Source organism: Pseudarthrobacter sp. J1738 (assembly GCF_050490315.1).
In the GTDB taxonomy this organism is placed as follows: Bacteria; Actinomycetota; Actinomycetes; order Actinomycetales; family Micrococcaceae; genus JBNPEO01.
Genome location: NZ_JBNPEO010000001.1, coordinates 544,718 through 600,268, shown reverse-complemented (window position 1 = coordinate 600,268; position 55,551 = coordinate 544,718). Strand labels below are relative to the sequence as shown.

Sequence of the window (55,551 nt, the reverse complement as noted above, 5' to 3'; positions counted from 1 at the left end):
TGCTTCATTGATGCTCATGTCCCAAGGCTAACTGTTCATCCGGAAGGTCCTTTACTCCCGGCCCATCCCGTCCCGCCCACCACCGGTTCTACTGCGGGCTTCCATTCAAAAAGTCCTGTCCAAGAGTTTCTGTTCAGTTACGATCCGGCGCAGTTTTCTATGATTCAGTTCACAGAACCTGAAAGTTCGCTAGATTCTTCCTATGACTATTCCTGCCACCGGTGATGCCCTCGTCTCATTGACCTCGGTCAACAAGCACTACGGACAGCTGCACGTCCTCAAGGACATCAACCTAAACGTCAAACGAGGTGAGGTTGTTGTGGTGATCGGCCCCTCAGGGTCCGGAAAGTCCACCCTCTGCCGCGCCATCAACCGTCTAGAGACCATCGACGACGGCGTTATCACCATCGACGGAAAGAAACTCCCCGAAGAGGGGAAGGAACTGGCCAAGCTGCGGGCCGACGTCGGAATGGTTTTCCAGTCTTTTAATCTCTTTGCCCACAAGACGATTCTTGAAAACGTGACTCTGGGTCCCATCAAAGTTAAGGGCGTGGCAAAAGCTGAGGCGGAAAGGTTCGCTATGGAGCTTCTGGAGCGTGTTGGCGTTGGTAAGCAGGCTCCCAAGCTCCCCGCTCAGCTCTCCGGTGGCCAGCAGCAGCGCGTTGCCATCGCGAGGGCCTTGGCTATGAAGCCCAAGGTGATGCTTTTTGACGAGCCCACCTCTGCTTTGGACCCGGAAATGATCAACGAGGTTCTGGACGTGATGGTTCAGCTCGCCAAAGAAGGTATGACCATGATTGTGGTCACCCACGAGATGGGCTTCGCTCGCAAAGCCGCGGATCGTGTGGTGTTTATGGCCGACGGCGAAATCATCGAAGACGCCACCCCTGAAGAGTTCTTCACCAATCCCAAGAGCGACCGCGCCAAGGACTTCCTTTCTAAGCTCCTGACGCACTAGTCACCATTTAGAGTTCGCACCCTGGCCTTAACCTAGGCCGCACCAATGAAAGGAATGTCATGAAGACATTTTTCACGCGGAGGAAAGCCCTCCTAGTCGCAGCATCTGCCGCGGTGGCGCTTTCCCTGAGCGCTTGCGGCGGTTCTCCGACCGGAACTAACCCGGCCCCGGTGGACAAGCCCAGCTTTGAAGCAGGCAGCACCATGGCAAAGCTATCCAGTGCTGGCAAAATCACCATCGGCACCAAGTTTGACCAGCCGCTCTTCGGTCAGAAGGGTCTGGACGGCAAGCCCGTTGGATTCGACGTGGAAATCGGCAAGATGATTGCCGCTAAGTTGGGTATCGCTGCAGACAAGATCGAGTGGAAAGAATCTGTTTCCGCCAACCGTGAGCAGTTCATCAAAAACGGCGATGTAGACATCATTGTTGCCACGTACACCATCAACGACAAGCGCAAGAAGGAAGTTTCCTTCGCTGGCCCGTACTACGAAGCTGGCCAGGCTTTGATGGTGAACAAGGACAACACCTCCATCACCAAGCCCGAAGACGTTAAGGGCAAGAAGGTTTGCTCTGTTACCGGTTCCACCCCGGCTGGCACCATCGTTGACAAGTACGGAGCCATCTTGGTTCCGGCTGCCACCTACTCTGCTTGCCTCGAACCGCTGCGTAACAAGCAGGTCGAAGCCATCACCACTGACAACGTGATTTTGGCTGGCCTCGTGAACAAGGAGCCGGACGCATTCAAGTTGGCCTCTGACGAGACGTTCACCAAGGAGCCTTACGGCATCGGCCTGAAGAAGGACGACACCGTGTTCCGTAACTGGATCAACGATCAGCTCGAATCTTTCGAGAAGGACGGCTCCTACACGAAGGCTTGGGAAGCCACTGCTGGCGCCGTAATCAAGACTGCACCTCAGCTGCCCACGCTGGACCGCTACTAAGCGTTTAGTCGCCTAGCACTACCGTTGCCGCCAGCCCCTACGCTGGCGGCAACGGGGCCCGTAGCGAATTTTTCTCACACCACCGCCGAAGGACACTATGGACGTCATCATTGAAAGCCTCCCGCAGTACTGGGACGGTTTTCTCAGAACCCTTTATCTTTCGGTCGTCTCGGGCGTACTAGCGCTTATATTCGGCACCATTTTGGCGGCAGCTCGCGTCTCCCCCATCGCTGCACTACGCGGTTTCAGCATGACGTATGTAGAGATTGTGCGGAACACGCCACTGACCATTGCATTCTTCTTCGCTGCCGTGGTGTTGCCACGTCTTGGCATCAAGTTTGAACAATTCGAAGTAGCAGCGATCATCGCTTTGACCGCGTACACCTCCGCTTTTATTGCTGAAGCTGTGCGCTCAGGCGTCAACAGTGTTCCGGTGGGCCAGGCCGAAGCAGCACGCAGCATTGGTATGGGCTTTAACCAAGTACTTTCCTTGATCATCCTGCCCCAGGCCGTGCGGACCGTAATCCCACCGTTGATCAACATTCTGATTGCTTTGGTCAAGAACTCCTCAGTGGCTGGAGCTTTCTATGTCCTTGAGCTCTTTGGCTACGGTAAACAGCTCACCAATGACCACGGCGATGCCGTTCTTTGGGTATTGGTAGGCGTGGCCATCTTCTACCTGCTCATTACTGTCCCCCTGGGCCTGCTGGCCAACCAGGTTGAGAAAAAGGTGGCGATTGCCCGATGAGTTCAGTTCTTTATGATGTTCCCGGCCCCAAGGCTCGGCGTACTTCCCTCATTGGAACCATTATTGGGATAGTCCTGATCGCCGCGCTTCTGGTGTGGATCATCATGACTCTTGCCACTCAAGGGATTTTTGAAAGCCAACGCTGGGCAGTATTCGGCATCCCGGATGTTTGGTCACTGTTGGGCAATGGAATTGTTGCCACTCTCAGTGCTGCAGCCGTGGCAGCAGTCATCGCATTTCCGCTTGGCCTTCTGCTGAGTTTGATGCGCATCTCGCAAGTCGCTGCCATTCGGGTTCCCACCCGAATTGTGCTGGAGTTTTTGCGCGGTATGCCGGTAGTTCTGATGATGTTTTTTGTGTTGCTGGTTTTCGCAACCGGCTCCTTTACCGCTGTGGTTGCCGGCTTGGTTCTGTACAACGCAGCCATCTTCGCCGAAATCATCCGCGCTGGTATTCAGTCCTTGCCGAAGGGGCAGCGCGAAGCTGGTTTGGCGATCGGTCTGACCAGCTTCCAGTCCCGCCTGAGCATCGAACTCCCCCAGGCTATCCGCAGAATGTTGCCCTCACTTGTGGCACAGCTGGTGGTCCTTTTGAAGGACACATCCTTGGGGTACATCGTTTCCTACGAGGAGCTCTTGCGGAAGGTTCAGATTATGGCTGACTTCCTGGGCCCGCAGTACCTGTTCCCAGTGTTTTTTGTGGCCGCAGCCATCTACATCGCCATCAACTTCTCCGTCTCCCGATTGGCTATTTGGATTGAACGCCGTGGCTCTAAAAAGGCCGCCGGCGGTGTGGCTCCAGCTCCTACCGCAGGAACCCCTACGGCCAGCAAAACTGCCTGACACGCCATAGATTCTAAAAACTGTTCCCGGCACCCGAAAAGGTGCCGGGAACAGCTGTTTAACGCTGATTATTGGACCTGAACCCAGATGCGAATGAACTGTTTTGACGGCTACTCAACGGGCAATCTGCGCCAATATCGGGTAGAAATGAAGAGGTGGTAAGCCGCCAACAGTGTTCTACGGCACACTGAAACTAGTTTCTTTGAGGATGATTCCCTTGCCGATATCCGGCTTCCAAAGCTTCATCAACCTGACCGAACCCCTGCGACACATCACCGGTGAAATATCCGGTTCCCCCGCCGGTTCCCATGTCCACATCGATGGTGATTCGCCCCGGGACCTCCAAGCTGCAGCGGAAGGCATCGACGCCGCCGAACTGATCTTGGACGCTTCTCCACTCACTAGCGTGGCAGTGGATGCAGCCGCCGCCTTAGGGTATGGACGGATCGCCGTCGCTGGCCACGCGGATGTGGCCCAACTTGCCTGTGTGGCCGACGACGTCTGCCTACCGCCGCTTTTGCTGCAGGTCACCGCTGAGGAATTAGAGGACGACGGCGTGCGACGCATCAGCCGTTTACTGGCCGCCGTCCGCACACACTACGGACTGATTCCTGCTGGCTTTGACTTGTTGCTTCCGGAGCACAGTGCGAACGATGCCTCCTTGGACTCCTCGCTAATGGTACTCAAGGGGTTCAGCGAGCGGATGGAATCAGGTTTTGGCTTGCGCCTGAACGAACTGTGCTTCCGCCCGCAGACCCTACTGGCTGCCTAAAAGTCCTCAGAAACGCTCAGAGGCCCAACCACTCGCGGAGTGCCCGCAAGCACTCACGGATGGCATCAGCACTGACGTGTTCGTTGTCCTTGTGGGCCAACAAGGCGTCACCTGGTCCAAAATTAACGGCCGGAATTCCTAACTCGCTGAAGCGGGCAACGTCTGTCCAACCGTATTTTGGCTTGGGTTCGGCTCCCACCGCAGCAACGAATGACGCTGCAGCTGGATGGTTGAGTCCGGGCCGAGCACCTGATGCTGCGTCTGTGCGGACCACTTCAAATCCTTCCAGGAGCTCACGGACGTGGGCCTCTGCCTGATCCGGGGTTTTGTCTGGTGCAAAACGGTAGTTGATCTCAACCACGCAGCGGTCCGGAATGACGTTGCCAGCAGTGCCACCGTTGATCTTTACGGCGTTGAGGCTTTCCCTGTAATCCAAGCCATCTACGTTGATGGTGGCTGGGGTGTAGGCGGCTAGGCGAGACAGAATCGGGGCGGCTTTGTGGATTGCATTGCTGCCCATCCATGCTCGCGCGGAATGCGCCGTTTCCCCGGAGGTTGTGACTTCAAATCGGCTGGTCCCGTTACAGCCGCCCTCCACCGTGCCGTTGGTTGGTTCCAAAAGAATGGCGAAGTCACCGTGCAGCAGTTCAGGAGCGTTGCGAACCAACCGGCCCAAGCCGGACTTAGACGCTTCAACTTCTTCGTGGTCGTAAAACACAAAGGTGACGTCCTTGCCCGGGCGAGATCCGGCGTCGAACATTGTGGCAGCGAGCGATAGTTGAACCGCCACACCACCTTTCATGTCCGTTGCACCGCGCCCGTAGAGCGTTCCGTGCCCGGGCTCCCCGTCCCAGCTTGAGGGCACCGTGCCGCGTGCACCTTCAACCGTAGGCAGCGGGACAGTGTCCAGGTGGCCAGCGAGAATCACACGCTCCGGCAACCCTAAATTGCTGCGGGCCACGATTGAATCGCCGTCCCGGGTCACCTCAAGGCCGTTGATCTGGCGCAATGCAGCCTCTACGGCGTCGGCAAGGGGCAGTTCGTTTCCGGAGACGCTGTTGATGTCCATCAGTGCAGCGGTGAGGAGCGAAACATCTTGGCGAAGATCAAGTTCAATAGTCACGTTTCCACCCTATCCTCCGCCCCGCCGCAGCACTCGTTAGACTGTAACCATGACTTCTTCTGCCCCGGAATCTGCCGTGCCCGATTCCCTTGAGAACACCAATTCTGCTGAAACCGTTGCAGCCTCACGCAGCGCACATGGTTTTGGAATTGCCACCATCGCCATGCGCGGCGAGGACGCTACTGTCTTGGACGTCTGGTTTCCGGCCCCCGCACTGGGCGAAGCAGCCCAGAATCTCCGCTCCGTTGAAGCAGCTGACGCTGAGCTAACAGCCCTTGCAGCCGATGGCGCTGATCCGGACCGCGGCACCGTGCAGAGTGTGGTTTTTGTCCAGATCAATCTTGATGAGGCGCCTGCAGACACCGCCGACGCATACTTGCGTCTTCACCTTCTCTCGCACCGATTGGTGGCCCCGAACACCATCAATCTGGACGGCATCTTTGGCAAACTGCCCAACGTGGTGTGGACCAACTTTGGCCCGGCACTGCCCGAAGGCTTTGAACTCACCCGCGCCCGTTTGCGCAAGCGTGGACAGGTCACTGTCTACAGCTTGGACAAGTTCCCGCGCATGGTCGACTACGTGATCCCCAGCGGCGTTCGTATTGCAGACGCTGACCGGGTCCGTTTGGGCGCGCACCTTGCTGAAGGCACCACCGTGATGCACGAAGGTTTTGTGAACTTCAACGCAGGGACCCTGGGCTCCTCAATGGTTGAGGGCCGTATCTCAGCCGGTGTTGTAGCTGGCGATGGAACGGACGTTGGTGGTGGTGCTTCGATTATGGGTACCCTCTCCGGCGGCGGTAAAGAGCGTATTGCTTTGGGTGAACGTGTACTTTTGGGTGCCAACTCGGGTGTGGGAATCAGCATTGGTGATGACTCAGTGGTTGAAGCTGGGCTTTACGTCACCGCTGGTACTCGTGTGCGGGTTCACGGCCCTAAGGACGCTGATGGGGAAGACACTCAGCAGATTGTTAAAGCTGTGGAACTTTCTGGTGTTCCTAACTTGTTGTTCCGCCGTAATTCGAGCACGGGCGAGGTTGAAGTACTTCCCCGCAAGGGTCAAACTGTGGCCCTGAACGAGGCATTGCACGCTAACTAATTAACCCACAACAACCGAAGGGCGCCCCTCGTGGCTCGTAGACGCCGCATTAGGCGATGGCTCACTGGTGGGCTGCTTTTGGCGCTGGTAGGAGGCGGTATTTTTACCGCGTACCAAGTGATGCAGCGGAGCGATGCTGTGATTACCGAGAGCTGCACAGCAAAGGTCGGGTCTGAGTCGTATTCCTTAGCACTTGATCAAACAGCCAATGCCTCGCTCATTTCCGCTATTGCAGTGCGCCGGTCCTTACCAGCTAGGGCTGCATCAATTGCTTTGGCAACCTCGCTACAAGAGTCCAAGCTGCGCAATATCGACTACGGGGACACCGCCGGTCCGGATTCGCGTGGTTTGTTCCAGCAACGCCCTTCGCAGGGTTGGGGCACCGAGGCTCAAGTGATGGATCCGGTGTATGCCACCAATGCGTTCTATGACGTCCTGATCAAAGTTGAAGGCTACGAGTCCTTGCCTATCACCGAGGCAGCCCAAAAGGTTCAACGCTCTGCCTTCCCTGACGCGTACGCGGATCACGAACCTGAGGGCAGGGCCTTCGCCTCAGCGCTAACCGGGCAGTCTGGTGCGGGGTTGGATTGTGTTCTGCGCCCCGCAGACGCCAATGACGGCCCCGGAGCCGTGAGTACCGAAATGTACGCCGCTTTTGGCGCTCAAGACGGTACCGTCAACGGCGCAACATTGTCCGTCCCAGCTGCCGGCGCCCAAGGCTGGGCCGTGGCCAACTGGGCTGTTGCCAACGCAAAGTCATTGGGGATTACTCGAGTCAGCTTTGGTGGCCAAGCGTGGGACCGCCAAGCGCGCAATGGCTGGCAGGCTGCTGATTCTTCCCAAAGTGCAGTGCAGATCAGCACCTACGCTCCCACGGTTTCTTCCACACCCTAGGTCCCTTATGCACCCTCAGGCCTGTGGCTATACCAGCAACTCCACCACTGGCTGAACATAGCTGCGGAAGATCTCTGGCTGTGACAACAAATTGTGGCTCATAATGATGGTGTCAGGTTCTAGGTACCAGGCACGCTCTTCGCACAGCGGGAGCTCAATAATGGACAGCTCAAAGTTCCGCGGCGAACGTCCGAGTTCCAGTTCGCGATCTTGCACCATGTCTTGGAGTATTCCCGAGACACCGCTGACATAACGCTCGCTCTGCAGTTTTTTGTATTCAAGGGAGCGCTTCTGAACCCACTCCAACGCTGCCCCGTAGTGAGCCTGAAATACACGCTGTAGTGCAGGTGAGTTTTCAAACTGACCAAAAGCTTCAGGATCCAGACCCGGGTCCACGGCGAAGTCGATGGTGTGCGGGTTCTTTACTAGTGCCCTCCACCAGTTTTCCCATTCGATCCGCAGCGCTTCCTGACCGCCCACTGGGGCTGTTAGATGATGATGGTCCATCGGGTGGACTCGCGGACTCGCTTTCGAGATGGCGGGCTCACCAGCCCCCACCAGGCCTGCTGCGTCACGTACGTAGAGCGCGGTCATCATCGCTGGGGAAGTATCCATGGTGATTTTCCACGCCGCGCCACCGTTTTGCTGCATCGCAATGCCTCCCTTGGCATAGGTACAGCTTCAGTGTATTCCTGCCTTCGCCGAACGTTAATGGTCCGGCTGGAGCCTACGCCCTGGCGAGAAACCGTAGTTGACGGGTCAAAGCGGCACGGCACGTCTGCTCATCCAGCCACTGAGGTTGCAAGAGTGCGTGGACACTGAGTCCATCCACCGTAGACATCAACAATTCAGCGTCCACCACCAGTGCGTCTAGGTCTTGGGCTGCGGCAGGTCCGCGCAGTGCAGTGATGAGTTGACCAACGGCGGCACCCACCCCACGATGGCTACGCGCGGCTTCCGCGGCAAAAACGTCTTTGATGCGTGCAGCGTTGCGGAATGCCAACCAGACGCACCTGTCTGTGGCTCGTTCTTCCCCAATGGGCAAAAGCTCGCTCAGCATGTGCAGTGCGGCTGTTTCGATTGCCTCGGTGCCAGCTCCAGCATCGACGGCTTTCTGGAGGTTATCGGCAGCGATTTCTACTCTATCTAGGATGCGGTCCACAACGGTGGCGAACGTGTGAATCAGGAGTTCATCACTGCTGCGGAAGTAGTGCCGAACGGATCCAACAGCCAACTCGGATTCCTCAGCCACTTCACGCAAGGAAGCTCGTTCCAGCCCATCAGCCACAACAATTCTGAAAACTGCGTCAACGATGTCCTGCCGCCGGCGGTCCGGGTCTACATATTTAGGCACTTATCGTTTTTAGCACGGGTGAGCTTCAAAAGTTGTTAAGCTGACGTTCCGCGCCGTGTTGGCTCATGGGATAGCGTATTGCCATGAGTATTTTGGTCACCGGAGGCACCGGTTATATCGGCTCCCACACCGTTCTTGCACTACTTGAAGCAGGGCACGAGGTGGTGGTTTTGGACAACCTCGCTAATTCGTCCGAGGAGTCCTTGGCCCGGGTAGCTGAGCTAACGGGCAAAAAGGCAACTTTTCACCTCGCGGACCTGAATGACACGGCCGCCCTTGAAAAGGTGTTCGAAGCTCACTCCATCACGGCAGTGATCCACTTCGCGGGCCTCAAAGCGGTTGGCGAATCTGTTGCGGAACCGTTGAACTACTACTTCAATAACGTTGCTGGCACCATCAGCCTTCTGCGCACCATGGAAAAGTATGAAGTCCGCACCATCGTCTTCTCCTCCTCAGCAACCGTGTACGGCAATGACAACCCCGTGCCGCTGATCGAAAAAATGGTCATGGACGCCACCAACCCCTATGGGCGCACCAAGGAACAGATCGAGGACATCCTCAACGATCTCGGCGATTCCGACCCGCGTTGGAGCGTAGCCCTTCTGCGCTACTTCAATCCGGTGGGCGCTCACGAATCTGGCCGTATTGGTGAGGACCCGGCGGGTATCCCCAACAACCTGGTTCCTTTTGTGGCGCAAGTGGCTGTGGGACGCCGCGAGAAGGTTATGGTCTTCGGCAGTGACTACCCCACCCCTGACGGCACTGGAGTCCGGGACTACATCCACGTGGTTGACCTTGCAGCTGGCCACCTCGCGGCCCTGAATTACATTAGTGAGCACAAGGGTGTCCGCCGGTGGAACCTCGGTACTGGCAAGGGCTCCTCAGTATTGGAGGTTTTGGCATCCTTCGGTAAAGCCGTCGGCAAGCCGATCCCCTACGAGTTGGCTCCACGCCGCCCTGGCGACGCTGCGGAGAGCTACGCGGACACTTCCGCAGCTCTGGCAGACCTCGGCTGGTCCGCCGTGAAGAACCTGGATCAGATGTGTGAAGACCACTGGCGCTGGCAGAAGAACAACCCGCAGGGTTACAACGCCTCTTAACCCCAACGCGGGGTCACTTACGGCCCTTTAAGTCCGCTTACATGGGCCGTAAGTGACCCCGCGTTGCTTAAGCTACGACGACGGCCGGTACCTTTCTTTCGAAAGGTACCGGCCGTCGTCGTCATTCTTAGAATTATTTAGCAGCCATCTAAGTGGGCTACCGGCACACTACCGTGCGGGGTAGTCGCGCTCCGGCTCGCCAATGTACAGCTGACGCGGGCGGCCAATCTTTGTCTGCGGGTCCTGAGTCATTTCGCGCCACTGGGCAATCCAGCCCGGCAAGCGACCAATGGCAAAGAGGACTGTAAACATCTTCTCCGGGAAACCCATGGCCTTATAGATCAGGCCGGTGTAGAAGTCCACGTTCGGGTAGAGCTTGCGTTGGATGAAGTAGTCATCATTGAGCGCCTTCTCTTCCAAACGGAGGGCGATCTCCAGCATCTCGTCGTTTCCGCCGAGCTTGCTGAGGATCTCGTGGGCCGTAGCCTTGACGATCTTGGCGCGCGGGTCATAGTTCTTGTAAACACGGTGCCCAAAGCCCATCAGCCGGACGCCGTCTTCCTTGTTCTTGACCTTCTCCATGTAGTCCTCAGGCTTGGTGCCGTCGGCTTGGATTTGGCGAAGCATCTTCAGCACAGCCTCGTTGGCTCCGCCGTGCGCCGGGCCGGACAGGGCGTGGATCCCAGCGGAGACGGAGGCGAAAAGGTTTGCATCCGAGGAACCCACCAGACGAACTGTGGAGGTAGAGCAGTTCTGTTCGTGGTCAGCGTGCAGGATCAGCAACAGGTCAAGGGCTTTGACCACCACCGGGTCCATCTCGTACTGCTCCGCAGGTAGGCCGAAACTCAGCCGCAAGAAGTTCTCCACCAAGTTGTGGGAGTTGTCCGGGTACAGCATGGGCTGGCCAATGGACTTCTTGTGAGCGTACGCGGCGATAACCGGCAGCTTTGCCATCAGGCGAATGGTGGACAGCTCAACCTGCTCAGCATTCTTGGGGTCCAGCGAGTCCTGGTAGAAAGTGGACAACGCCGAAACGGCCGAGGAAAGCACGGGCATGGGGTGCGCGTCGCGCGGGAAGCCGCTGAAGAAGCCCTTGAGTTCTTCGTGCAGCAGTGTGTGGTGGCGGATCTTCTGATCGAATTCTTCAAGCTCGGTGGCACTGGGCACGTTGCCGTAGATCAGCAGGTAGGACACTTCTAGAAAGCTGGAGTGCTGCGCCAACTGTTCGATCGGGTATCCGCGGTAACGCAGGATTCCCTCATCGCCGTCGATGTAGGTGATGGCAGACTTTGTTGCTGCGGTGTTCATGAAGCCGGGGTCAAAGGTGACTGCGCCCGTCTGCTTCAGCAGCTTTGAAACGTCGTAACCTTCGTTTCCTTCAACAACCTGGATGCGGGGCAATTCAAGCTCGCCGCCGGCATGGCGCAGGGTTGCGCTAGTGGTCTCAGTCATGGAGTCCCCTTCATGAGGTTTCAAAGCCTCTAATAGAACGCTTCTTCAACTTCTCGTGGCGGCGCCCGCCAGCTGGTTCAACTCGTGAGTCAAAGCAGAGACTTCAAAGTGCTGGGCTGCAGCTTTCTTGTGGAAAGCCACCACGATAGTCACTAATAAACTACCGCCAAGCAGGCAGGCATCACTAATCCGGGTGCCTCATTTAAGGGGAAAATGACGCCGAATGTGAACCACGCCACAAGATTGTTACTGACGCGTAGCCAAGCGGTGAGCCGCGGCTGCGATCCGTTCATCTGTAGCCGTCAGCGCGATCCGCACATATCCGTTACCAGCCTCGCCGTAGAAAACTCCCGGGCCCGCCACAATCCCCAGATCTGCAAGCCTGCCGATGGTGTCCCAAGTGGGCTCCCCTGCCGTGCACCACAGGTACAAGCCAGCGTTGGATCCATGGATGGTCAAACCAAATGCTTCAAGTGCTGGGATAAGAAGTTCGCGGCGTTTGCGGTACAAATCCTTCTGAGTTTGGACATGCTGGTCCTCGCCCAGCACCACTCGCAAAGCCTCTTGCACCGGGTACGGGACAATCATTCCGGCGTGTTTGCGGCTGTTCACAAGGTTGGCCATAATCACCGGATCACCTGCCACAAACGACGCGCGGTAGCCGGCCAGATTGGACTGCTTGCTCAGTGAATAGACGCTCAGCAAACCTTCGCTGCTGCCACCGCTGATCTGGGGATCCAAGATGCTGGGAACCGCTTGGCCACCCCGCTGTGCGTCCCATTCACCCCAGCCAAGTTCGGCATAGCATTCGTCAGAGGCCACCACGGCACCAAGCTCGCGGGCTTGGGCTACTAGAGCTTGAAGTTCTGCGGCAGAACGGACTGTTCCGGTGGGGTTGCCCGGGGAGTTAACCCAGATGAGCTTCACGCGTGAGCGAGTGTCGTCGTCGAGCCCGTCCAAGGTATCAGCGGCCACGGCGCGGGCGCCGGCAAACCGAGCACCAATGTCATAGGTGGGATAGGCAACGGCGGGCCGCACCACCACGTCCTCGGCAGTCAGTCCCAGAAGGAACGGCAGCCAAGCTACCAGCTCCTTCGAACCCAACGTTGGCATAACTGCCTCAGGGTCGAGGCCAGGGACGTTTCGGCGGCGGGCATACCAGTCCACAATCGCTTGGCGCAGACCAGCTGTGCCGTGGACCGTAGGGTACCCGGGGGCATCCGAAGCCGCAGCAAGGGCCTCACGAATCACGACCGGCGTGGGGTCCACTGGTGTACCAATGGACAAGTTCACAGCACCGTCAGGGTGCTCAGCAGCACGCTTGAGGTACGGTGCCATGGCCTCCCAGGGGTACTCCGGCAGGCTCAGCCCAAAGTTCTCCGAGGGGAAGGCCATTAGTGATCTTGGTTTTGTGGCGGCAACGCGGCAATAAAGGGGTGATCTGTTCCCGTGTTGCCGATCTTCGCTGCTCCACCGGGGGAACCAAGATCATCAAAGAATTCAACGTTGGCCTTGTAGTACTCGGCCCACTCGTCAGGGGTGTCATCCTCGTAGTAGATGGCTTCTACGGGGCAAACAGGTTCGCAAGCACCGCAGTCCACACACTCGTCGGGGTGGATGTAGAGAGTTCGCTCGCCTTCGTAAATGCAGTCAACAGGGCATTCCTCGATACATGCCTTGTCCTTAACATCTACGCACGGCTGTGCGATTACATACGTCACGTCCCGACCTCTCTTTCTGGCACGCCCGGCCGTTGGAGTACACCGGGGCGCTACTGCAGTCTACCTACCTTATTATCCCCCACCCCCCTCAGCGCTAAGTCATTACGCCCGCTTACCATTGAGTTGTGTCACTCTCTAAGCTCCGCGGGGTTCCCCTTCTAGTCAGCGCCCCGTTGGGCACCCGCGTGGTTGTGCGCCACAGGCTCGACGACGGCGCACTCAGCGATGCTCTCGGCGAGCTTTCAGCGCGGGACTACACCGCCGCAGAGAGCCCCAGGATTGTAGTCTCTAGCAGAAGCGGAGAGATCAGCATCCTGCTGGACCGTGTGACCCTAGCCAAGCCGGTCCCGCCTCCCCCGGCGCGGAACGTCAGCCCAGCAGGAACCTGAGGAAAAAGAAGGATCTAATCAGGAAAACCACCGCGAATACCGGGCTACAGGCGGGCGAGTAGCGTCCCAAACTAATAACAAAGGCGCCGTGCACCATAGGGAAAAACCCTACGGCACACGGCGCCTTTGTTCAGACTGAAGCTATGCGCGTGCGCGGCTACGTGCTGCCTTGGCCCGCTCGCTGGCGTCAAGGATGAGCTTGCGGATGCGAACTGCTTCCGGAGTAACCTCAACACACTCGTCTTCGCGTGCGAATTCGAGTGACTCTTCGAGAGTCAGAACCTTCGGCGGCGTCATGTTCTCGAAGGTGTCTGAGGAAGCTGCACGCATGTTGGTGAGCTGCTTCTCGCGAGTGATGTTCACATCCATGTCATCGGCGCGTGAGTTCTCGCCAACAATCATGCCCTCGTAAACCTCAGAAGTGGGCTGAACGAAGAAGGACATACGTTCCTGCAACTTGATCATCGCGAACGGTGTCACAACGCCTGAGCGGTCAGCCACGATCGAACCGTTGGTGCGGTATTCGATGGGGCCAGCCCAAGGCTCGTAGCCTTCGGCAAGGGAGGAAGCGATGCCTGCACCACGGGTGTCAGTCAAGAAGCGAGTACGGAAACCGATCAGACCACGGGCCGGAACGATGAATTCCATACGGCACCAACCGGTACCGTGGTTTGCCATGTTGGTCATACGGCCCTTACGAGCGGCCATCAGCTGAGTTACAGCGCCCAAGTATTCCTCGGGTACGTCGATGGTCATGTGCTCCATCGGCTCGTGTACCTTGCCGTCAACCATCTTGGTCACAACCTGCGGCTTACCAACCGTCAGCTCGAAGCCTTCGCGACGCATCTGCTCAACGAGGATAGACAGAGCCAATTCACCACGGCCCTGAACTTCCCAAGCATCCGGACGCTCGGTGGGCAGAACGTTCAAGGAAACGTTACCCACGAGTTCCTTGTCCAGACGGTCCTTGACCTGGCGTGCGGTGACCTTGTGGCCCTTGACCTTACCGGCGATCGGCGAGGTGTTGATACCGATAGTCATGGAGATTGCCGGCGGGTCAACGGTGATCAACGGCAACGGTGCCGGGTTTTCGACGTCGGTAAGGGTCTCACCAATAGTGATGTCCTCGATACCGGCAACAGCAACAATTTCGCCGGGGCCAGCAGACTCCGCAGGAACACGGGTCAAAGCCTGGGTAGCCAACAGTTCGGTGATCTTGACGGGCTTGATGGTGCCATCTGCGCGGCACCAAGCAACGGTCTGGCCCTTGGTCAAGGTGCCGTTGAAGATACGCAGCAGAGCCAAACGGCCCAAGAACGGCGAAGCGTCCAAGTTGGTGACGTGAGCCTGCAGGACACCCTCAGGGTTGTAAGTCGGTGCCGGGATGTGATCGATGATGGTCTTGAACAACGGCTCAAGGTCCTCGTTATCCGGTGCGGTACCGTTTTCCGGCTGCACGGTGGAGGCTCGGCCCAACTTGCCGGATGCGTAAACAACCGGAACGTTCAAAACAGCGTCGAGGTCCAAGTCGGGAACCTCGTCAGCCATGTCAGAGGCAAGGCCCAAGAGCAGGTCCATGGACTCTGCAACAACCTCTTCGATGCGAGCATCGGGACGGTCGGTCTTGTTGACCAAAAGGATTACGGGGAGCTTTGCGGCGAGTGCCTTACGCAGCACAAATCGGGTCTGCGGGAGCGGGCCCTCGGAAGCGTCAACGAGGAGAACCACGCCGTCAACCATGGACAGACCGCGCTCAACCTCGCCACCGAAGTCAGCGTGGCCTGGGGTGTCAATAACGTTGATGGTCATGACCTGGCCGTTGGCCGAAGGACCGTTGTAAGCCACGGTGGTGTTCTTGGCGAGAATGGTGATTCCCTTTTCGCGCTCAAGGTCACCGGAGTCCATAACGCGGTCTGCAACTTCACCGTGGGAAGCGAAGGAGTGGGTCTGCTTGAGCATTGCGTCAACCAGGGTGGTCTTTCCATGGTCAACGTGGGCAACGATAGCTACGTTGCGCAGATCGCTTCGTGAGGCGGTGTTTGCCCCGGCAGTAGCGGTGGTTTCAGACATGCGTAAAGGCTCGATTCAGTGGTGAAGTCAGCTGTGTAATCGCGCCATTTCCCGGCCGGAATGCCGGATGCAGCGCAGTGGACAACCCCTAATGTCAAGGGGAACTCCCTCTATTCTAGCCGGTGAGTATTTGCGCTGGCGAACTGAACCGAGTGGGACGAGGCTCCCGAGTTACCAGATTGTAAGAAAACTCTTCCCTGAAAGTGGGCAAGGTCACTGGATATTCGCCTCCAATCGGCACATCATGGCTAAGGCGCGCTATCAAGCCGCTGCAGTTTTAGTGGGGGAAAGTTATGGCAAAAAGCGTGGCTCACACTCGTTTTCGGGTTCTAACGCTCACAGGAGTGCTGCTCCTCGCTGTGTGCGCACAGCCAATTATCCAAAACGTTAACGACGGCGTTACCTCGCCCCGCATTTCCAGCGGCGCCTTTAGCCACGCCGGGACTATGCGACAGCCAACCGGCAGCGCCGGTTCAGGGCCGATTGCGGCAGGAGGGGCAACGCAGGTGAATGCCGCGGGCTCTAACTCAGGAAACCAAGGCAACTACCCGGCGTCGAACATTATTGCTGCAGGGCTGGCGGATGGCACTTTGGTGCGCAACCCTCGCAATGACCGGATCGAGCGAGTGGTTCCTGATATCAGCCGGACTGCTTTGCTGATTGGCGATTCGCAAGCGGCCGGCGCAGCCGGAGTCCCGGGTGAGCGGACGTGGCCGCGGCAAGGTTTAAACCGTGTGGGTTACAAGGTGTACTTCGTGGGCGGAGGCGGAACGGGCTACATGGCCGCTAACTCCACCACTGGCAACTATTACGATGCGCTGCAACACGGTGACTGGTATCTACCCTCGAGCGCTCCACAGCTAGTGGTCTTTGAAGGCGGCGGCAACGACGCAGCCCGTGGTTATAACAACGAGGAAATTGTGGCCAATGCGGACAAGTTAGTGGCCAGCCTTCAAGTTCGCTACCCCACCTCTAAATTCCTGATGTTAGGCACACTTGCTCGTTCACAGAACGACGGCGGCGGGCGCCGTCACGAGGTTGACACCGTTTTAGCGTCGGTAGCGAAAAAACACGGTATCCCGTTTGTGAGCGCCGGCAATTGGATCACCCAGTACAACTTGGGATCCGACCTCGCGGACAGAGTCCACATGAAAATGACAGGCCACAACAAACTGGCAACCATCTTCTCGAACAAACTAAAGGCGATAAACCTGCAAGCACGCTAGCGTTTCTCAACGCACAAGGGGCGGTCCACACCAATGGTGTGGACCGCCCCTTTGAGCTTGGACTAACAGCTACGGAGCTGACTCCTAGGCGACTAGCTTCTCAGCAACTAGTGCCTAGGCGACTGGCTCCTAGGCGACCTCGGGAGGAAGCATCAGCGTTGCGCCGGGGATGGCGTTCAGCAATGCCTTGGTGTAGTCGCGCTGCGGGTTTTCGAATACCTCGTCAGTGGTGCCAACCTCAACCAGCTTGCCCTTTTCCATCACGCATACCTCGTCCGCGATCTGGCGAACAACGGCGAGGTCGTGAGTAATAAACAAGTAGGTCAGGCCAAGGCGTGCCTGAAGATCAGCCAACAAGTTCAGGACCTGCGCTTGGACCAAAACGTCCAGCGCCGAGACTGCCTCGTCGCAAATGATCACTTCAGGGTCCAGCGCCAATGCGCGCGCAATTGCCACACGCTGACGCTGACCACCGGAGAGCTCGTTCGGGAAGCGACGCATGGTGGACTGTGGCAGTGCCACCTGATCCAAGAGTTCGCGTACCTTCTTTTCGCGGCTGGCTTTATCGCCAATATTGTGGGTCCGCAGTGGTTCTTCAATGGTCCGGAAGATGTTGTACATCGGGTCCAAAGAACCGTATGGGTCCTGGAAGATCGGCTGAACACGACGACGGAACTTAAACAGCTCCTTAGCGTTCAGCGTGGAGGTGTCCACACCGTCAAAAATGATGGATCCCTTGGTGGGTTCCAAAAGATTCAGAACCATCTGAGCCACGGTGGACTTTCCGGAACCGGACTCCCCCACAATGGCCGTAGTGGTTCCACGCTTGACGCTAAATGACACATCATCCACGGCGGTGAAGTCGGTTGTTTTGACCAGGCCTGAGCGCAGCTTAAAGACCTTGGTGAGGTTCTTGATCTGAAGAACTTCGGAGGGAAGCTCCTCCTTCACAGCAACCTCACCGGCGTTGAGCAAGTCATCAGTTTCGACGCCTTGTTCCTTCGCAGCCTGAATACGGCGTGAAGCCAACGACGGCGCGGAAGCAACCAAACGCTTGGTGTACGGGTGCTGCGGGTTACGGAGGAGTTCAAGCGAGGGACCCGCTTCAACAACCTGGCCGCGGTACATCACAACAACCTTGTCCGCACGCTCAGCAGCGAGGCCGAGGTCATGGGTAATCAGCAGAACTGAGGTACCCAATTCCGTGGTCATCTTGTCCAGGTGATCCAAGATCTGGCGCTGAACTGTAACGTCCAAAGCCGAGGTTGGCTCATCCGCAATCAACAGGCGCGGCTGGCAAGACAAACCAATGGCGATCAGAGCACGCTGTCGCATTCCACCGGAAAATTCGTGCGGGTACTGCTTGGCACGGCGCTTGGCATCGGGCAGACCCGCTTCCGCCAAGACCTTGGCAACGTCATCCGGACCGCTGGGCAAGCCGTTGGCCTTCAGAGTTTCCTTGACCTGAAAACCGATCTTCCAGACCGGGTTCAGGTTAGACATAGGATCCTGCGGAACCATACCAATGGTGTTACCGCGCAGCTCGATCATGCGACGCTCGGAAGCGTGTGCAATGTCTTCGCCGTCGAGCAGGATCTGGCCGCCCGAAACCTGACCGTTGCCGGGCAGCAGGCCGATGGCGGCTAGCGCCGTCGTAGACTTTCCAGACCCTGACTCACCAACAATGGCGACTGTTTCGCCAGGCATGATGGTCAGGTGCGCGTTGCGCACGGCCTGAACGTCACCGTTGCTGGTTTTGAAAGTGATGGCGAGATCACGGATTTCCAGCAAGGGCTTAACCGCGGCCCCGCCGAGTTCCTTAATGTGGGCCGAGTTGCTCATGGCCTCCCCTTTCATCGCTTCCGCGCTTTGGGATCAAGGGCGTCACGCAGGGCGTCACCGAGCATAATAAAGCTCAAGACGGTGATAGACAGCGCAACTGCCGGGTACAGCAGGGGGAACGGGTTGGACCGCAGGTTGTTCTTAGCGGAGTTGATGTCATTACCCCAAGACATCACGCTGGGTGGTAAGCCAATACCCAAGAAGGACAGTGTTGACTCGGCCACAATAAAGGTTCCCAGCGAGATGGTGGCTACCACGATGATCGGTGCCAAAGAGTTTGGCAATACGTGGCGGATCAAGGAACCCATCCTCGAAACACCCAAGGAGCGAGCGGCCGTCACGAAGTCGGCGTTACGCACCTCAATAACCGCACCACGAGTAATACGTGCGATTTGTGGCCAACCGAAAGTGGTCAAAACAACCACCAAAGTCCATACGGAGGCGTTGCCCCGGAAGAACGGAAGCTGCATCATCACAATGGAGCCCAAGATCAACGGCAGCGCAAAGAAGATGTCATTGATACGAGCCAAAATGGAGTCAACCCAGCCGCCGAAGAAGCCAGCAAGTGCGCCCACCACGCCGCCGATAATAAGCACACCAATTGTGGTGAACAGACCAACAGTCACTGAAGACTGTGTGCCGTAAATGACGCGGGCGTACACGTCGCAGCCCTGCTGGGTGAACCCGAGCGGATGACCCGCAGCGGGACCCGCGTCCGAATTGCTCAGTGCGCACGGATCTGTCGCCGGATTGATGGCCGAGAACAACTGCGGAAACAGAGACACAACAATGACCACGAGGATCAGAAAAGCTGATATCAAAAAGAGTGGCTGTGTGCGGAGATTTTTCCACGCCTCACCCCACAAACTCAGCGGAGCCCGGTCCTCCTTAACGGAGTCAGTTGCGCCGAGAGTATTGGAATCGAAGTCAGCAACAAAGTGCTCGCTCGGGTACCGCTGACCACGTGGGGCAAGCGGGTTTGCTTCATTGGTATTAGGCGTCATAACGAATCCTCGGGTCAAGCCAGGCGTACAAGAGGTCCACGAGCAGGTTTGATACGCAATAAATCAAAACCAGCACGGTCACGATTGACACCACAGTGGGTCCCTCGCCGGAGAGAACTGCTCGATAGAGCCGGTTCCCAACGCCGGGAACATTGAAAATACCTTCGGTAACGATCGCACCGCCCATGAGGCTGCCAAGGTCGGCGCCCAAAAAGGTGATCACAGGAATCAAGGAGTTACGCAAAATATGTACCCGAACCACCCGTGAACGGGAGAGCCCCTTCGCGGTGGCGGTACGAACATAGTCCGCGTTCATATTTTCGATGACGCTGGTGCGGGTCAATCGCAATACGTAGGCAAAAGAAGCGAGTCCCAGCACCACAGCGGGCAGGATCAAGTCTTGAATTGTTGCAGCAGAACTCACCGTGGGTTTAGCCCAACCAAGTTTCACACCGATGGTGAACTGGAGCAGGAAGCCCAAAACGAAGATCGGGATACCAATCACAATCAGCGAGGCAACCAAAACGGTTCCATCAAAGAACTTGCCTTTGCGCAGACCAGCGATCAGGCCAAAGATGATGCCAAATACGGCTTCGAAGATCAGCGCCATGACGGCCAAGCGAGCAGTCACCGGGAAAACTTCACCGAGCACTGCCGCGATTGGTCGGCCAGAGAAGTCCTGACCCAAGTCAAAAGTAAAGATGCTCTTGAGGTAAAGCAAGTATTGGATCCAGAACGGCTGATCCAGGTGGTACTGAGCCCGAAGCTGAGCGGCTACGGCTTCATTAACGGGCTTGTCGCCGAACAGCGCCACAATGGGATCACCGGGCAGGCTGAAGACGAGGAAATACACCAGGAGCGTTGCTCCTAGGAAAACTGGGATGAGCTGCAGGAATCGCTTCAGAATGTACGTTGTCATCGCTGAGCGTCACCTCCAACTGCACGCATCCTGATCAAGGATGAGATGAAGTCGTTCATCGAGGAACCTTAAGTTTGCTAGCGCGGCCGCCTGTGGGCTCAAAATGCGCTATAACGGCCGGTGTCGAACCACGGGCATCCGCGGCTCGACCAGGAGTTAGAAAACAGAACTACGGCGGGGGCAACTCAACCGTTGCCCCCGCCGTAGATCAGATGTTACTTACCAGTGATTGCGTAGTACAGCGGAACCCCGTCCCAGCCGTAGTCAACGTGGCTAACCTTGTTGCTCCAGCCACCCTGTGCAACCTGGTACCACAACGGAACTGCGGGGAGGTCGTTCAACAGGATTTCCTGAGCCTTGTTCATGGCATTGTTACCATCGGCAACCGTTGCGGACGTCAAACCATCGGAGATGGCTTTGTCGAACGTGGGGTTCGCGTAGTTGGCGTCGTTAGAACCGGCACCGGTCTGGTAGATCGGGCCGAGGAAGTTGTACAGCGACGGGTAGTCTGCCTGCCAACCGGCGCGAAGGCCACCGGTCATGGTCTTAGCAGTAGCGTCGGCACGAAGTTCCTTGAAGGTTGCGTAGGGCTTGCCTTCAATCTTGATGCCCAAGGTGCTCTTGACCTGGTTGACAACTGCTTCAACCCACGTCTTGTGGCCACCCTTGTCGGCGTTGTACGCAATGGTGAAGGTCTTGTTCGCATCCCACTTGGAGATAGCGTCAGCCTTGGCCCACAGCTCCTTCGCCTTCTCAGCGTTGAACTTCAGGTTGTCCGAGCCCGGGATGGAATCGCTGTAGCCATCCAAAACGGGAGCAGTGAAGTCCTTTGCAGGCTGACGAGCACCGTTGAAGATCACCTTGGTGATCTCATCGCGGTTGATCGCCATGGAGATAGCCTGACGGCGCAGCTTGCCAGCTTCACCGCTCCACTCCGGGAGGTATTCCGGAATAGCAATGGTCTGGTTACCGGCGTACGGCTTCTCAATGAAACGGTCCGGCAGGTCGGTCTTGAAGTTCTTCAAAGCCGAGGTGGGGATGGTCTGCAGCACATCGAGGTTGTCTGCCAGGAGGTCCTGGTAGGCAGAGTCGTCGCTCTGGTAAATCTTGAAGGTTACGCCAGCGTTCTGAGCCTTGCGGGGACCGTTGTAGTCCGGGTTCGGTACAAGCTGGATCTGCACGTTGTGCTGCCAGCCGCCATCAGCGAGCTTGTAGGGTCCGTTACCAACCGGCTTTTCGCCATAGGTCTTCGGGTCCTTGAGTGCTTCAGCCGGAACCGGCACAAATGCGGTGTAGCCCAAACGCAGCGGCCAGTCAGACTCAGGCTGCGTCAGTTCAACGGTGAAGGTCTGGTCGTCAACAACCTTCAGTCCGGACATGGTCTCAACCTTGGAGCCTTCAGCGCTTGCCTCGTCATAGCCCTTGATGGACTCGAAGAAGCTGGCGCTCAGCTGAGCGTTCTTAGCTGCTGCACCGAAGTTCCAGGAATCAACGAAGGACTTGGCCGTGATGGCCTCGCCGTTGGTGAACTTCTGGTCTTTTTTGATCTTGATGGTGAAGTGCTGACCATCTTTACCTTCAATGGACTCAGCGAGCTCATTGACCGGCTTGCCGTTAGCGTCATAGCTGACCAAACCAGCGAAGATCATGTCGATAACCTTGCCACCACCAACCTCGTTGGTGTTGGCCGGCATCAACGGGTTCTGCGGCTCGGAACCGTCAGCAATGATGACCTTAGATTTGTCTCCAGCAGCGCTGGAATCTGCACCCGGGGTGGATGAAGTACCGCAAGCGGTGAGGGCGATGGACGCAACAGCGAACATCCCCAGTGCCTTGGAAGTGCGCGACAGACGCATTCCGCCTCCTATTTAGTGTTGGAGCTAGGTGAAGAAATCTGGAACGAGTCCTTCAGACAAAGCACAGTGACTCCCTGTGACCTTGACAACATATGAAGGTAGCTTACCCACAAGTTGTGCAAATTATGGTGCCGTATGCCAAACCGTGACCCATCGGTAACTTGGCTGGAACATAGCTTCTTCACAGACTGCGGTACTAGGCTCCGCCGGACGGCTACGCCAGGCGAGGAGCTCTGTCCCCACGGATTCCTCCATCCCGTGCCGCTGGATGAAACGGATGCGCGGAACAACTACTCAACGAGACTTGAAACCTAGCTAAAGAACGAGGCTTGCACGCTCACAAATACGGCAACCAAGATCACGAGTGCCCCGAAGCTTCGCTTGAGCACTTTGTCTGGGATTTTGCTTCCGTACCTGCCAGCAAGCAAGGACGCCACCATAGCTCCTACCGCAAAGGAAACTGTCACCGCCCAGTTGATTTGCAAGTTACCAAGATGCGCGGCAAAGCCAGCGATCGAGTTGATAACAATAATGACCAGCGAGGTGCCCACCGCTACAGCCATGGGCAATCCAAGGACGAGCGTCAGTGCCGGAACAATAAGGAAGCCGCCGCCGACCCCGAGGAGTCCGGTGAGAAAACCTACTACAGCGCCGGTTGCGATTGCTTTGGGGAGGCAACTTCGCCAGCGAACGCCACCGCCTGGCAGCGCGCAAGAACCACCTAACGGTGCTGATGGCCTCATCATCCTGATGCCTGCAAGAACCATAATGGCGGCGAACGCCAAAAGCAGTATCTGCTGGTTCAGCAGCCTATTGACGTAGGCCCCAAGGTACGCGGCGGCAGTTCCTGCAGCGCCAATGATGACCGCTAGGCGCCAGTTCACGCCGCGGCGCAGTCGCGGCAATACAGCAACCGCGGATGAGGCACCCACCACCAGTAACGACGTCGGAATGGCAGCCTCGAGTGGTAGACCGACACCGTAGATCAGTGCGGGGACGGCGAGTATTGACCCGCCGCCTCCCACCAACCCCAGTAGTCCGCCAACGATCAGCCCGAAGGCCAGGGCGGTTAGTTGCACGTACAGCGCTGCACGGGGGGAACGTCGGCCATTACTTCATCCGCGTGCTCACCACAACCAGCCCAGGTGGTTTTTTCGCACTTATTGCACTTAACGGGACTGCACATCTTGACTCCTTAGAAATTGACTGACCTCCAGAGAATACCCGTGGGGGTATAATTTTTCCAAGTTTAGATATGCCTGGTCCCTACGGCAGAATCTCGAAGTATCTTGAATTAGGGCACCCCACCACGGGCTGTAACCACGCACCATAAAGGACCCAGATGAAGACAGAAGGACACATGCGGCTGCAGCGCCGCATCATCGCCGTCCTAATAGGTGGGCAGATCTTGGGCGGGATCGGCATGGGAGCAACCTTGTCCCTAGGCTCACTCTTGGCGGCGCAACTCTCGGGGTCCAATGCATGGTCCGGAATGGCAGCAACCATGAGCACGCTCGGCGCTGCCATTAGTGCAGTGCCTCTGGCACGATTGGCACAGGCTCACGGGCGCCGAATTTCACTCTCCACGGGCGCGATCATCGCTGGCGCCGGTGCCGTCACGGCAATCAGCGCTGCAGCGCTCAACCTCTTCCCGCTGCTTTTGCTGGGACTTATGCTGTTGGGCGTTGGCTCAGCTGTGAACCTCCAAGCCCGCTTCGCAGCCACAGACCTTGCGGTTGCGGGATCTCGTGGCCGCGACCTGTCCTTGGTGGTGTGGTCCACCACGGTTGGCGCCGTTTTGGGGCCAAATCTCTTTGGTCCGGGCGAGGTTGTGGGTGCGGCCATCGGATTGCCTCCGATGACCGGCGCATTTGCGTTTTCTGTAACCGCGCAGATCGCGGCCGCCGTGGTCTACGCGAGCTTCCTCCGTCCCGATCCATTACTGACCGCCATCGCGTCACGAGCGCAAGACCCCTCCATTCCTGGTCCTCAAGGCGGTTTAGCGGTCCTGAGGAAGAACCCACAGGCAAGGTATGCAGTTGCTACCGTGGCCCTAAGTCACGCCACCATGGTCGCCTTAATGTCCATGACACCAGTGCATCTGCGCGAGCACGGAGCAAGCCTCACCATTGTGGGGCTCACCATCAGCCTTCATATCGCTGGAATGTATGCGCTCTCCCCCGTTTTCGGATGGATGGCAGATAAAGTCGGCAAGCTGCCCACCATAGTGGTGGGACAGGTGATGCTTGTTGCCTCATTGGTCCTGGCAGGAGTGGCCGCAGATTCCCGCGAAGCAGTGACCATTAGCCTCATTCTTCTTGGGCTGGGCTGGTCAGCTTCAGTAGTGGCTGGATCTGCTCTCGTGGCCGAGTCCGCGGACCCACAAGACCGTCCCGCTCTCCAAGGAGTATCAGACCTCAGTATGAATGCGGCAGGTGCTGTTGGCGGGGCGCTGGCAGGGGTAGTCCTTGCCGCCGCAGGATATTCAGGGCTGGGATTCGCCAGCCTACTCCTCGTCGCTATTGTGCTGATTTGGACCACACGGCAGCCACGCCACACACTCCAAGAAATCCAAGCTCCGCAACACATAGAACAGCCATGAAAACGCCGGACAGCACCATCAAAGCTCCGCATACCGACGGCGAAAGGCAGCTATGTGGCGGCGCCCCCCGGAGCGGTGGCTCACAATCAAAACCGGACCAGCAAAGGAAAGGCATAAAAGAGCGTATTTACTACCACCGGCCCTCCCAAGAAAAGCCCGAGCACCCATCCGATCCGGCGCCGTCGTGCGCTTTCTACTGCTGCACGTAGTTTAGCGAATTCGTAGCGCACGAACCCGGGGTCCACAAGATTGCTAGTTGTTCGACGCCACGTCTCCGGCCGTGCCGCTACTGCCGATAGCGCCGTTATTTGCCGCGGCCCAAGCACTACTGGCCTGCGAGCCAGCCACGGCAGTAATTGCCGGGCGGTCATCACAGTGGTCCCAGTGGGAGGCGTTTTAATCGTGAGGCCCTTCGCACCAAGAATCACCACAATGCCGGCAACTCCGACGACGGTACGCACCTGAGTGCTCAAAAGTCGCCCTGCCCGGGCTGCTTCGTGCGCTGAGTTGTACAGGTGCCGCTGCTTGCGGCCAGCCACCATCAACGTCTGACCACCAACCCACACGGACTGCCCAGGATGGTGTTTGGTGTTGAGGGTAAACACCCCGCCTGGTCCGACCAGCACGTGGTCAATATCCGAGGCGCCGTCACCCACGGGCACTGCATGAAAAACAGCCCATTGAGGGCCGAGCTGCCTGAGCATTTCTCCGACTGCCACCTCACCTAGCACGCCTGTGTACCACGAGCGGTCTTCTGCAGTCAGCGGGTTCGCGCCAAAGGTTCGAGCTAGAAAAGATCTGGGCGGCAACCCTACTCGCTGGGACAACAACTTCTCCATCACGGCCTGACCAGCCACACGGTTAGCCAAAGTGGCCTCGGCCGCCGGCGCATGCCCACCCGAGGTCATTCCATGCGGTGCAAAGTCAGATGACATGGCGGTCCCCTCTTAGCGGCGCAGCCCCGCGCGGGTGCGACTATCTCGAACAGTAGACCTGGAAAACGCAGAATGGTGAGGGATTTCAAAAGAAAAATCACTGGAATCGCTTCGTCGTGGTCACTTCGAGTCAATTCATCACAGCATTAGCCCGGGTGAGCACATATCGTGGACTGAAGTCAGAAGCGGACAGGGAAGACGAACCAAAAAATGATGCAGCAGCAAAATATCGGCGCCACGGTGAATGGCCGCACACCATGAGCGCTTGGAAATCGAGCACCGTCACGTGGCTGCGCATGGCACGCTTTGTGGCTAACAGCAACAGGATTTCATCAGCGCACTTGAGCAACTACGAACTCACAGTGGCGCAATTCGAAGCTCTGGCACATGTGCGCGCCCACGAACCTGTCACTCAAGGTGACCTGGCTGCTGCTTTGACCGTAAGTCCAGGTGGCGCATCACGAATGGTAGATCGCCTCCAGCAAGCCGGCCTGATCACTCGTGAACAACGATGGAAAACCAAGTTCATTTCACTCACCCCAGAAGGCCGTTCACGCCTAGAGGGCGTATATGCGGCCCAGATTGCACTCCAAGCCTCATTGTTTGAGGAGGCTCTGAATGCGGACGAACAGCGCACCTTGAACCGGCTGATGAAGAAGTTACTGAGCGAGAGCGATCGGCGCCTAAATCTGGGCGAATGATCGCGGGAATAGATATAGTGCTATTCTCGTTTGACATAGCAACTGATCATTTCCATCTTCGGGAGAGACTTTGTCTACCACCAGCGATGCTGCCGTTGACAGCATGACCCAATACGGCGTTGACCCAAAAAACGGTCTCCAAATCGGCATGTATACCCTCGGCGACCACCTGCCAGATCCGACCACAGGCGAGCGTGTTTCAGCAAAACAACGCATCCGCGAATTCGTGGACTACGCCAAAGCCGCCGAGCAAGCTGGCCTAGCAGTTTTCAGCATCGGCGAGAGCCACCAGCAATTCTTCGCTTCACAGGCCCATGCCGTGATCCTCGGGGCCATCGCAGAGGCCACCAGCCGCATCCGGATCAGCAGCAGCTCCACCATTCTCAGCACCTCCGACCCTGTGCGCGTGTTCGAGAACTTCGCCACGCTGGACCTGCTATCCGATGGCCGAGCCGAAATCGTGGCAGGCCGCGCATCCCGCGTAGGACTGTTTGAACTCTTGGGCTATGACCTGAGAGACTACGAAGAACTGTTCGAGGAAAAATTTGGCCTCCTCCGGCGGATTGCCAGTGAAAGCTCGGTCACGTGGAACGGGCAATACCGGAAGCCACTCCGGAACGCTGAAGTACTCCCCCGCCCCACCGACGGCGGTCTACCGATCTGGCGAGCAGTAGGCGGGACACCCTCCAGCGCACTCCGCGCTGGCCTGGATGGCGTCCCCATGGTGATGGCCCACCTAGGTGGAACTACATCATCCTTCCGCCCAACCATCGAGGCCTACCGGGAAGCCGCGCGCCGAGGCGGTTATGACCCAGCCAGCCTGCCGATAGCCACAGCTGGCTTCTTCCAAGTCGCCGAAACTTCTCAGCAAGCGCTCCGTGACTACTACCCTCACATCAACGAGGGTATGAAGCGCACCAACGGCAACGGCATGCCAAAACAACTCTTCGCCCAGAGCGTGGACCCGCACAGCATCGTGAACGTGGGCAGTCCCCAACAGGTGATCGAGAAGATCCTCCACCAGTACGAGGAATTCGGTCACCAGCGATACATCGCCCAAATGGACTTCGGCGGCGTTCCCTACGAGCGCGTCATGGCCCAGCTAGACATCCTGGGCAGCGAAATCATCCCCGCCGTCACTAAATACACCGCACAGCCTGTAGGCGGTGCCAAGTGAAGCTGGTAGTTCTTTCAGGGGCAAATGTTGGCACCCGAACCCGCACGGTGATGAACCGAGTGTTGGAGGCCGTCCGAGAGTTTGATCCGACTATCGATGCCTCGCTGATCGACCTCTCCGAGCTGATCATGCCGTTCGCCGATGGCCGGATCTACACTGAGCAAACAGGTGACGCTGGTTGGCTGACTGCCCAGATCATGGAAGCAGACGCCTTGATCATCGGCTCGCCGGTATTTCAGGCTTCGATTCCCGCTGCGCTAAAAAACGTCTTCGATTTGCTCCCCGTCAATGCCTTCCGCGGGAAGGTTGCCGGAATGGTGGTTACCGCTGGTTCCGCTAAGCACTACTTGGTTGGTCAGCAGCAACTGCAGCCGATCCTGACGTATATGAAGGCGCAAGTTGTTCAGCCATACGTGTTTGTGGAGCAGGTGGACGTGCACCGAGGGGAAATTGTGAACCACGATGTTGATCAGCGTCTGGAGCGGCTAGCCCAAGACACGGTGGCCCTCTCACGCGCCTTCACGCACGTACTTCAAGAAGCAGAAGCCGCCTACGGTTTCTGATCCTTCCACTGGCGCTGCTTGTCGCAGGAGCGGCGACTAGGCTGAGTGAATGGCTACAGTAATCCTTGTGCGGCACGGCCGCACCACAGCCAATGCCACTGGGGTCCTCGCAGGTAGGACCCCAGGCGTTGAACTAGACCAGATCGGACGCGAGCAAGCGGCCCTGACTGCCGATCGGCTCGCAGGGATTCCCTTAGTTGGGGTGGTGACCAGCCCGCTTGAGCGTTGCCAGCAAACGGCTCAATTCATCCTCGACCGGCAGAGTGGAACCCCACACGCGCCGGTTGAACTAGACCTCAACGAATGCGATTACGGCCAATGGCAGGGCCGCACTCTCAGCGAACTGGCAAACGAAGCCCTGTGGTCTGTGGTGCAATCGCAACCATCCGCCGTCGTATTTCCCGGTGGTGAAGCCATGGCTGCGATGCAGGCGCGGTCGGTGGCCGCGATTCGGCGTCACGACGCCGCCTTCGAAGCCGAGCACGGTCCGGGAGCGGTGTGGGTGGCCGTCAGTCACGGTGACATTATCAAGTCGATCTTGGCCGATGCCTTGGGCATGCACTTGGATCTTTTCCAACGGATCAACGTGGGGCCAGCATCCGTATCGATTGTGCGCTACGGTCCCGGACGGACCAGTGTCCACGCGACAAACACGGACGCTGGCGACCTTTCGTGGCTAGCTAGCGGACTTCACTCCGGTGACGCCGCGGTAGGTGGCGGCATGGGGCCGGCGACGCCATGAACCCTGTGTGCCTAAAATACTGATATGCCTACACTTGTTCACGAGTTCGCCTGGCCTGATCGAGTCGTCGTTGGCACCGTTGGGGTTCCGGGGCAGCGCACGTTCTACCTACAGGTCCGTGCAGCTAAGAAACTCGTCAGCATCGCTCTAGAGAAGCAGCAGTCCGCCCTTCTCGCAGAGAAGATCGACGAAATTCTCGATCAGCTGATGACGGTCGAGGGTAACCGTTACAGCGTTCCGGCGAGCACGCCGATCGAACTCGTAGACAACGATCCGCTTGAGCCCGTTGAGGAAGAGTTCCGTGCTGGCGCCATGAGCTTGGGCTGGGATCCAACTACGGCTCAGGTGGTTCTGGAAGCACACCGCATCGTAGACATGGATACGGAAAATGACATCGACCTCGAATTCTCTGATGATGAGGCCGCCTCGAGCGAAATGCTCTTGGTGCGGATGCCCGTAGGCACCGCTCGGGCGTTCGCTAAACGAACCCGTGAGATTGTGGCCGCTGGCCGCCCCATGTGCCCGCTTTGTGGCTACCCCATAGACCCCGAGGGTCACACCTGCACCATTCCAGAGCTCTAATGCCAACACCGGATCTAATGGCCGACGAGCTGAAGCTCACCGGCCGGATCACCACCGCATCGAACGCCACCTTTCTGGGCAGCATTGGCGACGTGAGCGTTGTTTATAAGCCGATCGCGGGTGAGAGTCCGCTGTGGGATTTCCCCGACGGCGCTTTGGCTCACCGCGAGGTGGCAGCGTATTTGGTCTCGCAGGTACTGGGCTGGAACGTTGTCCCGCGTACCTGGCTGCGGGACGGCCCGCTTGGGAAAGGTATGGTTCAGCTCTGGCAGGATCAGGACCCTGACCAAGGTGCAGTGGACCTTGTGGCTGCTGATCGGATTCCTCAGACAGGCTGGAAACCAGTCCTTAAAGGGCAAGACGAGGACGGACAGCCAGTAGCTCTCGTTCACGAAGACACAGCCGCGCTGCGTCGCATGGCCGTGTTCGACGTCGTCGTCAACAACGCCGACCGCAAAGGTGACCACATTCTTTCCATGCCGGACGGTCACCGGCACGGGGTTGATCACGGACTGACCTTTCACCACGAACCCAAACTACGCACAGTCCTGTGGGGGTGGTTGGGAGAACCGCTTTCGGCTGAAGAGCTCGACGGCGTGGCGCGCCTGGCCGATGCGCTCGACGCTGAGTTGGGTAGCGACTTAGCTGAGTTGCTGACTGCCGAAGAGTTGAACGCTTTCGCCGCGCGCTGTGAACGATTGCGCACCACAGCCGTGTTTCCGGCGCCGAGTGGTGACATGCCAGCTGTTCCCTGGCCGCTGTTTTAAGCCGTACGCCTAGAGGGCACGCGACCACGTCCCTTAGGCGGACTTTCCTGACTTTCCCCTTGCGGGCGCGGGTTTATACGCCGAGACAGAGGCCGCGCCGTCTATCCAGTATCTCCACGGAAATGCATCGCCGTCGCCGCCGGGTCCGGGCTGGACTGGCTCCTTCGATCACGTCGCCGCCGGGTCCGGGCGAGACTGGCTCCTTCGATCACGTCGCCAGCACGAATGAGGCAACCGTAGGGCTGGTCCGGCCGCCCAGCGACGAGGTTGATAGCGTGATGCATCCCGTAGGTGAAGTAGCAGTAGATGTGTCCCGCAGGTCCAAACATGGTCTTGTTCCGGCTGGTTTTTCCCCGGTACGAATGTGCCCCTGGATCGCGTTCGCCTGCATAGGCTTCAACCTCGGTAATGCGAATGGCCACGGTTCCGGGCGGCGTGGTGCGCTTCAAGACGCAGCCAAGAAGTTCCGGGGCAACGTGGAGCACATCACGGGCGAAGGACGCCCGGTCGGGCCACCTTCCCGAATCCCATCGCTTCCGCAGGTGCGCTCTTGGGAGTAGCTTGGATAACCTCGCTCAGTAGTCGAACCGCAATCCCCTGCCGGCGCACCTTAGGGAGAACCGTCAACCCAGCGATCAGCCATTGGGGATCAGAACCTGGGTAGATCGGAAACCTCTGAATACCGCACCACCCGAGGGCTTCTCCAAACCGGTCGGCGATGGGCAGGACATGCAGCCTCGCGATCGCGATGCCCTCGACGAAGTCATCCATCAGGATTTCTCCTAGAGGGGTGGAGCCGATCTGGTCATTTTCAGTGGTAGCAGGCAAGTTAGACATCTTCCGCTCCCTCCTTCACGCCCGACAACAAGAACGTGTAACGGCGCCCGTCACTAAGGTCAGAGGCTCAAGCGAAGCTCCACCAAGTTCAGCCCCGCTAGCCGAGTGTGGACCGCCGGGGCAAGATGGACCTATGGACACCCACGACATACTTGCCGACTTTATTCAACGACCCGCCGACGCCGCGCGCGGCCTTCCGGCGCTCAGCGCCCAGCAATTAAACGCGCATCCATCCGGTCACCCCAATTCGATCGCCTGGTTGCTATGGCACAGCGGGCGCGAAGTCGACGTGCAGCTGGCGCACCTCTCAGGCAAGGCTCAAGTCTGGGAGTCATACCGAAACCTTTTTGACCTTGGAGAGCTGGGTGAAACGGTCGGTTACGGCCACACAGTCGAGCAATCTCACCAAATCCAAGTGTCAAATCAGAAGCTTCTAGTTGACTATCTCGAAGCGTCATTGAGGGCACTTGGCGACTACGTTGGCGCCCGCTCGGAAACGGACTTGGACGCGGTCATCGACAATAGTTGGGAAACGCCTGTCACTCTCGGCGTACGCCTTGTGTCCATCATTGATGACGCAATACAACACGTAGGACAGGCGGCATATGCTGCCGGTGCTCTAACCGTCACTCACTAAGTACGCCCTCACGCCAAACACAGAAATGCCCGGAGTGCATAAAGCAGTCCGGGCAATACTTTCAGTCTTGACCGAGGCGGTTCTAGACGACAAACCGAAACTCGACCACGTCGCCACAGATACCAAGCTATGAAGACCCTGCGCTCACCGCGGAAGGATAATCAGAGAATAAATAACCCCAGCCTCGTAGCGGGAGGCGAGATGAAATCATGCAGATTTCCATCATCAGCCGAGCCCAGATACCGGCCCTCAAAGCACGCGGACAGTACATTGTGTGGATCACATAATGTACTCGGCAAGGAGCTGCTATGACTCATTACATCATTTACTTCAACCAGCAGTGGGTTGGAAACCACACCGCAGAATGGTTTGCTTCGCGTGGACCCTTGGCCAACGATGTGGTGAACGAGATCAAAGAAGCAGGTGCGTATGTGTTCGCCGCTGGCGTGGATGAAAACATCAACGCCGCGTTCAGTGCCGACGCGACGAGCGGAACATTGTTGATCACCGACGGCCCAGTTGCCCCCACAGAGGCGCACATCGGCGGTTTGACAATCATCGATGTCCCCGACGACGACGCTGCAAAGATGTGGGCCGGGAAGATCGCCGAGGCTTGCGGCTGGCCACAGGAAGTTCGGCGGGTCTACTAACCGAACTACCCCTCATCCATCAGCCTCCCCTCACGAAGAACTGACGTCGGAGCCAGCGGATTGCCTCGACCGGGATGCGCAGAGTGTCCAATAAGCCGGCACAGCCTTGGAACCATCCACAAGAAATGCCGCCCCGAAGCGTTTTCACGGAGTGCGCACATATCCGGGATCCGGGTGCGAAGCTCCGAGAGTCTTCACCTGCAACAGCCGCACCCCACGGCGAACAGCATCGTCTGCGACGGCCCTGAGCATTGCCGTGCCGACACCGGCCCCATACAGTGCTGCTCACGCCACCTTCAGAGGCGTGATCGCAGCGACCTTGTCGCGCAGCGCCCGGCGCTCGAGCCGAAGCTCGTAGTTCGACTGCAGGTTCATCCAGAGCTCCTCCGACGTCCCGAAGTATCGCGCCAGACGGATCGCAGTGTCAGCCGTGATCCCTCGCTTGCCGTGCACGATCTCGTTGATCCGGCGCGGCGGCACTCCGATCGACACGGCCAACTTATTCTGCGTGATTCCGAAGCCCTCGATGAAGTCCTCCATCAGGATCTCTCCCGGGTGGATCGGCTCGATCAGGTCCACATCAGTGATAGTCGACGAGTTCGACATCTTCCGCACCTCCATCTCTCCAGACGAAGCAGATACGCCACTGGGCATTCACCCGGATGCTGTGCTGACCACGACGATCGCCGGCCAACTTCTCCAACCGGTTCCCCGGCGGGATCCGCAGGTCATCGACATTCTTCGCTGCGTGGATCAGCTCGAGCATCCGCAGAGCCGCTCGCTGCACGGCCCGGTCGACGCGCTTGGCGTACTGCTCATGCCAGATGCGTTCGGTGTCCTTGTTACCGAACGATCTGATCATGCGCCCAGCCTATAACGCACTCCGTCAATAACGCTAGACGTTAAAGCGGAACTCCACCACGTCGCCGTCGACCATTACATACTCTTTGCCTTCAATCCGGACCTTGCCGCGGGCCTTAGCCTCAGCCATGGATCCGGACTCCATCAGGTCTTCGAAGGAGACTACTTCGGCCTTGATAAAGCCGCGCTGGAAGTCGGAGTGGATCACGCCGGCTGCCTGAGGTGCTGTGTCGCCTTGGCGGATGGTCCACGCGCGAGCTTCCTTGGGGCCAGCGGTCAGATAAGTCTGCAGACCCAACGTGTGGAAACCAACGCGTGCCAGCTGGTCCAGACCGGACTCGTCTTGGCCGTTCATTTCCAGCATCTCGCGGGCTTCTTCCTCGTCCAGCTCCACCAGATCGGCTTCGAGCTTGGCATCAAGGAAGACCGCATCTGCCGGGGCCACCATGGCGCGCAGTTCTTCTTGCTTCTCTTTGTTGCCCAGAATGCCTTCATCCGAGTTGAAAACATAGATGAACGGCTTGGCGGTCAACAGACCGAGTTCGCGCAAGTGCTCCATCTCGAGCTTGTCGCTCTTGACCGAGGAGAAGATCGTGTCCCCGCGTTCCAGCACCGCCTTGGCGGCTTCAAGCGAGGCAAGCTCTGCGGCTTCGCGCTTTTTGATCTTGACTTCTTTTTCGATGCGGGGGACGGCTTTCTCAACCGTCTGAAGGTCAGCGAGAATCAGCTCAGTGTTGATGGTCTCCATGTCCGAGCGCGGATCGACCTTACCGTCAACGTGAATCACATCGGGATCGTCGAACACACGGATAACCTGAGCAATCGCTTCAGCCTCGCGGATGTTGGCCAGGAACTTGTTGCCCAAGCCCTCGCCCTCCGAAGCACCCTTAACGATGCCAGCAATGTCCACGAAGGACACCGGTGCCGGCAAAATCCGCTGCGATCCAAAGACGTCCGCAAGCTTTTGGAGCCGAGGATCCGGGAGGTTGACCACACCAACATTGGGTTCAATCGTGGCGAACGGGTAGTTCGCCGCAAGAACCGAGTTGCGGGTCAGTGCGTTGAAGAGAGTTGATTTGCCGACGTTGGGCAGTCCGACGATGCCAATAGTAAGAGCCACGGCCTAGATTCTACCGTGTACAAGCGAAGTTCCTTATTCTGTCGTACCCCCGTGCAAAGGTAGATGGATGGATGGCTTTGTACTTTTACTCTCGCTATTGATGCTCGTGGTCGGCGCCCTAGTGGGCGGCGCACTCGTCTTTGTTTATGCACGACGGCGCTGGGTCGCCGCCGAGGCCGACGCGGACGATTCCTCCCAACGTCTAGGGGACGTCAGTGCGCAGCTGGCCGCCGCAAGCGCGGAACGCTCCATGCTCTTGAACCGCACGCGTGAACTCACCGCTGACCGGCAATCCGACGCGAACGTTCTGAAAGCACTCGCCCCCGTGGCGGAAAAACTCGGCGCCGTTCAGCAGCAAGTGGCTTTGCTTGAACGTGACCGGGTGGAGCAATACGGACAGTTGGCCCAGCAGCTGGAAGAAGCGCGCAACTCTGACCAACTACTCCTCAGCTCCACCCATGCCCTTGCCTCAGCTCTGCGCTCCACAAGTGCCCGCGGCCAATGGGGCGAAGTCCAGCTGAAGCGGGTAGTTGAGGCGGCCGGTATGCTCCGCAACGTTGACTTTGTAGAGCAAGTCCAAGGCTCCGTGGTGAACTCAGCAACCTCAAGCGCAGACGGCACGCCCGGCTCCACTAGTGCTGTCCGGCCGGACCTAGTGGTGCGCCTACCTGGCGAGAAACAAATTGTGGTTGATGCCAAGGTGCCCCTGTCCGCATACTTGGACGCTCAAGAGGTCACCGCTGACGGCCCGGCCGCTGAGGCCCGCCGCCAACAATTACTCAGCACCCATGCAAAAGCACTCAAAGCCCACGTGGATTCACTCTCCGCCAAGAAATACTGGCAGATCCCGGGCAACACTCCTGAACTAGTGGTGTGCTTTTTGCCGGCCGAGTCCATCTTGGCCGCCGCGCTCTCGGCAGACCCTGAGCTCTTGGATCATGCCCTTGCCAAAAATGTTGTTCTGGCCTCGCCGGGAACACTCCTAGCCGTGCTCAAAGCCGTCGCATTTACCTGGCGTCAAGACGTACTGACGGACAACGCCAAAGAACTCTTTGAACTGGCCCAACAACTCTACGAACGGATGGGCACCCTTGGAGAAAACGTAGCCAAGCTTGGCACATCCCTCAAGAGCTCCGTGGACCGTTACAACTCCATGGTGGGCACGCTCGAAGCGCGAGTGCTCCCCACAGCGAGGAAGCTTAACGCCTTGGACGGGGAAAGCCTGGCTACGCCCAATACCCTTGAAAACACCCCACGCTCGCTGCGATCCCCTGAACTGTTAACGACAGAATCAGACTGGGATCGCGAAGCAAGCTAAGGGCTGTGAAGGCTAGGACTGAGGACGAGAGCCGCGGCCGCCAAGGGCGCGGCTTGAGTCGCCAGCTGCCTTGAGCGTGGCGCGAAGTTCCTTCGGCAAGGAGAACAACAGATCTTCCTCAGCCGTAACAACTTCCTCCACTGTTCCGTAGCCGTAGTCGGCCAACAAACGCAACACGTCCCCCACCAAAACTTCAGGGACCGATGCACCAGAGGTCACACCAACGGTCTGCACACCTTCAAACCAAGACTCATCCACCTCGTTGGCGAAGTCCACACGGTAAGAAGCCTTAGCACCATATTCAAGGGCAACCTCAACCAGCCGCACCGAGTTGGAGGAGTTCGCCGAGCCAACAACAATCACCAAGTCAGCTTGTGGAGCAATCTTCTTGATAGCTACCTGGCGGTTGGTCGTGGCGTAGCAAATATCGTCGCTGGGCGGATCCTGCAGAGTGGGGAAACGCTCCTTGAGTAGACGCACCGTCTCCATGGTCTCGTCCACGCTGAGTGTGGTCTGCGAAAGCCAAATGACCTTCTCCGGGTCACGGACCTGGACCTTGTCCACCTCGTGAGGGCCATTCACGATTTGAATGTGTTCGGGAGCTTCGCCAGCGGTCCCTTCAACTTCCTCATGGCCTTCGTGGCCAATAAGCAAAATGTCAAAATCGTCATTAGCAAAACGGACGGCTTCACGGTGAACCTTGGTCACCAGTGGGCACGTGGCGTCAATGGTGCGCAGCCCACGGTCCTCGGCCGACTGCAGCACAGCTGGGGAAACACCATGGGCGCTGAAAATCACCAGTTCGCCCTCAGGAACTTCCTCGTTCTCTTCAACGAAGATGGCACCCTTAGCCTCCAGGGAGCTCACCACGTGAACGTTGTGAACAATTTGTTTGCGCACATAAACCGGGGGCCCGTAGTGCTCGAGGGCTTTTTCTACCGCAATAACTGCCCGGTCAACACCGGCGCAATAACCACGGGGTGCCGCCAGCAATACCTTCTTGGCACCTGCCACAGGCGCCGCGGCAAGGACTTCTTCCGGCGAACGACGCCGACGAGGCACCGATGGCATGGGAACTGAAACCGCTGCAGTAGTCATAGATCCATGCTACCGGCGAGCGCGTGCCTCGCGTGATCTGGAGATCGCTTGAACAATGATTCCCACCACAAATAGGACACCGGCCGCAGCCAAGAAAATCAGAAACCACGAGTCCAACACCGTGGTCGCTTCGTTGGCCAACCGTTGTCCCAGCACGCCGCTGAGGGCTTCTGCATCCGAGCGGGTCAATAATTGTTCGGCAGCCAGACCGCCGCCTACTTTCCATACTGCAGCGATTAACGCCACACCTACACCCATCACCATTAAGGTGATTCCCCGCCGTCGTGCACTCACCAAGGCCAGCAAAAACGCCAATACAGCACCGCCAGCAGCGTAATATCCCAGAGGCGCGTAGTTGACCATAAAGTCCAACACCTGCCGTTGCGCTTGACTGCCCACCGGCAATAGAACTTGCTTCGGGGCAGTGAACTTCACCGGCAACTTACTGCTGACACTATCGGCGAGTAGCTGGACCATGGGAGCGGCATCAAAAGTGAAACCGCTGGGCTGAGCCGTTCCGGCTTCCCCCGTAATGGTCAAGTGATGGCTCCGGCGCAAGGATTCTGTCCACGCAGCCTCATATCCGGGCAGTTTGGTGATCCCTTTGGCTGCCGCGTTCACCACCGGCGTGATCGCCTCGCTGAGAACGTCAGGAAGGTTTAGTTCGGAGACGATTGACCGACTCGTAGCCGAGGCCAGTGCCACCTGGAATTCTTGGTCCTCCCCCAAGGGCTGGGCCATCTTCACAAAGCCCGACTCTTGAACCAGGTTCTGATCAACCCAAATAGCTGGCCCTGCTACGGCCGTGAGGACAAGGCCCAAAACAGTGGCTAGGAAAGCAATAAAGGAACGCACAAAAGTCCTTTGTGTTGGCAAGAGACTGGAGGCCCTCAAGGGGAACACCAGCTCGGTGGGCAGTTCCCATCCTAAAGTCAGTGACCGCGTCCGTGCCCCGTTTAGACCCCAATGCAAAAAGTGTCGGTGGCAAGTGGTTCCATGGAGCACTAGGCAAACTCGTTAGAGTGGAAGCGTCCAATTCGGCTGAAAGGCAACGCGTGAGTGAGCACACCCCCGAAGATTCGCTAAGGGCTGCGGAACATCGAGCAAGCACGCTTCCAGCGACAGCCGCCGAGACCAGCCCGGAGAACCCGTGGCCTTTGCAAGTGCTCTCCCACAAGCTGAAAGCTCACATCGACCGAACGCCCGCCGCGTGGGTTGAAGGCCAACTGATTGAGCTCAACAACCGGGGCAAGTCAGCGTTCCTCACCTTGCGCGATGTGGACGCCGAAATTTCTTTGCCTGCCTCAATGTGGTCAAACACTATGGAGCGTCTTGAGGCTCCGCTTGAACGCGGCTCCCGGGTTGTCGCCCTCCTCAAACCCGAATTTTGGCTTAAGACCGGGCGGATGAACATGTCCGTGCGGGATATTCGCCCAGTTGGGTTGGGTGATCTTTTGGCTCGCATTGAGCGGCTTCGTCAAGCACTCGCCGCGGAGGGTCTCTTCGCCGAGAGCCGGAAAAAACAGCTCCCGCTCCTCCCCCATCGCATTGGCCTCATTACGGGCCGCGATTCGGACGCCATGAAGGACGTGCTCCGCAACGCGGCCTTGCGTTGGCCAGCGGTTCAGTTTGAGATCCGTGAAGTGGCGGTCCAAGGCGTTAACGCGGTAGCCCAAGTCATCGGCGCATTAACGGAACTCGATGCCAACCCGGAAGTGGACGTTATAGTCATCGCCCGCGGCGGTGGGTCCATGGAGGATTTGCTCCCTTTCAGCAATGAGGAACTGATTCGTGCCGTAGCCGCAGCCGTAACCCCGGTTGTCAGTGCCATTGGTCATGAGGCGGACCGTCCTTTGCTAGACGAGGTCGCTGATCTTCGCGCCTCAACACCTACCGACGCCGCCAAGCGAATTGTCCCGGACGTCAACGAAGAACTTCAGCGGGTTCACTACGCGCTGGGCCAGATTCGGCGTTCCGTAACCCTCAGGGTTGAGCGCGAATCCGAACGTTTACAAACCCTCCGCACGCGGCCGGTTCTTGCCTCACCCGAGGGGATGATTACGGTTCGCGCGGACGACGTCGACCGTCTCACCGCGCGTTCACGCTCCGCCATCACCACGGCAGTGGTACGTGCAGGTGACCAGCTAGATCACCTCCGGGCACAGGTTTTGGCATTGTCGCCACAAAAGACCCTCGATCGAGGCTATGCGGTAGTTCAACACGATGGCGGCGCCCAAGACGGCCAGGTGGTCCGCGACGCTTCGCAGGTCCACGACGGGGACGAGCTCAGGATCCGCGTGGCACAGGGCAAGTTCCTCGCAACGGTTGGCCAGCTTCAACCCGAACAAACTGGCTAACTGGCTACGGCCGTACCGCCCATGACCAAAGACGCACCTCAGAGAGTAGGAATCACACCATGACTGCCACTGACAACACCGCAGATAAGACTCGCACCAGCAAGAACATTGCCGCACAAATAGAGCAGCTCAGCTATGAACAAGCCCGCGAGGAGCTTGTGGCAGTGGTGAGCAAGCTTGAGGCTGGCGGGGCTTCTCTGGAAGAGTCATTGGCCCTGTGGGAGCGCGGCGAAGCCTTGGCACAGCGTTGCGAAGAATGGCTCGACGGCGCACGCAAGCGACTCGCCGCAGCACAGGCTAAAGCCGAAGCCGAGTAGGCCTCAGCGTTAGGACGCTTCTACAGCCTTTGTCTCGGCCTTAACGTCAAAGTCTGCTTCAGGCCACTGCGGGTCGATTGCCTCAAGAGTTTCAATCAGCAGTTGCTGCACGGCGATACGCGCATACCACTTCCGGTTGGCTGGGACCACATACCACGGCGCGTTTTCGGTGGAAGTCTGCTCAAACATCGCTTGGAACGCTTCCTGGTACCCGTCCCAGTGCTCGCGTTCTTTGAGGTCCCCCGTGGAGTACTTCCAGTGTTTGGTGGAGTCCGCCAGACGGTCTAGCAACCGTTGCTTCTGCTCGTCCTTAGAGATGTGGAGCATCACTTTAAGGACCCGAGTGCCGTGCTCAGCTAAACGCTCTTCAAACTCGTTGATGGCCTCGTAGCGGCGTTTCAATTCCTTGGTATCGGCCCAACCATGAACCTTGTGGATCAGCACGTCTTCATAGTGCGAGCGATCAAACACACCCACCATGCCAGCAGCAGGGGTTTCCTTCTCTATGCGCCACAAGAAATCGTGGGCTTTCTCTTCATCCGTGGGCGCTTTGAACGCTTTGAGGTGAACGCCCTGCGGATCCATCGTGCCCACTACGTGGCTGACGATCCCGCCCTTGCCAGCAGTATCCATCGCTTGAAGCACTAACAAAACACGATCGCGGGCCCCACCCTTTGCGGCAGCAAACAGCTTCTCCTGCAGTTCGGTCAGACGGTCATCCTGCTCGTTTAGCCGTGCAAGTCCCTCACTTTTCCCGCCAGGAAAAGCCGGAGCCGAGTCTGGATCAACGCTGTCAAGTTGGAAACCGTCTCCAACTCGGAGCACCTTGACGGGACTCTCCTCGAATTGAACAATCTCGGAGCTACCTGATGACTTCTTTGCCATGATTCGCCTGCCTGTTATGGGCTGACTCGATATGCCGTGCCAGCGCCGTCCTAACCGAACTTACTTAGTTACCGTGATACCGACTCAGGAAGTCGCCCATCCGGCCAATTGCCTCTTCAATGTCCTTGACGTTGGGCAAAGTGACCATCCGGAAATGATCGGGTTTACCCCAATTGAACGCGCGGCCGTGAGAAACCAGAATCTTCTGCTCGCGCAACAGATCTAGGACAAACTTTTCGTCGTCGCGGATCTGGTAAACCTCGGGATCAAGCTTCGGAAATAGATACAGCGCCCCCTTGGCCTGCTGGGTGCTCACACCAGGAATCGCGTTGAGCATCTCGTAGGCCTTGTTGCGTTGCTCCAGCAAACGCCCACCGGGGAGGATGAGATCATTGATGCTCTGGTAACCGCCCAAAGCGGTTTGGATGGCGTGTTGGGCCGGAACGTTTGCGCACAAACGCATGTTGGCCAAGAGGTTGATGCCTTCTAAATAATCCGAGGCCGCCTTCTTAGGCCCGGAAATAGCCATCCAGCCGGCGCGGTAACCGCACACACGGTAGGCCTTTGACAAGCCGTTGTAAGTCAGACACAAGACATCGTCACCGGTGTATTTTGCCGTATTGACGTGGACTGCATCCTCGTACAGGATCTTTTCGTAAATCTCATCGGAGAAGACAATCAGACCGTGCTTGCGGGCAATTTCCACCATTCCCTTAACCGTAGCCTCGGGGTAAACAGCACCCGTGGGGTTGTTCGGGTTGATGATCACAATGCCCTTGGTGTTAGGGCTAATCTTCGACTCGATGTCCTCAAGGTCCGGCAGCCAGCCCTCTTCCTCGTTGCACAGATAGTGCACGGGGCGGCCGCCAGCGAGGCTGACGGAAGCTGTCCACAGTGGGTAGTCCGGTGCCGGAATGAGGATCTCGTCCCCGTTGTCCAAAAGCGCCATCAAGGACATGGTGATCAGTTCGCTGACACCGTTTCCCAGATAAATGTCATCAACGTGAATGTTTTGGATGCCGCGCGTTTGGTAATACTGGGAGACGGCTGTGCGGGCAGAAAAAATTCCACGCGAATCGCTGTATCCCTGTGCGTGCGGCAAGTGGCGAATCATGTCCACCAAAATGGCATCAGGAGCCTCGAATCCGAACGGCGCGGGGTTGCCGATGTTCAGTTTGAGGATCCTGTGACCCTCGGCTTCCATCTGCTGCGCCGCTTCGAGGATCGGTCCACGGATGTCATAGAGAACGTTGTGAAGTTTCGTGGACTGCTTGAATTCTGCCATTTATCAAATATGCCATAACGGCAGCCCACTCCGGCTGTGATACGCGCCATAGTGGACTGCCGCTCGGCAATGCTCAGAAGTTATTTGACGATGCCCTTGTCCTTGAGCCACGCCGCAGCAGCATCCTTAGGGCTCTGCTTTTGGTTACCGCTCACGGCCCGATTCAATGAGATCAGGTCATCAGTGGTCAGCTGCTTAGATACGTTGTTGAGTGCCGTTTTGGCCGCATCCGTCATCTTGGCGGTGTTCACCAAAGGAAGCACCTGCTGGGCAATGAAGTTGTTTTTAGGGTCCTCGAGAACCACAAGGTCGTTGTCCGCAATGGCAGGTGTAGTGGTGTAAATATCAGCCACCTGAACCTGATCGTCCAAAAGTGCCTTGACGGTGATCGGGCCACCACCATCGGAGAACGGTTCTAGCTTCTTGGGCTCGCAGTTGTAGTTCTTCTTCAGTCCTGGCAGACCGTAAGCACGCTCCGCGAAGGTGGCCGGAGCACCGAGGGTTAGTTCAGAACAAACCTTGGCAAGGTCCTCAATGGTCTTGAGTTGGTATTTCTCGGCAGTGGCTTTAGTGACCACCATGGCGTCCTTATCCTCAGCCTTGGACACGTCCAGAACGGACAATCCCGAAGGCAACTTGCCCGGCAGCGCCTTGGCGATGTCATCAGCGGAGATCTCCGTAGCCTCCTTGTCCAAGTACTGAAGGAGATTTCCTGAATAGTCCGGAACCAGGTCCAAAGATCCGTCCTGGACTGCCTTAACGTAGACCTCGCGTGTGGTCAGCTTCTTGGTAGAGGCGCTGATCCCAGCATTGTTGAGGGCACCTGCGTAGATTTCAGCGATGATCTGGCTCTCCGCGAAGTCAGCCGAACCTACAACCAATGCTCCGCCTGCAGCCGCCGAACCAGCACCGTTACTGGCTGGTGACGTTCCTAGAGGATCCGAGGAACCACCACATGCGCTCAACATCAGTGTGGCTGCCACTCCGGCTGCGAAAAGTCCCGCTCCCCTGCGAGTGATGGGACGGCTGAGGGTGCGGCCGAAAATTCTTTTACGTCCTGTAGTTGAGTTCTGCATTATGGCGTTTCTCCTTGAGGTGCGGCCACTGCCGGCGCAGCGCCTTGAGTGACTCCGGTGGTAGTGGTAGCTCTGGTGACAGCGGTATTTCCAGCTGTACCGGAACGGGTGGTCGTTGCGCGCAGGCCGCGCGGGGTAAGCAGCCGTTGCAACAGAACCAGCACAAGGTCTGCCGCAATGGCCAAAAGCGTAATCAGTAGGGATCCACCCAACATGCGGGGGAAGTCGTTAAGGTCAGCACCGTCAAAGATGTAGCGGCCCAACCCACCGAGATTGATGTAGGCCACCACTGATACAGTCGCGATGACCTGCAGCACAGCGGTCCTGAAACCACCCAGCATCACTTTGACAGCATTGGGTACTTCCACTTGGAACAGGATCTGCCACTCAGTCATTCCCATGGCCCGGGCAGCATCAACGTATTGGCGGTCCACACTGGAAATGCCCGCATAGGTTCCGGACAATAACGGCGGAACCGTAAGTATCACCAGTGCCCAGATGGGTGGCATCAGACCAATCCCGGCCAGCAGCACAAAAAGGATCAGCAAACCAAGGGTAGGAAGAGCACGCAACGAGCCTGCCACGGCCACCACAACAACTCGTCCTTTACCGGTGTGACCTACGTACATACCCACCGGAATAGCAATAACTGCGGCAATCAAAAGCACCAAAGCACTGTATTGAAGGTGCTCCCCGATCCGCACCGGAATACCAGTGATACCGGTCCAATGTTCGGGGTCGGTCAGCCACGTAATGGTGTTAGCAATGATGGAGTTCATACTGAGCCTCCCGCCGCCTGTGAGCGCTGAGCAATCAACCCTGAACTGCCCGACGACGGCACCTCAGGTTCGCGGGTCCGGGCACCTTTACGGTTACTCACCCGAGTCCAGGGCGTGAGCATTCTTTCGATCAGAACCAGCAGCAAATCCACCAAGAGCGCCAAGACCAAGGTGGCGATAATCCCCACCCAGACTTCGGTCACAAAGTCCCGTTGGAGTCCGTCGGTAAATAGCCGGCCAAGGTTATCGATCCCTAGAAGTGCTGCAACACTGACCAGGGAAATATTGCTCACTGAAACGACCCTGAGCCCGGCAAACATCACCGGAAGGGACAGTGGCAAGTCAATGGCAAAAAACCGTCTAACTGGTTTGTACCCCATGGCCATTGCCGACTGCCGAAGATCCTCGGGAACCGAATCCAAAGCATCGATTGCCGCACGCACCAACAAGGCTACGGCGTACAGGGTGAGGGCAACAATCACATTGACTGGGTCCAAGATTCTTCGCTGCAAAATGGTGGGCAAAATAATAAAAAGTGCCAATGAGGGAATGGTGTAGAGCAGCGAAGACGCCGTGAGGACTACCGAACGTAGCACCGTGTATTTACGGGCAAATTCGGCCAGCGGAACTGACACCACAAGCCCCAGAAGCATGGGAACGATGGCGAGGATAAGGTGCTGACGCGCGAGGTCCAGCACCATGGGCAGGTTGGCGAAAAGCCACTGCATCAGCCCTGCGCCACCCTGCGTAAGCGAACCGCCTCAATCTCTTCTAAAACTTCAGCCGCTTTGAGCACACCAATAGCGCGGCCCTCATGGTCTACGGCAACACCCAATCCCGATGGCGAGGACAGCGCAGAGTCCAAGGCGCGTCGCAGACTGTCGCCCGGGCGAAACAAAGATCCGCCAGCGAGCCGTGCAGGCTTTTCTTTCGTTCCTGGTGCGGCACCCGGTGGCAACCACCCCGTGGGGCGAGAATCGGCGTCGACCTCTAACACCCAGCCGCTGCCACTCAACGGCAGTGCGTGCAACACAACGTTCTCGGCGGGGTTAAACGCCAAGCCGCGGAAGCCCCTGTCTTTGCCCACAAAGTTAGCCACAAAATCATTCGCCGGTGCGCGCAGAATTTCTTCTGGGGCGGCGTACTGGGCCAGTTTGCCACCAACAGCAAACACAGCCACTTTGTCGCCCAGAATGGCTGCCTCGTCAATGTCGTGGGTAACAAACACAATGGTTTTTGCCAGCTCGGACTGAAGCCGCAAAAGCTCAACCTGCAATTCGTCGCGCACCACAGGATCCACGGCGCTAAAGGGCTCATCCATCAAAAGCACGGGCGGATCGGCGGCGAGCGCCCGGGCAACACCTACACGCTGCTGCTGACCACCCGAGAGCTGGGATGGGTAGCGTTTGCCCAGATTTGAGGCAAGCCCCACAACGTCCAAAAGTTCGGCGGCGCGTTTGCGGGCGGCCGCGCGTGGCACACCGTTGAGACGTGGAACCGTTGCGATGTTGTCCAGGATGCTCCGGTGCGGCATCAACCCGGAGGACTGCATCACGTATCCCATTGAACGGCGCAGTTCGGCCGCCGGGCGCGAGGCAACATCGGCGCCGTCCACTGTGATGGTGCCGGAGGTGGGTTCCACCATGCGGTTGATCATCCTCAGTGAGGTGGTTTTCCCGCAACCCGATGGCCCCACAAAAACGGTGATTGAGCCGCGGTCAATGTCCATGCTCAAAGAATCCACGGCTGGCGCGGACTCTTGGTACTGCTTAGTCACGTTCCGGAATTGGATCATGGCTTCAGCCATAGTGGTGCTTCCCTAAGGTCGATCGGTAAGGCTCGCTCTATTCGGTGGCACAGTGGCGGGGCCATTTTTGTGTCCGGCTCCCCAGCATAGTCAGAGACACCGGACTATGTCAGCGGCTCACTGTGTATAGCTATGCCGGAAGCTCTGCCGCCTCGATGGTGGCCTCGGGTTCGCCTTCACCCAGGTCAGCCTGGGCGCGCAACTCAATTTTGGCCCCAGCCTTGCCCAGTTCTAGAACCTTGATCACGTTGCTTCCCGTCTGGATCAAGGGAGCCGGAACGTAGAGGGTTTTCTGCGGTCCGATCTCCCAATAGCGTCCCAGAAGGAATCCGTTGATCCACACAAATCCCTTGGTGAAGCCAGGGAATTCGAGGTAGGTATCTGCGGGGGTTTCGGCATCGAAGGTGGCTGTTGCAAGTTCTTCAAGCTCGGCCGAACCCCAGGCCTCGAGCGCCACCGGAATCTGTTCCCAGTGGAAGGTGTAGCGCTGGTTCACTAATACACCACCCAGGATGCCTTTTCCTTGGCCGAAGAGTGGGCCGTAGTTAATCCGGCCCACGTTCTCCACCAAGATTTCAAGTGTGGCTGTAGCCCCGGTTCCCGTGACGGTGAGGCCCTGCTCAGCGGTGGTGTCATCGAGGACACCCATGAATGCCCCATTAACCCACACATAGGCACGGTCGTGAAGGCCAAGGATTTTCAGCGGAGTTTCTTTAGGTGCATCCACAAGACCCGGCAAAACGGCTTGAGCGCGGTAAAGCACCAAACCACCGTCGAGACCAAGGTCCTCAAATGAAAGTGGTTTAACACTTTTCACGGGTGCAGCAGTGGCGCGCACCAGCTCCAACAAGTCCTTGCCAGCAGACACCGACACGCTCTGGGCGGGTAGCACGGCCGGGGCCGCCAATAGTTCGGTATCCAGCTCAGGGAGCTGGACACCTTCGAGCCCCTGCGCGCGGAAGAATTCTGTACGCATCGCGTGGAATTTCTCGGTCAGTTCGCCGTTCTCAGCGATCGGCGCGTCCGAATCGTAGCTCGTGACAGTCGGCTCGATGTGAGTGCCGTTGTGGTTGGCGCCTGATCCCAAACCGAAGTTGGTTCCGCCGTGAGCCATGTACACACAAACGTGGCCACCCAGATCAAGCATTTTCCGCATTTCGCTTGCAGCTTCTGCCGCCGGACGAGTGTGGTGGTGTTCGTTCCAGTGATCGAACCAGCCACCCCAAAACTCAACGTTGAAGAACGGTTCGCCAGGCCGGCGTCGTTCCCACGTGGCTACGGCTTCGTCGCCACGGCTTCCCAAGGTGGCAGTGGCCCAGATGTCCGGCACTGAGCCGCCATCCAAGAAGTAGTCGTTACCGCCGTCGGCCGTAAATAGCGTTTCGGTGATGCCCCGCTCGGTGAGCGCGGTTTTGTTCCAGTGGATGTATTCGGCGTCGTCGCCGTAGCTGCCATATTCGTTTTCCACCTGAAGTGCCACAACGGGGCCGCCTTGTGCAGCCTGACGTGTGGCGATGATGGGCAGCAATGCATCAAACCACTTCTCAATGGCTCCGGTGAAAACTGGATCGTTGCAGCGCAGGCCGATGCCGGGGATGGCCGTGAGCCATGCGGGGAAACCAGCGTTGTCCCATTCGGCGCAAATGTAGGGGCCGGGGCGGACAATGACGTCCAGCCCTTCCTCAGCAGCAATATCAATAAAGCGGCCCAAGTCCCGCCAACCGGTGAAATCCGGGGCTTGATCTTCTTTGGGCTGGTGGAAATTCCATGCCACGTAGGTGTCTACGGTGTTGGCGCCCATGGCTTTGAGCCTGCGCAGACGGTCTTGCCACTGCTCTGGGTGAACGCGGAAATAGTGGATGGCACCAGCGAGGATGCGGTGTGGCTGGGCATCGCGGAACAGTTGGCCATCGCGATAGGTCAAAATGGGCGCAGACATAGCCCTAACGCTACAAGGTTTCTGTGTTTAGAGTGGTGCTGTGACAAACCTTGAAGTGGTTCCTCAACCCGAAGTGTGCCCCGCTGCACCGGCAGACCAGAATTCTCCATGTGTTCAGCTGTGGCCCGAGCGCGAGGTACCCCTCGGCGGGGTGCGCGCCATTAATGTCTCCCGGACGCTTCCTCAGCGCGGCCTCCCCACTGTGGGGGCATGGTGTTTCTTAGATAGTTTTGGCCCGGCCCGGACGTTGATGTCTGTTCTCCCTCACCCGCACATAGGTTTGCAGACTGTGACTTGGCCACTCGCCGGGGAGATCAGGCACCGCGACAGCCTGGGCAACAACGTCATTGTTAGGCCCGGCGAGTTGAATATTATGACGGCCGGGCACGGGATTTCGCATTCGGAATTTTCCTTGGTCAACGGTGAGGTTAGTGCATCTGCTTTGAGCGCCGCCCCGGACAATTCAGTGGTCGACGGCGGCACTGACGTTCCGCTGAGCCGTGGACTCCAGTTGTGGGTCGCCTTGCCGGACGGGGACCGCCACCGCGCACCGTCTTTTGAACAGCACCAAGACTTGCCGGTGGTCAGCGGGGAAGGCTTTGCCGCCACCGTGATGGTGGGTTCCTTCGCCGGCGCTACGTCCCCAGCGAAGATGTACTCCCCCATTGTTGGTGCAGTAATCACTTTGGATTCAGCAGCTACGCTGCCGGTGAACCCAGAATTCGAGCACGCACTTTTGGTGATCGAAGGATCCGTCACCGTTGACGATGTCCGTGTTCAGCCGGGTCCTCTGGCGTACTTGGGAGCAGGCCGCAGCGAGTTAAGGGTGATTGCCGAAACTGGCACCAAGGTGTTGCTGCTCGGGGGCGAGCCCTTCCGTGAAGACTTGTTGATGTGGTGGAACTTTGTTGGCCGCACCCACGAAGAAATTGAGCAAGCTCGTCAGGATTGGGAAGCCACAGATGTGCTCTACACCGAGGACTCCTTGACTACATCCCGGGCCCGCTACGGTGTTGTTCCCGGGCACGGTCCAAGCGCAGGTGTTGAAGCTGGCAGGATCCCCGCACCAGCGCTACCTAGTGTGAAACTCCGCCCACGCAAACGCGGCTAAGTGACGTTAGCCGCGTTATCCGGCTGAGCCTCAGGAGTTTTTGAGCAGCTCCAGAGTGCCAAAAATGGGTTCTTGGTCCAGAATCCTGACTTCCGAATACCCAGCAGCATTGAGGCCCGCCCGGAAGCCGTCCTGGATTTGTTTGACGTTTTGTCCCAGTCCGCTGCCGAGGATCACCGGCCCAGCGATCCCCAGCTGACTCAACACACCAATGGCGAGCCCGGCCAAGTCGGCGGCCGCTTGGGTGAGGATAGCCGCGCTCGGCGCGTGTCCGGCGTCGGCCGTGTCCACCACCACACGGGCCTGCTGCGCCCAGTAACGGCGGCCAGTCTCCGGAGAGTGGAAGTGGGCAATCAGCTGGTCCGGAGTTTCCAGTCCAACCGAGGCCAATAGCGCGCGAGTGAGCTCATCGGGTTCTTGTCCCTGGTTCATCCGAGTCAGGCTGTAACGAACAGCTTCCCTGCCCAGCCAATATCCGCTGCCTTCATCGCCCAGCAAGTAGCCCCAACCGCCAGCCCGCGCCTCTTGACCCTGCGGATTAGTTCCCCACGCTGCCGAGCCCGTTCCTGCAATAACTGCCACACCCGTTTGTGCCTGGCCGGCGGCCAGCAGCAACCGAGAATCGTGGACCACAGTGATTTTGGCGCCCGGAACGTGAGGGGAAATGAGGGCTGCGAGTGCGTCTTTGTCTTCTTGGGTATCCACACCGCCGGCACCTGCGTACACGGCCGTTACGCCTGCAGTACCGATTTTGTTCAGCAACTCTGCAATGTTTTTGGCTGCCTCTTCACGCGTGACATTTTGGACGTTGGAACTGCCCACCGTCTCATCAGCCAACACTGCACCGTGCTCAATGCGGATGCCCCGGGTTTTTGTGCCGCCAATGTCCAAGCCAATGGCAGCACCCACACCAATAGCAGCGTCTAAACCGGTGGAAGAGTCCGTTCCGGTGGCGATTCCGGGAGCAGAAGCATCAGCGGGAGTTATTTCAGTGGCAGCGGCGCCGACTTTGGCAGTATTAGTCACGTCACTAGCCTACGCAGTCGTCCGCAGGAGTTGAGTATGTCCCCCACAATCTCGCCGAATCCCTCCACAGGCGAGGTCCCCACGGGGCTCAATTTGGCGGGGGTTGAACTTATTGCCGCACCGATGGCTGGTGGAACCACCACAACCGCACTAGTCCAGGCCGCGCACAAGGCAGGGGCTTTGGGATTTCTCGCCGCCGGGTACAAAACAACCGGTTCCATGCTGGCCGAAATACTCACGCTCAAAACTTCCGGAACGCGCTTTGGGGTCAACGTATTTGTGCCCGAATCCACGTCACCAGACGAAGCCGAACTCGCCAAGTACCGCGAACTTCTAGTCCCCTACGCCTCCGCGTTAGGTGTTGAGGTACCCGAGGCTCGTTTAACGGACGACGACGGCTGGGCAGCAAAGATCGCTGCCCTCACCCAGGAGCCCGTGGAGTTTGTCAGTTTTACCTTTGGCCTGCCCTCCGCCCTCGAAGTGGACGCTCTCCATGCAGTAGGAAGCGCACTCATCGGCACAGTGACAAATGTAGAAGAGGCACTTGCCGCCGTCGATCTTCCCATCGTTGCCGCCGGAGCGATCCACAACCGCGCAAGTCTTGACCTAGTGCTGAACGCCGGGGCGTGCGCCGGTCAGATTGGCACGGCACCTTTGCGGGCGGCAGCCGCAGCTCAGAATAACGCCGAAGGGCTAAATTTATGGGCAGGTGAGGCGTGGCAGTACGCACGGTCGGGGACTGTCGCCGAAATTTTGGCGCGGTTTCAGGGCTAGTGCTGTGCTGGTGTTCGTGACGGCTGACATTCTCAACCGCTGATCCTCAAACGCTAATCCTCAAACCCAGGCACTAGTTAACGCCTAGATCGCCGCGCGTTCTAGGGTGAGAATATGGCTGAGGATGACCGCACTGACTGGAATGGGCACCACAAGGGGTCGGCGGCCTACTCTCGTTTACTCGCAGCCTTGGCCCTCGCCGGGGTGGCAACCTTCGCGCAACTGTACTCAGTTCAGGCCACACTTCCGCAGATCGCCACCGAGCTCCACATCTCTGCTTCCCTCGCTGCACTGTCCATCTCAGCTGCCACAGTTGGCTTGGCCGTTGCCGTGATTCCGTGGTCCTTTATAGCGGATCGCATTGGCCGGGTGAAAGCCATGACCATTGGAATTTGTGCAGCAACCGCCTTGGGGCTCATCCTCCCGCTGTGCACAGAGCTACCAGCGCTTTTGGCAGTTCGCTTGCTGGAAGGGATGGCTCTCGGCAGCATTCCGGCGCTGGCAGTGGCTTATCTCAACGAAGAGGTTCACAAACTTTCTGCAGCCGTGGCTGCCGGCAGTTATGTGGCCGGAACCACCATCGGTGGACTCTTGGGACGACTAGTGTCAGGGGTGGTCAGCGACTTTGCCGGCTGGCGATTCGGCACTCTTGCGGCGTCTCTGCTTGCCACACTTGCCGCCGTCGCATTTTTGATGTTGCTCCCCAAACAACGCGGTTTTGTTCGAGCCCGCGGCAAAGGCATTGGACCCGCGCTCATGCTTCTGGCGTCCCTATGTAAGGACCAACGATTGCTGGCTCTCTATGCCCAAGCATTTTTGCTGATGGGCGGATTTGTGGCGCTCTACAACTACCTAGGTTTCCGGCTGATGGCCCCGCCGTTCCTGCTCCCGGCGGGGCTGATTGCCTTTATATTCTTGGCATATCTGGCCGGAACCTTTACCTCGCGCTGGGGTGCGGCCATGACCGTTCGCTTCGGCCGGCGGGCAGTGTTGCTGAGCAGCATTGCACTTATGGCTGCGGGAATCCTGATCACCATCCCGGACAATCTGACCGCAGTTTTAATTGGAGTCATTGTGCTCACGGGCGGTTACTTCGCCGCACATAGTGTGGGCTCGGGCTGGACCGGGGCCATCGCCGTGAGCGGCAGAGCTCAAGCAGCCTCGCTTTACAACTTGGCCTACTACCTTGGCTCGAGTGTCATCGGTTGGGCCGGGGGCCTCGTGTTCCAAAGCTTCGGTTGGCCAGCCCTTGCCCTACTGGTGGCCGGGCTGACTTTACTCGCCGGATTGTTGAATTTTTTAGCCCACCGGGGGCGCCCACAAACTACCACCACAGCAACGGCTCTATGATGAATCGAGAGTCTGCGTAGGAGGAAACATGAGCATTACACCGAAGAATGTTCGGCAGCCAGCGGCAGGGAGCGAACCCTTGGACGCCATTGACGAGAAGATTTTGCAGGCCCTTGTTGAGGACGCCCGCATTTCCAACAAACAACTGGCCGAGCTCGTAGGCATTGCCCCCTCCACCGCGCTAATGCGCACCCGTGCCCTGCAAGAACGCGGAATCATCAATGGTTTTGAAGCACAACTGAACCTCACCGCGATTGGTCGATCCGTTCAAGCGCTTGTTGCAGTACGGCTGCGCGCCCACGACCGTGATCAGATTGACGTTTTTACGCAACGGGTGCCCAAACTTCCAGCGGTGCTCTCAACGTTCCACACCTCTGGTTCGGTGGACTATCTCTTGCACATTGCCGTTGCCACCACAGAAGACCTACGCGACTGGGTCCTGGATAATCTGGCGCCGGATCCCGTAGTGGGCCATACCGAAACCACTCTGGTGTTTGATCACATTCCGGGGCATCCCGGGCCGCTGGACGGCTAGCCCGTCTAGCCGGCTAGACGGATACGGCCGTTCGATAGCTAGTGCCGTTGCTTGAGGTTTAAGCTGCCCGGGCTTCACGAAGTTCGCTACGGAAGGCGAAAGCTGCCAGGACTAACGCCACCACAAGGCAAGCCCCGGCAAAAACTGCCACTGACGCTGCCAAGCCAAAGTAGCCAGCAGCCCAACCGAGGCCAAGCACTGGGATCGCACTGCCTAGGTAGGTAATCACGTAAACCCCAGAAATGATCTGCGCGTGGCGAGCCGGTTCAACCTTGTTGGCCACGGTGTTAAATACGGTCCGGAACGCAATGCCCTGTCCTGCCCCGGCGGCGATGCAAGCGAAGACTAAAAGCCATGGCGCGTTGGCTGCAGCGGCGAACGCCATAGCCGCTACCGAGACACCCAGGACAGTGAGCCCGGTGGAGACGCGGAATTTGCCCTCGGCTCGCATCAGCTGGCTCACCGCTGAGGCCCCAAGGGTCAGACCAGCGAGCAAACCGACCAGTGGGCGTGAGTCGGCGTGCACTACCGGCGCGAAGTACGCAGGAGCCAACGAGAGGCAAAAGCCAAACACGGTGAAGCTTAAGAAGCCAACCATTGATGCCATCCAGAAGGCTCCGCGAGCTTCTCGGGAAATCTGTGGCCGGCGCGGGGCAAGGGCTTCCAATCCGTAACCGTGCTCTATGTGTTTGATGGCCGGGCGTGCACGGATCATCCACAACGGAACCAACAGGGCTGCGAGGATTCCTGCTTGAACCAAAAACGGTGTACTGACGGGGTGAGGGAATAGCGAAAGCAAACCGCCGATCACTGGACCAGCAGCCACACCACCGGAGGAAGCGAGCAAGGTAAAGCGCGAAGCCCATTCTGGACGCAACGGCAAAAGTTCCCGCAAGGCCGCGGAGCAGGCGCCTGTTGCAAGAGCAACAGCAGCACCTTGCAAGGCACGTCCAGCCGAAAGCATCAGCAAGTTGCCCGCGAACGCAAAAACCAGTCCCCCGGCGAAACTAACCAGCACCGCCAGAACCATCGCTGCACGGCGACCAATGTGATCGGACCAATGGCCGGCCACCAACAAAGTGCCAATCAGCGCCAAAACATAGCTGGTAAAAGCCACAGTGACATCGAAGCTGCTGAGCCCTAAGTGCGCTTGCAAAAGTGGGTAGAGCGGAGTGGCCAAGTTTGCGCCCACCAGCAACACAAACAGCACAATTCCGGACACCACCAGCCGAGCGGTGACGGATGCGTCCCATGCCCAGCCTTCAGTGCTGGCGGGACGCATTCGCAGTTCGCTAATAACTGTCACGGTCTGCCTGCCTTGCTTGAGGGGTTGTCATTCGCGACTGAGCGCAGTGACGCTCAGCCCACGCTGGCGTATACCTCAAATGTTCCGGCAATACTGAGCTAAAGGGGCCATATTCGTGTCAAGATTGATCATTGTGCGCAAAATATGAAATTCGAGCTGCGCTGGAGTGAAGAAATGAACAACCTTGATGGCATTGATTTGAAAATCCTGCTCAAATTGGTCCAAGATCCGCGGATTCAGATTGGAGATTTGAGCACTTCGCTGGGCATCGCCCGCAATACGGCCCAGACGCGCCTTAAGCGCTTACAGCGCTCCGGCGTACTGCACAGCGGCGGCAGGGAAGTTGACCTAGAAGCGGTGGGTTACGACGTCGTAGCTTTTATCACGATCGAAGTGAACCACCGCGAACTAGACGGCGTTATAGCCGCCTTGCGGCTCATCAGCCAGGTTCTGGAAGTACACGAAATTTCCGGCCGTGGTGACATCTGGTGCCGGGTGGTTGCTACCGATACCCACAACCTCCAAAACACTTTGCGCCAAGTCCTGCGTATTAAGGGGGTCATTCGTACTGAGACCTCGCTGGCCCTCCACACTCACATCGCCTACCGGACCGAGCCTCTGATCAGCAGGATGACAAATGTTCCGGCTGGAAAATCAGGAACTTCAGCTCCTACCACACAGCGTTCCGGTGTGACTGCTGAAAAATAACACCATGCCCCAGAACTACAATTCAAGGATGGCTTGGCCCGCACCGCACTCCAGTCATCATTCCTGCAACCAAGTTCGAGGAGCCAAGTGACAATCGTCGACAATGCTGTCTACGTGGACGGCAAACGTGTTGCCCAGCCGGAAGGACTACTCCAAACCGTTGAGTGTCTCGCTGAACACGGTGGTATGGCCTGGATTGGGCTGTACCGTCCGGACGAAGTGGAGATGATGGCTGTTGCCGCCGAGTTTGGCCTCCACTCATTGGCTGTAGAAGATGCCGTCTCAGCTCATCAACGTCCAAAACTCGAACGTTACGACCGCACCTTGTTCACGGTTCTACGCCCAGCGAGGTACATCGACGCCACAGAAACGGTGGAATTTGGCGAGCTCCACGTTTTCACTGGCCCCAACTTTGTAGTGACCATCCGCCACGCTGAAACGGCAGGCGTGGCTTCCGTTCGGCGTCGTCTCGAGGAACGCCCGGAGCTCCTAGCGTGCGGCCCCGAAGCGGTTCTCTACGCTCTGCTAGACCGGGTAGTGGACGACTACGCACCGGTTGTAGCCGGCTTGGAAAACGATATCGACGAGATTGAAGATCAACTCTTCAACGGCGACTCGGGCGTATCACGGCGTATTTACGAGCTCGCCCGCGAAGTCATCCAGTTTCAACGGGCCATTCACCCACTGCCAGAAATGATCCAGGGACTCAAAAATGGCTTCGAAAAATACGGCGTGGACATTGAACTTCAACGCAATCTGCGCGACGTTGAGGACCACATTGCCCAGCTCATCTCACGTGCCAACGCCTTCCGAGACATCCTGCAAAACGCCCTGACCTTGGACGGGACACTCACCGCCAACCGGCAAAACGAAGCCAGCGCGGAACAAAACGAACAAGTAAAAAAGATTTCATCCTGGGCTGCGATCTTTTTTGCCCCGTCCATCATTGCCGGCATTTACGGCATGAACTTTGAGCACATGCCCGAGCTGGAGTGGCTCTACGGCTACCCCATGGCGATCGGGCTGATGATCGGTCTCGCAGCGATCATGTTTGCGATCTTCAAGAAAAAGGGCTGGATGTAACTCTCGGTCACGACCCGCCTCACCTACTACCGGTCTGGGCTCTCGTAGTACCACACGTTAAGCTGGAAGGTATGACTCTCCCCCTTCGCGATACCTCCATCAGCTATGCCAAGGGTGCCGTGGGAGGTTCCGCGACGGTCATCCACACCCAACGGCTTGAGGATGGAACCCTCGCCGTGCTACTGGACGAAACGCCATGCCACCCGCTCGATGTGGGCTGGCCGGACCAAGGCTCAGATCAGGCCACCATTCGCACCCGAGACATCGCCTTCGACGTCATCGACTGCGTAGTCGGGGCGAGCGATGGCCAAAC

59 protein-coding genes (2 of these 59 only partly in view) are annotated in these 55,551 nt (G+C 57.9%); 29 read left to right on the top strand and 30 right to left on the bottom strand.

The features are described 5' to 3' along the window. Positions 1-18, bottom strand: the 5' portion of a protein-coding gene (locus tag ACQR35_RS02905) for a TIGR00730 family Rossman fold protein (RefSeq protein ID WP_430266515.1). The gene continues 762 nt to the left of window position 1, outside the view; 18 of the gene's 780 nt are visible here — the first part of the coding sequence; it begins with the start codon at positions 16-18; the stop codon falls past the left edge of the window. Positions 19-202: 184 nt separating this feature from the next. Here ACQR35_RS02905 and ACQR35_RS02900 point away from each other — a divergent pair, with 184 nt between their 5' ends. The 5 genes from ACQR35_RS02900 to ACQR35_RS02880 all read left to right on the top strand — a co-directional run bounded on the left by ACQR35_RS02900 (position 203) and on the right by ACQR35_RS02880 (position 4,261). Further along, entirely contained in the window at positions 203-958 is a 756-nt protein-coding gene (locus ACQR35_RS02900; protein ID WP_430266514.1) for an amino acid ABC transporter ATP-binding protein, read from the top strand. Between the two features lie 59 nt (positions 959-1,017). Then, positions 1,018-1,899 (top strand): glutamate ABC transporter substrate-binding protein, encoded by an 882-nt coding sequence (locus ACQR35_RS02895; protein ID WP_430266513.1) that lies wholly within the window; start codon positions 1,018-1,020, stop codon positions 1,897-1,899. A gap of 97 nt (positions 1,900-1,996) precedes the next feature. Next, the gene (locus ACQR35_RS02890) at positions 1,997-2,647 is read left to right on the top strand and encodes an amino acid ABC transporter permease (protein ID WP_430266512.1); all 651 of its coding nucleotides are present in this window, start codon (positions 1,997-1,999) and stop codon (positions 2,645-2,647) included. Continuing rightward, positions 2,644-3,489, top strand: coding sequence for an amino acid ABC transporter permease (locus ACQR35_RS02885; protein ID WP_430266511.1), 846 nt, complete (start codon positions 2,644-2,646; stop codon positions 3,487-3,489). The genes ACQR35_RS02890 and ACQR35_RS02885 overlap by 4 nt, the downstream gene beginning before the upstream one ends. A 202-nt stretch (positions 3,490-3,691) precedes the next feature. Further along, positions 3,692-4,261 (top strand): hypothetical protein, encoded by a 570-nt coding sequence (locus ACQR35_RS02880; RefSeq protein ID WP_430269150.1) that lies wholly within the window; start codon positions 3,692-3,694, stop codon positions 4,259-4,261. Between the two features lie 16 nt (positions 4,262-4,277). Here the strand turns inward: ACQR35_RS02880 and dapE are convergent, their stop codons facing one another. After that, on the bottom strand, positions 4,278-5,384 hold the full coding sequence (gene dapE, locus ACQR35_RS02875; RefSeq protein ID WP_430269149.1) for a succinyl-diaminopimelate desuccinylase: 1,107 nt from the start codon (positions 5,382-5,384) through the stop codon (positions 4,278-4,280). Between the two features lie 49 nt (positions 5,385-5,433). Between dapE and dapD the strand changes: the two genes are divergently transcribed. Continuing rightward, positions 5,434-6,483: a 2,3,4,5-tetrahydropyridine-2,6-dicarboxylate N-succinyltransferase gene (gene dapD / locus ACQR35_RS02870; protein WP_430269148.1), complete on the top strand. Its 1,050-nt coding sequence runs from the start codon at positions 5,434-5,436 to the stop codon at positions 6,481-6,483. Between the two features lie 30 nt (positions 6,484-6,513). After that, a complete protein-coding gene (locus ACQR35_RS02865; protein WP_430269147.1) occupies positions 6,514-7,377 on the top strand; it encodes a hypothetical protein in 864 nt (287 codons plus the stop codon). 27 nt (positions 7,378-7,404) lie between these two features. On the opposite strand, the gene ACQR35_RS02860 is transcribed toward ACQR35_RS02865, so the two are convergent. Together ACQR35_RS02860 and ACQR35_RS02855 are read right to left on the bottom strand one after the other, a co-directional pair. Next, positions 7,405-8,028, bottom strand: coding sequence for a hypothetical protein (locus tag ACQR35_RS02860; protein WP_430269146.1), 624 nt, complete (start codon positions 8,026-8,028; stop codon positions 7,405-7,407). 76 nt (positions 8,029-8,104) lie between these two features. Continuing rightward, a complete protein-coding gene (locus tag ACQR35_RS02855; RefSeq protein WP_430269145.1) occupies positions 8,105-8,731 on the bottom strand; it encodes a TetR/AcrR family transcriptional regulator in 627 nt (208 codons plus the stop codon). A gap of 83 nt (positions 8,732-8,814) precedes the next feature. Here ACQR35_RS02855 and galE point away from each other — a divergent pair, with 83 nt between their 5' ends. Next, positions 8,815-9,831 (top strand): UDP-glucose 4-epimerase GalE, encoded by a 1,017-nt coding sequence (gene galE, locus ACQR35_RS02850; RefSeq protein WP_430269144.1) that lies wholly within the window; start codon positions 8,815-8,817, stop codon positions 9,829-9,831. 168 nt (positions 9,832-9,999) lie between these two features. Here galE and ACQR35_RS02845 read toward each other — a convergent pair whose 3' ends face one another. From ACQR35_RS02845 to fdxA, 3 genes are all read right to left on the bottom strand, one after another. Further along, on the bottom strand, positions 10,000-11,283 hold the full coding sequence (locus tag ACQR35_RS02845; protein WP_430269143.1) for a citrate synthase: 1,284 nt from the start codon (positions 11,281-11,283) through the stop codon (positions 10,000-10,002). Between the two features lie 246 nt (positions 11,284-11,529). After that, the gene (gene dapC / locus ACQR35_RS02840; RefSeq protein ID WP_430269142.1) at positions 11,530-12,678 is read right to left on the bottom strand and encodes a succinyldiaminopimelate transaminase; all 1,149 of its coding nucleotides are present in this window, start codon (positions 12,676-12,678) and stop codon (positions 11,530-11,532) included. Continuing rightward, positions 12,678-13,004 carry a ferredoxin gene (gene fdxA / locus ACQR35_RS02835; RefSeq protein ID WP_430266501.1) on the bottom strand — a complete coding sequence of 109 codons (327 nt, stop codon included), beginning with the start codon at positions 13,002-13,004 and terminating at the stop codon, positions 12,678-12,680. Before fdxA ends, dapC begins: the two co-directional genes overlap by 1 nt. Positions 13,005-13,129: 125 nt before the next feature. Here fdxA and ACQR35_RS02830 point away from each other — a divergent pair, with 125 nt between their 5' ends. Beyond that, a complete protein-coding gene (locus tag ACQR35_RS02830) occupies positions 13,130-13,393 on the top strand; it encodes a hypothetical protein (RefSeq protein ID WP_430266500.1) in 264 nt (87 codons plus the stop codon). Positions 13,394-13,534: 141 nt separating this feature from the next. On the opposite strand, the gene typA is transcribed toward ACQR35_RS02830, so the two are convergent. Next, the gene (gene typA, locus ACQR35_RS02825) at positions 13,535-15,463 is read right to left on the bottom strand and encodes a translational GTPase TypA (protein ID WP_430269141.1); all 1,929 of its coding nucleotides are present in this window, start codon (positions 15,461-15,463) and stop codon (positions 13,535-13,537) included. Positions 15,464-15,756: 293 nt separating this feature from the next. On the opposite strand from typA, the gene ACQR35_RS02820 reads away from it, so the two are divergent. Next, entirely contained in the window at positions 15,757-16,689 is a 933-nt protein-coding gene (locus tag ACQR35_RS02820; RefSeq protein ID WP_430269140.1) for an SGNH/GDSL hydrolase family protein, read from the top strand. A 129-nt stretch (positions 16,690-16,818) separates the two neighbouring features. Here ACQR35_RS02820 and ACQR35_RS02815 read toward each other — a convergent pair whose 3' ends face one another. From ACQR35_RS02815 to ACQR35_RS02795, 5 genes are all read right to left on the bottom strand, one after another. Further along, positions 16,819-18,531, bottom strand: a complete 1,713-nt coding sequence (locus tag ACQR35_RS02815) for a dipeptide ABC transporter ATP-binding protein (protein ID WP_430269139.1) — start codon at positions 18,529-18,531, stop codon at positions 16,819-16,821. A gap of 11 nt (positions 18,532-18,542) precedes the next feature. Beyond that, on the bottom strand, positions 18,543-19,535 hold the full coding sequence (locus ACQR35_RS02810) for an ABC transporter permease (protein ID WP_430269138.1): 993 nt from the start codon (positions 19,533-19,535) through the stop codon (positions 18,543-18,545). Continuing rightward, complete coding sequence (locus tag ACQR35_RS02805) at positions 19,525-20,454, bottom strand: ABC transporter permease (RefSeq protein ID WP_430269137.1); 930 nt, start codon at positions 20,452-20,454, stop codon at positions 19,525-19,527. Before ACQR35_RS02805 ends, ACQR35_RS02810 begins: the two co-directional genes overlap by 11 nt. Positions 20,455-20,669: 215 nt before the next feature. Beyond that, entirely contained in the window at positions 20,670-22,310 is a 1,641-nt protein-coding gene (locus ACQR35_RS02800; RefSeq protein ID WP_430269136.1) for a peptide ABC transporter substrate-binding protein, read from the bottom strand. A 311-nt stretch (positions 22,311-22,621) separates the two neighbouring features. Beyond that, positions 22,622-23,389 carry a sulfite exporter TauE/SafE family protein gene (locus ACQR35_RS02795; RefSeq protein ID WP_430266493.1) on the bottom strand — a complete coding sequence of 256 codons (768 nt, stop codon included), beginning with the start codon at positions 23,387-23,389 and terminating at the stop codon, positions 22,622-22,624. Between the two features lie 263 nt (positions 23,390-23,652). On the opposite strand from ACQR35_RS02795, the gene ACQR35_RS02790 reads away from it, so the two are divergent. Continuing rightward, a complete protein-coding gene (locus ACQR35_RS02790; protein WP_430269135.1) occupies positions 23,653-24,912 on the top strand; it encodes an MFS transporter in 1,260 nt (419 codons plus the stop codon). 86 nt (positions 24,913-24,998) lie between these two features. Here ACQR35_RS02790 and ACQR35_RS02785 read toward each other — a convergent pair whose 3' ends face one another. Next, positions 24,999-25,847, bottom strand: coding sequence for a nuclease-related domain-containing protein (locus tag ACQR35_RS02785; protein ID WP_430269134.1), 849 nt, complete (start codon positions 25,845-25,847; stop codon positions 24,999-25,001). 155 nt (positions 25,848-26,002) lie between these two features. On the opposite strand from ACQR35_RS02785, the gene ACQR35_RS02780 reads away from it, so the two are divergent. From ACQR35_RS02780 to ACQR35_RS02755, 6 genes are all read left to right on the top strand, one after another. Continuing rightward, positions 26,003-26,548 (top strand): MarR family winged helix-turn-helix transcriptional regulator, encoded by a 546-nt coding sequence (locus ACQR35_RS02780; protein ID WP_430269133.1) that lies wholly within the window; start codon positions 26,003-26,005, stop codon positions 26,546-26,548. A gap of 70 nt (positions 26,549-26,618) precedes the next feature. Then, positions 26,619-27,725: an LLM class flavin-dependent oxidoreductase gene (locus tag ACQR35_RS02775; protein WP_430269132.1), complete on the top strand. Its 1,107-nt coding sequence runs from the start codon at positions 26,619-26,621 to the stop codon at positions 27,723-27,725. Further along, positions 27,722-28,288 carry an NADPH-dependent FMN reductase gene (locus tag ACQR35_RS02770; RefSeq protein ID WP_430266487.1) on the top strand — a complete coding sequence of 189 codons (567 nt, stop codon included), beginning with the start codon at positions 27,722-27,724 and terminating at the stop codon, positions 28,286-28,288. Before ACQR35_RS02775 ends, ACQR35_RS02770 begins: the two co-directional genes overlap by 4 nt. A 49-nt stretch (positions 28,289-28,337) precedes the next feature. After that, a complete protein-coding gene (locus tag ACQR35_RS02765; protein WP_430266486.1) occupies positions 28,338-29,030 on the top strand; it encodes a histidine phosphatase family protein in 693 nt (230 codons plus the stop codon). Between the two features lie 24 nt (positions 29,031-29,054). After that, on the top strand, positions 29,055-29,612 hold the full coding sequence (locus ACQR35_RS02760) for a DUF3090 family protein (RefSeq protein ID WP_430269131.1): 558 nt from the start codon (positions 29,055-29,057) through the stop codon (positions 29,610-29,612). Beyond that, positions 29,612-30,379, top strand: coding sequence for an SCO1664 family protein (locus ACQR35_RS02755; protein WP_430266484.1), 768 nt, complete (start codon positions 29,612-29,614; stop codon positions 30,377-30,379). The genes ACQR35_RS02760 and ACQR35_RS02755 overlap by 1 nt, the downstream gene beginning before the upstream one ends. Positions 30,380-30,480: 101 nt before the next feature. Here ACQR35_RS02755 and ACQR35_RS02750 read toward each other — a convergent pair whose 3' ends face one another. After that, positions 30,481-30,828, bottom strand: coding sequence for a DNA-3-methyladenine glycosylase (locus ACQR35_RS02750; protein WP_430269130.1), 348 nt, complete (start codon positions 30,826-30,828; stop codon positions 30,481-30,483). A 37-nt stretch (positions 30,829-30,865) separates the two neighbouring features. Beyond that, on the bottom strand, positions 30,866-31,216 hold the full coding sequence (locus tag ACQR35_RS02745; protein WP_430266482.1) for a GNAT family N-acetyltransferase: 351 nt from the start codon (positions 31,214-31,216) through the stop codon (positions 30,866-30,868). Between the two features lie 133 nt (positions 31,217-31,349). On the opposite strand from ACQR35_RS02745, the gene ACQR35_RS02740 reads away from it, so the two are divergent. Then, positions 31,350-31,853: a mycothiol transferase gene (locus tag ACQR35_RS02740; protein ID WP_430269129.1), complete on the top strand. Its 504-nt coding sequence runs from the start codon at positions 31,350-31,352 to the stop codon at positions 31,851-31,853. Between the two features lie 308 nt (positions 31,854-32,161). Beyond that, the gene (locus ACQR35_RS02735) at positions 32,162-32,503 is read left to right on the top strand and encodes a YciI family protein (protein ID WP_430266480.1); all 342 of its coding nucleotides are present in this window, start codon (positions 32,162-32,164) and stop codon (positions 32,501-32,503) included. Positions 32,504-32,788: 285 nt separating this feature from the next. On the opposite strand, the gene ACQR35_RS02730 is transcribed toward ACQR35_RS02735, so the two are convergent. Genes ACQR35_RS02730 through ychF form a run of 3 tightly spaced genes read right to left on the bottom strand, consistent with a single transcriptional unit; the run spans position 32,789 to position 34,484 of the window. Next, complete coding sequence (locus ACQR35_RS02730; protein ID WP_430269128.1) at positions 32,789-33,109, bottom strand: HigA family addiction module antitoxin; 321 nt, start codon at positions 33,107-33,109, stop codon at positions 32,789-32,791. Next, positions 33,084-33,365 (bottom strand): type II toxin-antitoxin system RelE/ParE family toxin, encoded by a 282-nt coding sequence (locus ACQR35_RS02725; RefSeq protein ID WP_430266478.1) that lies wholly within the window; start codon positions 33,363-33,365, stop codon positions 33,084-33,086. The genes ACQR35_RS02730 and ACQR35_RS02725 overlap by 26 nt, the downstream gene beginning before the upstream one ends. A 33-nt stretch (positions 33,366-33,398) precedes the next feature. After that, positions 33,399-34,484 (bottom strand): redox-regulated ATPase YchF, encoded by a 1,086-nt coding sequence (gene ychF / locus ACQR35_RS02720; protein WP_430269127.1) that lies wholly within the window; start codon positions 34,482-34,484, stop codon positions 33,399-33,401. Between the two features lie 67 nt (positions 34,485-34,551). Between ychF and ACQR35_RS02715 the strand changes: the two genes are divergently transcribed. Next, positions 34,552-35,802 (top strand): DNA recombination protein RmuC, encoded by a 1,251-nt coding sequence (locus ACQR35_RS02715; protein ID WP_430266476.1) that lies wholly within the window; start codon positions 34,552-34,554, stop codon positions 35,800-35,802. A gap of 12 nt (positions 35,803-35,814) precedes the next feature. Here ACQR35_RS02715 and ACQR35_RS02710 read toward each other — a convergent pair whose 3' ends face one another. Next, positions 35,815-36,900: a 4-hydroxy-3-methylbut-2-enyl diphosphate reductase gene (locus ACQR35_RS02710; RefSeq protein WP_430266475.1), complete on the bottom strand. Its 1,086-nt coding sequence runs from the start codon at positions 36,898-36,900 to the stop codon at positions 35,815-35,817. A 9-nt stretch (positions 36,901-36,909) separates the two neighbouring features. Beyond that, positions 36,910-37,755, bottom strand: coding sequence for a hypothetical protein (locus ACQR35_RS02705; RefSeq protein ID WP_430269126.1), 846 nt, complete (start codon positions 37,753-37,755; stop codon positions 36,910-36,912). 200 nt (positions 37,756-37,955) lie between these two features. Here ACQR35_RS02705 and xseA point away from each other — a divergent pair, with 200 nt between their 5' ends. After that, entirely contained in the window at positions 37,956-39,257 is a 1,302-nt protein-coding gene (gene xseA, locus ACQR35_RS02700) for an exodeoxyribonuclease VII large subunit (RefSeq protein ID WP_430269125.1), read from the top strand. A gap of 59 nt (positions 39,258-39,316) precedes the next feature. Further along, positions 39,317-39,574: an exodeoxyribonuclease VII small subunit gene (locus ACQR35_RS02695; RefSeq protein WP_430269124.1), complete on the top strand. Its 258-nt coding sequence runs from the start codon at positions 39,317-39,319 to the stop codon at positions 39,572-39,574. Positions 39,575-39,583: 9 nt separating this feature from the next. Here ACQR35_RS02695 and ACQR35_RS02690 read toward each other — a convergent pair whose 3' ends face one another. From ACQR35_RS02690 to ACQR35_RS02660, 7 genes are all read right to left on the bottom strand, one after another. After that, positions 39,584-40,459, bottom strand: coding sequence for a polyphosphate kinase 2 family protein (locus ACQR35_RS02690; protein ID WP_430269123.1), 876 nt, complete (start codon positions 40,457-40,459; stop codon positions 39,584-39,586). A gap of 64 nt (positions 40,460-40,523) precedes the next feature. After that, the gene (locus ACQR35_RS02685; protein WP_430269122.1) at positions 40,524-41,744 is read right to left on the bottom strand and encodes a pyridoxal phosphate-dependent aminotransferase; all 1,221 of its coding nucleotides are present in this window, start codon (positions 41,742-41,744) and stop codon (positions 40,524-40,526) included. A gap of 80 nt (positions 41,745-41,824) precedes the next feature. Further along, positions 41,825-42,820 (bottom strand): ABC transporter substrate-binding protein, encoded by a 996-nt coding sequence (locus ACQR35_RS02680; protein ID WP_430266469.1) that lies wholly within the window; start codon positions 42,818-42,820, stop codon positions 41,825-41,827. Beyond that, a complete protein-coding gene (locus ACQR35_RS02675) occupies positions 42,820-43,599 on the bottom strand; it encodes an ABC transporter permease (RefSeq protein WP_430266468.1) in 780 nt (259 codons plus the stop codon). Before ACQR35_RS02675 ends, ACQR35_RS02680 begins: the two co-directional genes overlap by 1 nt. Further along, a complete protein-coding gene (locus ACQR35_RS02670; protein WP_430269121.1) occupies positions 43,596-44,327 on the bottom strand; it encodes an ABC transporter permease in 732 nt (243 codons plus the stop codon). Before ACQR35_RS02670 ends, ACQR35_RS02675 begins: the two co-directional genes overlap by 4 nt. Next, entirely contained in the window at positions 44,327-45,406 is a 1,080-nt protein-coding gene (locus tag ACQR35_RS02665; protein ID WP_430269120.1) for an ABC transporter ATP-binding protein, read from the bottom strand. Before ACQR35_RS02665 ends, ACQR35_RS02670 begins: the two co-directional genes overlap by 1 nt. A 130-nt stretch (positions 45,407-45,536) precedes the next feature. After that, on the bottom strand, positions 45,537-47,345 hold the full coding sequence (locus tag ACQR35_RS02660) for a glycoside hydrolase family 35 protein (RefSeq protein WP_430269119.1): 1,809 nt from the start codon (positions 47,343-47,345) through the stop codon (positions 45,537-45,539). Positions 47,346-47,385: 40 nt separating this feature from the next. On the opposite strand from ACQR35_RS02660, the gene ACQR35_RS02655 reads away from it, so the two are divergent. After that, a complete protein-coding gene (locus tag ACQR35_RS02655) occupies positions 47,386-48,456 on the top strand; it encodes a pirin family protein (protein ID WP_430269118.1) in 1,071 nt (356 codons plus the stop codon). Positions 48,457-48,486: 30 nt separating this feature from the next. Here ACQR35_RS02655 and ACQR35_RS02650 read toward each other — a convergent pair whose 3' ends face one another. Further along, positions 48,487-49,413, bottom strand: a complete 927-nt coding sequence (locus ACQR35_RS02650) for an N-acetylglucosamine kinase (RefSeq protein WP_430266724.1) — start codon at positions 49,411-49,413, stop codon at positions 48,487-48,489. Positions 49,414-49,518: 105 nt separating this feature from the next. On the opposite strand from ACQR35_RS02650, the gene ACQR35_RS02645 reads away from it, so the two are divergent. The 3 genes from ACQR35_RS02645 to ACQR35_RS02635 all read left to right on the top strand — a co-directional run bounded on the left by ACQR35_RS02645 (position 49,519) and on the right by ACQR35_RS02635 (position 52,141). Then, entirely contained in the window at positions 49,519-50,256 is a 738-nt protein-coding gene (locus tag ACQR35_RS02645) for a nitronate monooxygenase (RefSeq protein WP_430269117.1), read from the top strand. A gap of 114 nt (positions 50,257-50,370) precedes the next feature. Further along, positions 50,371-51,606 (top strand): MFS transporter, encoded by a 1,236-nt coding sequence (locus tag ACQR35_RS02640; protein WP_430269116.1) that lies wholly within the window; start codon positions 50,371-50,373, stop codon positions 51,604-51,606. 28 nt (positions 51,607-51,634) lie between these two features. Continuing rightward, a complete protein-coding gene (locus ACQR35_RS02635; protein ID WP_430266460.1) occupies positions 51,635-52,141 on the top strand; it encodes an Lrp/AsnC family transcriptional regulator in 507 nt (168 codons plus the stop codon). A 58-nt stretch (positions 52,142-52,199) separates the two neighbouring features. Here the strand turns inward: ACQR35_RS02635 and ACQR35_RS02630 are convergent, their stop codons facing one another. Next, the gene (locus ACQR35_RS02630) at positions 52,200-53,447 is read right to left on the bottom strand and encodes an MFS transporter (protein ID WP_430266459.1); all 1,248 of its coding nucleotides are present in this window, start codon (positions 53,445-53,447) and stop codon (positions 52,200-52,202) included. Between the two features lie 174 nt (positions 53,448-53,621). On the opposite strand from ACQR35_RS02630, the gene ACQR35_RS02625 reads away from it, so the two are divergent. From ACQR35_RS02625 to ACQR35_RS02615, 3 genes are all read left to right on the top strand, one after another. Next, positions 53,622-54,155 carry an Lrp/AsnC family transcriptional regulator gene (locus tag ACQR35_RS02625; protein ID WP_430266458.1) on the top strand — a complete coding sequence of 178 codons (534 nt, stop codon included), beginning with the start codon at positions 53,622-53,624 and terminating at the stop codon, positions 54,153-54,155. A gap of 87 nt (positions 54,156-54,242) precedes the next feature. Continuing rightward, positions 54,243-55,238: a magnesium/cobalt transporter CorA gene (gene corA / locus ACQR35_RS02620; RefSeq protein WP_430269115.1), complete on the top strand. Its 996-nt coding sequence runs from the start codon at positions 54,243-54,245 to the stop codon at positions 55,236-55,238. Positions 55,239-55,309: 71 nt separating this feature from the next. Continuing rightward, on the top strand, positions 55,310-55,551 hold the 5' end (the start) of the coding sequence (locus tag ACQR35_RS02615) for a metal-dependent hydrolase (protein ID WP_430269114.1). 634 nt of this gene lie beyond the right edge of the window; only the first 242 of its 876 coding nucleotides appear in the window; the start codon lies at positions 55,310-55,312; the stop codon falls past the right edge of the window.

Bases quoted from the DNA above. Each gene is read 5' to 3' on its own strand.
- ACQR35_RS02900 (WP_430266514.1), top strand. From the start codon at position 203: ATGACTATTCCTGCCACCGGTGATGCCCTCGTCTCATTGACCTCGGTC.
- ACQR35_RS02895 (WP_430266513.1), top strand. From the start codon at position 1,018: ATGAAGACATTTTTCACGCGGAGGAAAGCCCTCCTAGTCGCAGCATCT.
- ACQR35_RS02890 (WP_430266512.1), top strand. From the start codon at position 1,997: ATGGACGTCATCATTGAAAGCCTCCCGCAGTACTGGGACGGTTTTCTC.
- ACQR35_RS02885 (WP_430266511.1), top strand. From the start codon at position 2,644: ATGAGTTCAGTTCTTTATGATGTTCCCGGCCCCAAGGCTCGGCGTACT.
- dapD (WP_430269148.1), top strand. From the start codon at position 5,434: ATGACTTCTTCTGCCCCGGAATCTGCCGTGCCCGATTCCCTTGAGAAC.
- ACQR35_RS02860 (WP_430269146.1), bottom strand. From the start codon at position 8,028: ATGCAGCAAAACGGTGGCGCGGCGTGGAAAATCACCATGGATACTTCC.
- galE (WP_430269144.1), top strand. From the start codon at position 8,815: ATGAGTATTTTGGTCACCGGAGGCACCGGTTATATCGGCTCCCACACC.
- ACQR35_RS02845 (WP_430269143.1), bottom strand. From the start codon at position 11,283: ATGACTGAGACCACTAGCGCAACCCTGCGCCATGCCGGCGGCGAGCTT.
- dapC (WP_430269142.1), bottom strand. From the start codon at position 12,678: ATGGCCTTCCCCTCGGAGAACTTTGGGCTGAGCCTGCCGGAGTACCCC.
- typA (WP_430269141.1), bottom strand. From the start codon at position 15,463: ATGTCTGAAACCACCGCTACTGCCGGGGCAAACACCGCCTCACGAAGC.
- ACQR35_RS02820 (WP_430269140.1), top strand. From the start codon at position 15,757: ATGGCAAAAAGCGTGGCTCACACTCGTTTTCGGGTTCTAACGCTCACA.
- ACQR35_RS02815 (WP_430269139.1), bottom strand. From the start codon at position 18,531: ATGAGCAACTCGGCCCACATTAAGGAACTCGGCGGGGCCGCGGTTAAG.
- ACQR35_RS02810 (WP_430269138.1), bottom strand. From the start codon at position 19,535: ATGACGCCTAATACCAATGAAGCAAACCCGCTTGCCCCACGTGGTCAG.
- ACQR35_RS02805 (WP_430269137.1), bottom strand. From the start codon at position 20,454: ATGACAACGTACATTCTGAAGCGATTCCTGCAGCTCATCCCAGTTTTC.
- ACQR35_RS02800 (WP_430269136.1), bottom strand. From the start codon at position 22,310: ATGCGTCTGTCGCGCACTTCCAAGGCACTGGGGATGTTCGCTGTTGCG.
- ACQR35_RS02790 (WP_430269135.1), top strand. From the start codon at position 23,653: ATGAAGACAGAAGGACACATGCGGCTGCAGCGCCGCATCATCGCCGTC.
- ACQR35_RS02785 (WP_430269134.1), bottom strand. From the start codon at position 25,847: ATGTCATCTGACTTTGCACCGCATGGAATGACCTCGGGTGGGCATGCG.
- ACQR35_RS02765 (WP_430266486.1), top strand. From the start codon at position 28,338: ATGGCTACAGTAATCCTTGTGCGGCACGGCCGCACCACAGCCAATGCC.
- ACQR35_RS02760 (WP_430269131.1), top strand. From the start codon at position 29,055: ATGCCTACACTTGTTCACGAGTTCGCCTGGCCTGATCGAGTCGTCGTT.
- ACQR35_RS02755 (WP_430266484.1), top strand. From the start codon at position 29,612: ATGCCAACACCGGATCTAATGGCCGACGAGCTGAAGCTCACCGGCCGG.
- ACQR35_RS02745 (WP_430266482.1), bottom strand. From the start codon at position 31,216: ATGTCTAACTTGCCTGCTACCACTGAAAATGACCAGATCGGCTCCACC.
- ACQR35_RS02740 (WP_430269129.1), top strand. From the start codon at position 31,350: ATGGACACCCACGACATACTTGCCGACTTTATTCAACGACCCGCCGAC.
- ACQR35_RS02735 (WP_430266480.1), top strand. From the start codon at position 32,162: ATGACTCATTACATCATTTACTTCAACCAGCAGTGGGTTGGAAACCAC.
- ACQR35_RS02730 (WP_430269128.1), bottom strand. From the start codon at position 33,109: ATGTCGAACTCGTCGACTATCACTGATGTGGACCTGATCGAGCCGATC.
- ACQR35_RS02725 (WP_430266478.1), bottom strand. From the start codon at position 33,365: ATGATCAGATCGTTCGGTAACAAGGACACCGAACGCATCTGGCATGAG.
- ACQR35_RS02715 (WP_430266476.1), top strand. From the start codon at position 34,552: ATGGATGGCTTTGTACTTTTACTCTCGCTATTGATGCTCGTGGTCGGC.
- ACQR35_RS02710 (WP_430266475.1), bottom strand. From the start codon at position 36,900: ATGACTACTGCAGCGGTTTCAGTTCCCATGCCATCGGTGCCTCGTCGG.
- ACQR35_RS02695 (WP_430269124.1), top strand. From the start codon at position 39,317: ATGACTGCCACTGACAACACCGCAGATAAGACTCGCACCAGCAAGAAC.
- ACQR35_RS02690 (WP_430269123.1), bottom strand. From the start codon at position 40,459: ATGGCAAAGAAGTCATCAGGTAGCTCCGAGATTGTTCAATTCGAGGAG.
- ACQR35_RS02685 (WP_430269122.1), bottom strand. From the start codon at position 41,744: ATGGCAGAATTCAAGCAGTCCACGAAACTTCACAACGTTCTCTATGAC.
- ACQR35_RS02680 (WP_430266469.1), bottom strand. From the start codon at position 42,820: ATGCAGAACTCAACTACAGGACGTAAAAGAATTTTCGGCCGCACCCTC.
- ACQR35_RS02675 (WP_430266468.1), bottom strand. From the start codon at position 43,599: ATGAACTCCATCATTGCTAACACCATTACGTGGCTGACCGACCCCGAA.
- ACQR35_RS02670 (WP_430269121.1), bottom strand. From the start codon at position 44,327: ATGCAGTGGCTTTTCGCCAACCTGCCCATGGTGCTGGACCTCGCGCGT.
- ACQR35_RS02665 (WP_430269120.1), bottom strand. From the start codon at position 45,406: ATGGCTGAAGCCATGATCCAATTCCGGAACGTGACTAAGCAGTACCAA.
- ACQR35_RS02660 (WP_430269119.1), bottom strand. From the start codon at position 47,345: ATGTCTGCGCCCATTTTGACCTATCGCGATGGCCAACTGTTCCGCGAT.
- ACQR35_RS02645 (WP_430269117.1), top strand. From the start codon at position 49,519: ATGTCCCCCACAATCTCGCCGAATCCCTCCACAGGCGAGGTCCCCACG.
- ACQR35_RS02640 (WP_430269116.1), top strand. From the start codon at position 50,371: ATGGCTGAGGATGACCGCACTGACTGGAATGGGCACCACAAGGGGTCG.
- ACQR35_RS02635 (WP_430266460.1), top strand. From the start codon at position 51,635: ATGAGCATTACACCGAAGAATGTTCGGCAGCCAGCGGCAGGGAGCGAA.
- ACQR35_RS02625 (WP_430266458.1), top strand. From the start codon at position 53,622: ATGAACAACCTTGATGGCATTGATTTGAAAATCCTGCTCAAATTGGTC.